We start from the raw sequence: 48,243 nt of genomic DNA on the forward strand, positions 1-48,243 counted from the left end.
TTCATCTTCTGTTAAAAAATCCATCGTTGGAAATTGTTCGGTCTCTGCTACAAGCATATCTAAAGCGTGATCTATATGGGTTTCACAGCTAAATTTTTTCATATTCAATCCTTCTTTCTTTTCTGAAATTTCTAGAAACTTATTCACAATTTTTAAATGTTATCCACAATCCATTGTAACAAACAAAAATTGGGTAGAAAAGAAAAGCCTTTTCTTCTCTACCCATTGTGTATAAAATAATTCTAATTTTTAGTTATCCACAATTTATAATTGTGCATTTTCTACCAATTCTAATTGTGCTTCAACAATTTTTCCTTCACGGTACACTTTAATCTGCAATGTATCCCCAATTGTTTTCTCGTTATATAAGTGCTTTCGCAGCTCAATTGAATTTTCAATTGTTTGTCCATCCATCTCAACTATGACATCATATTGCTGTAAGCCCGCTTTATCCGCAGCAGAACCGCGCACAACTTGTGAAATGACAACCCCATTCTTCACTTCTTCTGGCAATTGTAATGTTTGTTGCTGATAATAAGCAGGTACTTCAGTTAAATCTACCAATGAAATACCCATAGTCGGGCGTTGAACTTCCCCGTGCTTCTCTAATTGTTCGATAATAGGTAGTGCCGAATTAATCGGAATTGCGAACCCTAAACCTTCTACAGAAGATTGTGCAATTTTCATCGAATTTATTCCTATTAAATCTCCCGCGATATTAATTAGAGCACCGCCGGAGTTACCTTGGTTAATCGCTGCATCTGTTTGTAAAACTTCAGTAGACCAGTCTTCTACACCATCTTCATTTAGATCGACTGGTACAGAACGATCCTTCCCTGAAATAACACCTGTTGTTACCGAGCCATAAAATTCTAAGCCTAATGGATTTCCGATTGCAATAACTGTCTCACCTTGTTTTAATACATCGGAATCACCAAATTGCGCCACTGTTTCAATTCCTTCACTCGGAATAGAAATAATCGCCAGGTCTGTCCAAATGTCCGCCCCTACAAGCTGAGCTTCAACTTTTTCGCCATCTTCCAATGTTACTTCAATTTGCTCTGCACCATCTACAACATGGTGATTCGTAACAATAAATGCAAATTTCTCTTCTACTTTATAAACAACTCCTGAACCACTACCCACAGCTTGAGCTGTGCCGGTGCTTTGGTTCCAGAAGTTTGGTGCAACTTTTTGGATATTTGTTATCCCTACTACAGCACTCGATACTTTTTCAACTGCATTTGTAACATCGGTCGTTACTTCAGTTGCAGTTTGATTAATTGTTGAACCGGATGATTCATTTGAAATGGAGTTTATTTCATTTGAACCTGGCAACTGATTAGCAAGAGAAGGTAAGAGGAGCCATAATAATAAAGCACCGACAACAACACCGCTCAGTCCCGATATAAAGTAGCCAAATTTACTGCCACTTTTATTTCTTTTATTTTTTAGACGTTGCTGTCTTTCTTCCTCTTCTCTTTTTAAACGAGCTTCAAGCTCTGAAATATGATTATTTTGGACTTCTTTTTTTTCATCGTCAGGAAAATATCCCATCGTATTCATCCTTTCATTACTTTTCTTACTCATAGCATACACATTTAACATTAAAATTAGATGAAAATTGCATAAAACCTCCTTAAAAAATTGCAAAGTTCCATTAAAAAAAGGTGTGCTGAAAGTATTCACTTTCAACACACCTCTTTACTCATATTTATACCATCACAAGCTTGGTAGGTTCATTTGCATCAGTATCATGTAAGTGCAAATATTCTCCCGTTATAATGCCACAAGACTGTAATGTTTGTTCGACACTCATACGAGCTAAATCTTTCATATTATTGTCTTTACTTAAGTGGGCTAAATAAATCTGAGTCTGTTTTTCCGCAACAACATCTGCCATTGCTACAGCAGCATCCTCATTCGAAACGTGACCGACATCAGATAAGATACGTCGTTTAATGTTCCAAGGGTATTTACCCATTTGCAGCATACTCACGTCATGATTACTTTCAAATACATAGGCATCTGCTGCTGCAATATATCCTTTCATACGGTCACTTACATAGCCCGTATCAGTAATGACAACAAGTTTACGGCCATTATCATGGAATGTATAGAACATTGGATCCGCAGCATCATGTGACACGGCAAACGATTGAATATCAAGACTGCCAAAAGTTTTTACTGTTTCCATATCAAAATCGAAGCATAAATCTGTTGGAATTGTACCAACTAAACCATCCATTGCAGTCCATGTTTTTGCATTAGCATATACCGGTATATTGTATTTACGTGCAATGACTCCAAGACCTTTAATATGGTCACTATGCTCATGCGTTACTAAAATACCTGATAAACTTTTCATATCACGATCTATATTAGCAAACAGTTGCTCCATTTTTTTTCCGCTTAAGCCTACATCAATCAAAAATGAATGTTCATCATTTTCTACGTAGACTGCGTTCCCTGTACTGCCACTTGCTAAAACGCTAAATCGCATTGTTAAAACTCCCTACTCTTCCAAATCCTCTGTCTCTTCGACGATTTCGGATAAATCATTTTGTAATTCCACAATCTTTCCTTGTACTGCATTTACAAAATGTATTTCTTCTTGTCCATCTTTTAGCTTCACACGTACTTCCCAAGTAGGCGCAAAAACCTGAGTTTGTGTTAATTGGACAATTGTGGAATAGCCAATATTCATCTCTAAAATTTGAGAATCTGGTTTTAATAAATTTTTATTATCTAAGATCTGCAAAACTTGTATTGCCGTTAGTAAATTTTGTTGTTTATCTAACTTCTCATGTTTTTCCAGCATTGTTTGCTCATACGCATACACACGATTTTCATCATCCCAGTAAATTTTTACATAACCACGTACATTGTAATACAGTGTTAAGTTATTTACCTTCTGGAAAAATGTAGCCTCTCTTTTTTCTTCATCAACATTCCATAATACATAGGAGTCGCCTTCTTGTACATTATTGTAAAGAAATTCAAGAAATGGATTCCTGCCACCGTTTTCCTGAAGCTTAACTGGCTTTTCCATCGTCACAATTAGCTTATTTTCATTTTCAATTTGTGTAAATTGATTTGCGGAATACGGTATTTCTGCCGGTGAGAATTTTTTGATTTGCCCAGAATAGTAAGCTGCACTTTCATTGTTATTTGGAAGTGCTATATACGTAATATTATCTTCTTTCAAACGCGCTTCAATTTTTTTCGTCGTTTCTCCTAAAACCTCAATTAGTTGACCTTCGTTATAGCTTTCTAGATATTGCGTATATAAAAAGAGATTCAATATTAAAAACACCCATATAAAAATAGATTTCGTTCTACTCCAATCCATCTATAATCCCCCCTGTACGCTCGGGTGATATGTGTGTCCACTCATTGTTCGAAATGGTAAACCAACTAGGTTCTAAAATGAACGCTTCATCTTGCGCGAAATAATAGCCAACAACAACTTCATCAATATCTTTAAATGAGTCATCCGTATTTCGAATATACTCGATTACTTCCTCACCAGATACCAATTCTTTCTGTTCTCTATAGACTTCGCCTTCTGTTGCGATAGAATAATAAGGACGTCGATAGCGGAAAATGCGATTTTCACCCCATGTTGTTATAATGCGGGTTGGGGTTGTCGTCATATTACTATAAATCGGCAATCCATGTAAAAACAGTTGATATTCCGTTATATGCTTTTCTATATTCATCGAAGAGAATCGATAGTCTCCTGTAAATCCACCATGATCATTTATATAATCAAAGCTATCTTTAAGTAATTTCGATGATGGAATGGGCACAATACTTTCTGCAGGCGGGTACACATAATTAAGAATGCGATTCTTAGTATCCACCGTCATTAATGATGTATCATCTGTATACCTATCCGAATATTCACTTTCAATATTTCGCTGTACAATTTTCGGTTGTGTAAAAACAATTGATTTAAATAAATTTGGGGAAATCTCCTGTATTAAATACGTATAGCGTGTCGATTGAATCGGATTTTTTGAGACATACAATGAGCGTAATGAATCTCGTTCTATTTCTACATATGGACTATAATCTTTAGCAGGCTCAATTACTTCTGTCAAAAACTTGTCTGTATTTACTATATCTGCATATGTTCTATATAATATCCGTTTTTCTGTATTCAAAAAGAGCAGTTGTAACTGATTGTTCGTTTCTAATGTTGACCAGTCCAAAATTAGGCGAGTAAAGCTTGCTCCCGGTATAGCCTTATCATTAAACGATACAACATTTGAAAAAACCTGTAACGGTAACTCCTCATTGAAAAACATCGTGACACGATTATTTGTTCTTATAATTCCATTCATTTTTTCATCAGATAGATTGGTATTAATTAAATCAAGCTCACTCGTTTCCCAAGTTCGTAAATAGCTGTAGAGTTCATTTAAAACACTTGGAGATACCGTACCGAAAAATTCGTCATTTTGCCGGTACAGCAGTCGATAAGGCTTTAATACATCATTCAATTCCTTTTGTTGACCGACCATAACTTCCTCAATCTGTGTTTCTTCTATTAACCCATAGTCGGGCTTGTAGTTCCAAATAAGAAGCGTAAAGATAATACTGAGCAAAACGAGGAATGTTAATAAAATTGATTTTACTTGTTCAACATATTTCATTCCCAATCCCCCGCTTCATCCAATTCGTATGGCAAAGTGAAGAATATCGTAGTACCTTGTCCTTCCTCACTTTCTGCCCAAATTTTCCCGCCATGTGCTTCAATCATTTCACGCGCAATTGCAAGTCCTAAACCAGTTCCGCCCATCGATCGTGCACGTGCTCGGTCTACACGATAGAAGCGATCAAAAATCCGTGCTACATTTTCCTTTGGAATTCCCATCCCGTCATCCGAAATCATGACGCGAAGCATATTATCATGTACAGTAAACCCGAAACGGATATAACCACCGTCTGGAGAATATTTCAATGCATTTGAAATAATATTATCGATTACCTGTGTCAGCTTATCGGTATCAATATCTACAAAATAACTTTTCTCTGGAAGTAAACGGATAAACTCTACATTTTGTGACTTCGACATTTCAAAGCGATCAATAATTTGTGTGAAAAACTTATTAAACTCTACAAATCCTAAATTCAATTCATACTCTTGGCTATCCATTTTAGAAAGCTGTAATAAATCATTTACTAAACGAATCATACGCTCAGTTTCTGTTTGTGTAACATTTAAAAACGTTGGGGCAATATTTTCATCACGCCAAGCTCCTTCTGCCAATGCTTCTAAATAGCTTCGCATTGTTGTAAGTGGTGTCCGTAGCTCATGTGATACGTTCGCTACGAATTCCCGCCGTTCCAGATCAATTTTCTCCTGCTCAGTAATATCATGCAATACGGTAATTAAGCCATTCACAAAGCCCGTTTCTTTTTGAATAACAGAGAAGTTGGCTCGTAAAATATACGGTGCATCACTCATGCTAAAATCAAGATTTACAGGCTCTTTCATATGAATTAAATCTTCAAAACTATATTCCTGATCCAATCTTAAAACAGAAGCAATTGGACGGTTTAAAGTAGATTCCCGTGTATCATGAAGTAAATCCAGAGCAGGCTCATTAATTAATATAATTTTCCCTTTGCGATCTGTTGCAATAACCCCATCTGTCATATTACTAAGAACACTTGCCAATTTCCGACGTTCAGCTTCTGTCGTAGACTGTGCTTCTTGTAGGCGATTAGTCAAATGGTTAAAAGCAATCGCTAATTGACCAATCTCATCTGTTCCGTATACACGTACTTTTCGGGAATAATTTCCTTTTGACATCGCTTGCGCCTGTTTTCGCATATCGGAAATGGGTCTTGTAATCGTTCGTGCAACAAGTATTCCTAAAATGATTGTAATAGCCAGAGACATTGCAATACCAGCAGCAAAAATACGGTTTATTTCATTTAGTTGTTCATATACTTTTTCAATATTAGATTCGACATATATAGCACCTCTTACTTCCCCATTTGGTCCCACTGTATCGGTTATGGGGAATGCAAGCAGCCAGACTCGCTGCCCTGTATCACGGTCCAGCGAAATACTATCCCATAACGTTTCGGCGGACATCGCTTTACTTATATTATCTTCATTTGCCCGTTGCCCCACAAGCGCCTGATTATTAGCGTCCGAAATAGCTAGAATACGACTGCGATTATTAACAACAATAATTTTGTTAATATCCTCTGTAGAGACTTCCTGTAAAATCGTTTTTAATCTCAACTCTATTGAAGGTGCCATATCATCCACTTCTTTAATCATTTCTTCGCGGATACTGTAGTGAACAAGCTCAATTCTTTGACGGATGGAATCTTGGAAATTCGTTTTTAAATTCGTCTCAAGCTGCTTAGAAAAATAGATCCCAATAATTTGAAGAGCAATAATTATTAAAAGTACATAGATTAATACAAGCTTTACATGAATCGATTTGAAAAAGCTTACTTTTTGCATGTAGTCTACTCCTGTTCAGGATTTCGTAAGTAATAGCCGACTCCCCGTCTTGTTACAATCCATAATGGATGACTCGGATTATCTTCTATTTTTTCTCTTAGACGGCGAATTGTTACGTCTACTGTACGTACATCACCAAAGTAATCGTAACCCCATACAGTTTGTAGCAAGTGTTCACGCGTCATTACTTGACCGATATGTTTTGCTAAATAGTGCAATAATTCAAATTCACGATGCGTTAGCTCTATTGATTCATCACGCTTTAAAACTAAGTATGCATCAGGCTGAATTGTCAATGAACCTACAACAATATCATTTGATTCAGCTTGCGCTTCCTCTACTTGAGCAGGTACATTTAATCGGCGCATATTTGCCTTCACACGGGCGATTAGCTCCCGCGTACTAAATGGCTTCGTTACATAATCATCTGCTCCCATTTCAAGACCTAACACCTTATCAATCTCCGAGCCTTTTGCCGTTAGCATAATAATAGGAAAATCATATTTTTTACGGACTTCACGACATACTTCCATTCCATCACGCTTTGGAAGCATTATATCCAATAACATTAAATCTGGCTGCTCTTCTTCTACTCTTTGTAGAGCCTCGTCTCCATCGTACGCACAAATTACACGATAGCCTTCTTTAATTAAATTAAACTGCAAAATATCTGCAATTGGTTTCTCATCATCTACAACTAAAATTGTTTTATCAATCATCTATATACCTCTTTCCTAAATAAATTCTATATAAAATGAAAAGTAATGTTTATTTTTACTATCATTACTCTATCACGGTTTGCGATTTGATGCATTATACAGATGTTTTCCATAAATTATTTTCCAGGAAATATTTTTAAATTTTTTCCGTATTTTAGTTCTATTCTCTGAAAGTGCTGTAATAATTGAAAAAAGTGTGCTAAAAGTCAAAGCTTTTAACACACCTCCCTAAATTAATTTAAATATGATAATGGATTTACTTCAGAACCATTTTTATGAATTTCGAAATGCAGATGAGTTCCCGTTGAACGACCTGTGGACCCCATTTGTCCAAGAGCAGATCCTTGTTCTACTACTTGTCCAACTGATACTTCAATACTTGATAAGTGTGCGTATAGTGATTCAAAGCCATTATTATGGTCGATTACAACATAGTTCCCATATGTTGAATGACTTCCAGCTGTTTTAATAACCCCATTATCTGAAGCTTTAATCGTATAATTGGATGGTCGCGCAATATCGATTCCATAATGATAGCGTCCCCAACGATGTCCCATATTACTTGAAACATAACCTCCAACTGCTGGCCAAGCGAAGGTTCCTGTTCCAATAGAAGGAATTACCTTCGTTCCTACGATTACTATACGATTTTCAGGTTCTATTAATACATTTCCCACAGATTGACGTCGCTCTGTTCGGACGCCATTTTCTTCTGTAATTAAATAAGAAACTTCTTTCTTACCTTTTTTGCCTTCTTGCTTAACAATTTTTTCACCTTTTAACATTGTTGGATCTTCTTCAACAACTTTAGCGAAATCAATTTCCTCGATTTTTTTCTTCTCATAAACGGCCTTAACATTAACGAATGGTTTTTCTATCGTAACATTTAGCTCTTGACCAATCTGCAGTAATGTATTTTCTGTAAGAGAAGGGTTTAAAGATAATAATTGTGCTATTGTTAAATCATGTGCAGATGCTATAGAGCCCAACATATCTCCTGGTTTTACTGTATAGGTTTCTTGCTGTACTGAACCTGTTTGTAATAACTGGATCGCCTCTGATACAGAAACAATTTCATCTGGCTTTGCTAAATCTTCCTGTCCTGTAATTGGAGCTGACAGTGCAACATCAATTAGACGGGTTTCATCTTTTTTTAATTCGGGTAAAGAATCACTAGTTGAATTGTTTTTCAATTTATTCAATTGATATTGAGTAATATAGCGAAGCTTTAATCCGTCAATTACAGCTTCAAAATCCGCTTTGTCCTTCAATGAAGCAACGACTGTATCTTCTACTTGTAGGGAATAAACTTGTGCTTGAACTGTCAATGCTTCTTGAAGGTTTTTTATCGTTTCTTCTTCATTTGCATCTACTGTAAATACTTGCTCTGGAATAATCTTAAGTTCGCTACTAGCATCGACCTTTAAATTATCATACTTCTTGCTAGCTTCTAGTTCTTTATTTAGTACAACTTCTTCTACTGTTGCTTCATCTGCAACAGATCCAACATATGTATCAGCTACATAAACGTGGTAAATTTTAGCGAATTGTTCTTTATCTGTTTCATTCGCGAAACCTAGATTGAATGTCACCGTAGAAACGAGTAACGCAAAAATTGCAGTAATTTTTAATTTTCCATTATGACGATTCATTAGACTTTGTTTTAAATTGCCTAAGCCTAACTTGTTTCCTTTTGAACTCATGATAAAGCCCCTTCCAACTATGTCTAATCTATAATATTTAGTGCTTCTATTTATCTTCAAGTGTTAAAACACACTTTGCTACTGTACCATATTTCTCATTCCAAATGAACTACTTCAATATTTTTGTAATGAAATTGTATTATTATCTAAAAAATTGTTACATTCTAATTGATAGAGTGATTGCCTTTAATTGTTCTTGTTTGTATATTTTCTATTTGCCTATTAAATAGAAAAAGAGTATTAAAAGCCTTACGACTTTTAATACCCCCTTTGAAGTTCTTCTACTATTGCCAAATAGCATTTACAATATTCGTTTGTTCACGAGATGGACCAACTGAGAATGTTGTTAATGGGATACCTGTAAGTTCTACAATGCGATTAATATAGTTACGTGCATTTTCCGGCAACTCTTCCATTGTACGAACATTTGTTACATCTTCTGACCATCCAGGTAACTCTTCATACACTGGCTTACATTGTTTAATGATTTCAAGGTTGGCTGGGTACTCAGTAATTTGCTCTCCATTATACTCATACGCTGTGCAAATTTTTACTGTTTCTAATCCTGACAATACATCGATGGAGTTTAATGCCAAGTCAGTTATCCCTGAAACACGGCGCGAATGACGAACTACTACCGCGTCAAACCAGCCAACACGGCGTGGACGACCTGTCGTCGTACCATATTCACGGCCAACTTCACGAATTTGATGACCGATTTCATCGTGAAGCTCTGATGGGAATGGACCATCTCCTACTCGGGATGTATAAGCCTTACATACACCTACAACACGTTCTACTGCAGTGGGACCTACACCTGACCCAATCGCAATACCTCCCGCAACAGGATTTGATGATGTCACAAAAGGATATGTTCCCTGATCGACATCAAGCATAATTCCTTGTGCCCCTTCAAATAACACCTTTCCACCTTCATCAATTACATCATTCAGCACTTTAGAAGTATCTGTTACATATTGGGCTATTTCTTGTCCAAACGCGTAATACTCTTCAAATATATCTTCAAAATTTAAGCCTTCTACTTCATAGAATTTCGTAAATAAGCGGTTTTTTAAATTTAAGTTTTCTCGTAATTTCTTTTCAAAAGTTGGTCTATCCATTAAATCGGCAATACGTATGCCGATTCGGGCTACTTTATCCTGATAGCATGGTCCAATTCCTTTTGCCGTTGTCCCAATTTTCTCATCGCCACGGCTTGCTTCCTCTACGATATCTTGATGAATATGGTATGGCAAAATTACATGCGCACGATTTGAAATTCTCAAATTCGATGTATCAATACCTCTTGCCTGTAAACCTTTTAATTCAGTTACAATGGACTTGGGATTGATAACAACACCATTGCCGATTACCGACAATTTATCAGAATAAAATATCCCAGATGGAATTAGGTGAAGCTTATACGTTTCTTCCCCAATTTTTATTGTATGACCTGCATTATCGCCACCTGCAAAACGAGCTATTGCATCTGCCTTTTTAGAAAGGAAGTCTGTAATTTTACCTTTTCCTTCGTCTCCCCATTGTGTACCTACTACAACTACTGCTGTCATATACGAGCACCTCCGACGAATTGAATCCTTAAGAAGTATAAGTATCCTATTCATTTTAATAAAATTTACTTTTAATTCCTTAATGATGAAGCATGAACATTTTAACAATTCTGAAACACAAAAGTCAATAAAAAACACGAACATACACATGACAAGCATGTTAAACGTTCGTGTTTTAACGGTCATTCCTCACGTGGAGGAGGGGTAAACTCTAAATTTAAAAATTTATTGTATTCTTTACGGAATGCTAAACTCACTGTACCTGTTGGACCATTACGTTGCTTCGCGATAATGATTTCGATAATATCTTTACTTTCGGATTCTTTATCGTAATAATCATCACGGTATAAAAACGCAACAATATCCGCATCTTGCTCAATGGAACCTGATTCACGCAAGTCACTCATCATAGGACGCTTATCCTGACGTTGCTCTACACCACGTGATAGCTGTGATAGGGCAATAACCGGTACTTTTAATTCCCGGGCTAATCCTTTTAATGAACGAGAAATTTCCGATACTTCTTGCTGACGGTTTTCGCCCGGTTTACCGCTACCTAAAATTAGTTGTAAGTAATCAATTAAAATCATGCCTAAACCGTTTTCTTTTGCCAATCGTCGGCACTTGGCACGAATATCCGCCATACGAACACCTGGTGAATCATCAATATAAATTCCCGAATTCGATAAACTTCCCATCGCCATCGTCAGCTTGCCCCAGTCCTCATTTTGTAAATCCCCTGTACGAAGGCGTTGTGCATCGATATTGCCTTCTGCACATAACATACGCATGACAAGTTGGTCGGCACCCATCTCTAGAGAGAAAATCGCGACATTTTCACGCGCCTTTACCGCAACACTTTGTGCTACATTCAGTGCAAAGGCTGTTTTACCTACCGAAGGACGGGCAGCCACGATAATTAAATCATTGCGTTGGAAACCAGCTGTCATTTTATCTAAGTCACGGAAACCGGTTGGAATACCTGTCACGTCTCCGGCACGTGATTGGAGCTGTTCAATATTATCGAAGGTCTGAACTAATACATCTTTAACATGCTTAAAGTCGCCCGCATTTTTCCTGTTTGAAACTTCAAGCATTTTTTTCTCAGCTTCAGCTAAGAGCACTTCTACTTCATCTTCACGCGTATATCCATCATCCGCAATCTTAGAAGCGACGCGGATAAGGCGACGTAAAATCGCCTTTTCTTCTACAATCTTTGCGTAATGTGCAATATTGGCAGCAGTCGGTACTGCATTTGCCAGCTCCGTAATATAGCTTAAGCCACCGATATCCTCTAGCTCTTTTTTCGCTGATAATTCTTCTGTAACAGTTACAACATCAATCGCTTTCCCCTGATCGCTTAAATTCAGCATCGTTTGGAAAATCTTTTGGTGTGCAATATGATAGAAATCATCTGCAATAACAATTTCAGATGCTGTTATTAGAGCTTGCGGTTCAAGGAAAACTGCGCCAATAACCGATTGTTCGGCTTCATTATTATGCGGCGGAACGCGGTCCATCATGGATTCGTTCATTGTTGTCGCTCCTTATTCTTCAATTACATGTACTTTTAGCGTTGCCTTTACATCATGATGTAACTTAACAGGAACATTTGAAAAGCCTAATGAACGGATTCCATCATTGCAATCCATTTTACGCTTATCTACTTTAAATCCATGCTTTTTTTGTAATGCATCTGCTATTTGCTTTGTAGAAACTGAACCAAATAAACGTCCACCTTCACCTGATTTTGCCTTTACTTCTACTGTAATAGCCTCTAACTGTTCTTTTAAATCTTTCGCTGCTTGTAGTTCCGCAGCTGCATTTTTTTCTTCTAAACGCTTTTGACCTTGAATTTCGCTCAATGCTTGATTATTTGCTTCTTTGGCATAGCCATTTTTAATTAAAAAGTTACGTGCATAGCCTTCAGCAACTTCTTTAATTTCACCTTTTTTTCCTTTACCTTTTACATCTTTTAAAAATACTACTTTCATGATTCCTTGCTCCCTTCGACTATTTCGCTAATAGCTTTATATAAATGATTTTTTACTTCTTCAATAGATTCTGCTTTCATCTGTGTTGCAGCATTAGTTAAGTGCCCGCCACCGCCAAGCTTTTCCATGACAAGCTGTACATTGATTTCTCCTAAAGAACGTGCACTAATGCCAATTAGTCCATCATTGCGATGTGCAATAACAAAAGAGGCACCAACATCTTTCATCGTTAGTAAAATATCCGCAGTTTGTGCGATTAATACTGAATCATATACTTTAGTATCTTCACCCTGCGCAACTGCAATTCCTGTATAAGGAAATTGAACCGTCTGTATAATTTTTGATCGCTCGACGTATATTCCCACATCTTCTTTCAGCAATCGTTGAATTAAAATCGTATCTGCTCCAAATGTACGCAAATATGAAGCTGCTTCAAATGTACGTGCACCTGTTCTAAGTGTAAAGCTCTTTGTATCCACTATAATACCAGACAACAATGCTGTTGCTTCAAGCGGAAGTAATTTTTCATTTTGTGGTTGATATTCCAATAGCTCTGTAATGAGTTCTGCAGTAGAGGAAGCATATGGCTCCATATACACCAAAGTTGGATTATTAATAAATTCCTCACCACGACGATGATGGTCAATAACAACAACTTTATCCGTTCTACTTAATAATCGACTATCAATTACCATACTAGGCTTATGTGTATCTACAATGACTACAAGAGACTTTGGTGTTATTTTCGATAAAGCCTCATCTGGTGTAATAAAACTATTGTAAAAATCCGTTTTCTGCTCCAATTCGGTCATCAACCGGCCTACACTGCCACGCACTTCATCAAAGTTTACTATTACAAATCCTTCGACCCCATTCATTGCGACCATTTTACGTACACCGACACTAGCCCCTATTGAGTCCATGTCTGGATTTTTATGCCCCATTACAAATACTTGATCACTATCTTGTATTAAATCACTAAGTGCATGCGAGATTACACGGGCACGTACTCTCGTTCGCTTTTCTACAGGGTTTGTTTTTCCCCCATAAAAGCGAATTTTACCATTTGATTGTTTGATTGCAACTTGGTCACCGCCACGCCCTAGCACTAAATCAAGACCTGATTGTGCTAATTGACCAAGCTCCACTAATGATTGAGAGCCTGCTCCAATTCCGATACTTAAAGTTAATGATAGGTTTTTCTGCATCATCGTTCGCTCTCGTATTACATCTAATATTGAAAAACGCTTTTGCTCAAGCTCAGCTAATATCGATTCATTTAATACGGCCATAAAACGATCGGATGCTATTCTTTTTACAAAAATACCGTAATGCGCGGCCCATTCATTTACAATAGAAGTCATCATTGTATTCGTTACGCTTCTCGCTTGGTCATCCATACCTGATGTAAGCTCATCGTAATTATCGATAAATAGTATAGCCAACACTGTACGATCTGCCAAATACTGTTTTTCTATTTGAACTTGCTTTGTAACATCGAAGAAGTAAAATAACTTTTCCTCTTCTTTATAATAAATATGATATTTTCGGTCATGTATTGCAACAACCGTTTCATTCTTCTGTTCTTCATTTATAAGTATAGGTAACTCTTCTGAAATCGTATCCAACTCTACTCCGACTAATGTTTCCTGCTGCAATACCCGCAGCATAAATGGATTTGCCCATGCCACCTTAAAGTCATCATTCAATAATAGAATTCCGAATGGCATTTCCAGAAATGCCTCTTTTCCCACATCATCCAACCGATAGGAAAGTGCTTCTATATGTTGTTCTGTATCTTTGTACGTCAATAATTCAATCTTTAACGTATAGTAAACAACTCCTAAATATACTATTATAAATGCGACCCCAATCCATACATTCCATATCATCATAAGGATAGCTGCCACTACACCTAGTAAAAATAATACTGCTAGTGGATATCGAATTGGTCTTTTACGAAAATTGCCCATTTCAATCAGCTCCTCACTTTTGACTTTTTTCTCGAATGTAATCTCTTGCATTAAAGCCTAAATCAATAATACCAATTAATATAACAAAAGAATAAAGCGGTATAGCCACAATAGTACTTAGTACTTTTATAAACTTAGGATAACCAAATGCATCTATAGCAAAATGGATAAAAGAGATCCCTTGTAACGTAAGCAATATCCATAAAATCATTGAAACATTTAACATGATAATCGCCAATGAAGAATTTGGTTCAGGCTGAACAAATAAATTAATGGATAATGCAATCAGATAATACCATAGGACCGATCTTGGTAAGCGTAACTCACTAAACTTCGCAAACTTCGGTACATCTACTTTCAATCGCTTTAAAATCGGTAAGTTAACAGTAATGATAATGAATGATACAAACAGCATTGCCAACGTAATGGAAGCAGGTAAAGTCATTTCCAACGTATTCAGCATATTGTTCATATTATCCATTACTTCTTTTGGTGTTGCTTGTCCTGTCAGCTTTTCCGTCATTTTTATTGATTCAATATAGCTTGTCTTCATAAGTTCCATCGAATCGCGAATAAAATCCACTTCAAACAAACGCAATGATATGACATATTGAATAGCAAATGTGACGAGTAAGACAATGCTTGTAGATATAAACATAAATACTTTGCTTTTTTTATTGTAAATGGCATCCCCGATTGCCACACCTGCCGCTGCAAAAATTAGTGAAGCGGGTATTAGCAGTAAACCGCCGATAAAAAATGTGACGATTACAGCAATAATTGCAATTAAAAATGATGACCTTCGATCGTAATTCGCACTATACCAAATCATCGGTAAAGGCGCTATGATCGCTGCAATAATATTCGCCATGGGAATATAAAATACGATAGCCATCAGTACTGTAAAAATAGCTATCATCATAGCACCATGTGCTAACTTTCTTGTTTGATTATTTTGCATGGAGAACCTTCCTTATCTGTTGTTGGAAAGACACTATGGTGCATGTAGTTTACAGACCATTGCTACCATCTTTTGCCGATGTTTCGACTTGTCTACTTTCAACTTTTCTCACCTTCCCATTGTACCATTTTTGGATGACCAAACAAACTAACGGTTACGATAAGAGGTACGAATTAACCTATATATTATTGCATTTAGCTTCGCCTCCGTGTAATCGGTGGGCTGAAATACCCCACAATTCAAAGGTACTAATTGAAATTTTGCCTGATTAACCAAGTAGCGAAATGCAAATCAAAATAATAGTATGTCATTTTAATTTTTTTAGTATAACTTAATATGGAGTATTTTTCGTTTGAATAACTAGATTCTAAGTATAAAATGCTATTTTCCTGTCTTTTATGTCCTTTATTTCGTTGACAATTTTTATTGTATAGCATATATTATGTAACCGATAACATATTTCGATTTAGGAGGGCATATTGATGGTTAACATTAAAGATGTGGCAAAGAATGCGAATCTTTCTGTGGCGACAGTATCGCGCTACCTAAACAAAAATGGTTATGTAAGTAAAAAATCATCAGAACGTATTGAACAGGCAATTCGGGAACTGGATTATAAGCCAAGCAGTATTGCACGTTCATTAAGTAAGAAACAATCTAATATAATTGGTCTGATTGTCCCTGATATAAAAAATCCATATTTTCCAGAGTTGGCTCGTGCAGTTGAAGACATGGCCTGGTCTTATGGTTATACGGTTGTTCTTTGTAATTCAGACGAACAAACGGAAAAAGAATTGTTATATATAGAACGCTTATCACAAACATATGTAGCAGGTTTAATTGTGACTACAAGCTTAATGGACCCCTCTGTTTATATGTCCATCAATACTCCAATCGTTGCACTTGATCGAATAATTGATGTGGCAATACCAACTGTGGCGACTGATAACCGAAAAGGAGCCAAGCTTGGGACCAAGTATTTGCTCACAAATGGCGCGGAAAATTTATTATGTATACGTGGGCCACAAGGTTTAAAAACCGCAGATGATCGCCTTACAGGATTTCTTGAAGCCACTGATGAACAAGGGCTAGATCCAATTGTTGTAACAACATCATTTGATTTCAAAGATGCTGCTAAGGTGATTGAACAGACCTTAATGTTACACCCTCAAGTTGACGGTATTTTTGCAAGCAGCGATACATTAGCCATTGCTGCTCTTCATATTGCACACAAACTTGAAAAGCGCGTACCGGAAGAACTACAAATCGTAGGCTTTGATGGAATTGCGCTCGGTGAAATGGTATCACCGGCATTAACAACGGTCGGTCAAGACTTATATAAAATGGGTGCTGCTGCTGCAACCATGTTAATTGAGCAAATTGAAGGCAAAGAAATAAAACAAACAGTATTAAATTTAGATGCACAATTAATTGTACGTGGTACGACGAGAAAGGAAGCTGCAAAATGATTACGGTAATAGGAAGTATCAATATGGACTTAGTTGTTCAAATGGATGTATTTCCAAAACAAGGAGAGACCGTTTTAGGTAACCTATTTACAACGGTTCCAGGCGGTAAAGGAGCAAACCAGGCAGTAGCTGCTGCGCGCTTAGGCAGTCAAGTTAAAATGTTAGGTGCTGTTGGCTCAGATAGTTTCGGTACAGAACTTCGTGCGAATCTAAATGAAGAAAATATAAACACTAGCTTAGTTATGAATACGAATGGAGCAACAGGCATCGCGAATATTTTGCTTCATGAATCAGACAATCGTATTATCGTTGTACCAGGTGCCAATTCTAAAGTAACTCCAGAAGTGATTGCTTCTGCAAAAACTATTATTGAAAACAGTCAGTTAGTTGTAATGCAGCTTGAAATTCCAGTGGAAACGATTGAATACAGCTTGAAATTATGTAAAGAACTTCAAGTGCCAGTATTATTTAACCCTGCTCCAGCAGCAAACTTCAATATTAAATGGATGCCGTATATAGATTACTTAACACCGAATGAAACCGAGTGTGAACTATTATTTGGAAACGATATAGAAGCAGCACTAGAGAAATACCCGAATCAATTAATTGTGACATTAGGCGATAATGGTGCGCGCTACTTTGATGGAGAAAGACATGTACATGTAAAAGGATATAAAACGACAGCTGTTGATACAACAGGTGCTGGTGATACATTTAACGGTGCATTCGCGCATGCTGTTACAAATGGGCAATCGATTGAAGAAGCAGTATCTTTCGCAAATATTGCAGCCTCATTATCCGTTGAAAAATTTGGCGCTCAAGGTGGTATGCCAAAATTAGAGGAAGTGATTGCTCGAAAGGAAGGCAAAAAATGAAAAAACAAGGCATTTTAAATCGTGAATTAGCAGGTATATTTGCACGCTTAGGTCATACAGATAAAATTGTCATTGCAGATTGCGGCTTACCAATTCCAGAAGGTGTCACATGTATAGATTTAGCTTACAAACTAGGGGAACCCGAATTTACGGCTGTTTTAGAAGCTGTTTTAGAGGATTTAGAGGTAGAACATAGTTACTTAGCTGAAGAAATAAAAGCTGCAAACGAAACAATTCATTCATTTATTTTGAAAAATGTGGAACCGGTTACATATTTATCACATGAACAATTCAAACAGATGTCGAGCGAAGCAAAGGTCATTATTCGTACAGGTGAAATGACGCCATACGCTAACATCATGCTACAAAGTGGCGTAATTTTCTAAGGTAGGTGACGGAATATGATTGAAATGAAGGGCATAAAAAAAGCTTTCAACAGGAACGTCGTATTAAACAATGTTGAATTCACGCTTTTAGATGGTGAGATTCACGCGTTAATGGGTGAAAATGGTGCCGGTAAATCTACAATGATGAAGATTTTGGCTGGCATCTACTCACGTGATGAGGGTGATGTGTTAGTAGACGGGCAGTCCTATACCTTTACTTCTGCAAAGGATGCGGAAAGCTTAGGTATTCACGTGATTCACCAAGAATTAAATATTCTACCCCATCTATCTGTTGCGGAAAACTTATTTCTAGGAAAAGAGAAAACAATAGGTCGTACAGGATTCCTACGTACTCGTGAAATGAATAAAGAAGCACAGACACTGTTAGCAAAGCTCGGCTTACATATTGATGTGCGTCAGCCTGCTGGTTCCTTATCAGTCGGAAAACAACAATTAATTGAAATTGCCAAGGCTATTAATTCAGAAGCGAAATATATCGTAATGGATGAACCGACAGCTGCTTTAACAGACCGTGAAATTGAAACACTTTTTGATACGATTCGTGAACTAAAAGCGAAAGGGCTTTCCTTTGTTTATATTTCTCATCGTATGGAAGAAATTTTTGCAATTTGTGATCGTATTACGATTTTGCGTGACGGTGAATATGTTGGTGTCCGTGAAATTTCAAAAACATCCTTTGATGAAATTGTAAAAATGATGGTCGGTCGCGAGCTAGGTGAACGTTACCCAAGTCGTGATGCAAAAATCGGTGAGGTTGCTTTAGAAGTAAAAGGGCTAACATGTCCTGCGGTATGCAAAGATATTAATTTCCAGATTCGTAAAGGGGAAATCTTAGCATTTGCAGGTTTAATGGGAGCAGGCCGTACAGAAGTGGCACAAGCAATTTTCGGTAACCTTAAAAAGTCCAAAGGTGATATTTTCATCCACGGGGAAAAGGTGACGATCAAAAGCCCAATTCAAGCAATGAAATACGGAATCGGATTTGTAACGGAAGACCGTAAAACAGAGGGGCTCGTATTAGATTTTTCAATTAAAGAAAATATGTTTTTAACAAATTTGAAATCAATTGCAAAGGGTAGCTTTATTCAAGCACAACAAGAGCAATTACAGGCTACAAAATATATTGAACAGCTGAATATTCGCTGCAGTGACGCGACACAGTCTGTCGGCTCATTGAGTGGTGGAAATCAGCAAAAAGTTGTCATCGCGAAGTGGTTAAGTACAAAACCGGATATTTTAATCTTAGATGAACCTACTCGCGGTGTTGATATCGGCGCTAAAAAGGAAATATATTCTATTATGAATAAATTGGCTGAGGAAGGTGTAGCCATTTTAATGATTTCATCAGAGCTTCCGGAAGTTTTAGGAATGGCGGATCGTGTAATAGTCATGCATGAAGGTCGTCAAACAGCTATTTTAGATAACGTTGATTTAACACAAGAAACAATTATGAATTACGCAACAGGAGGAGAAGAAGTTGTTAAAAACTAGCTCAAAAGAAATGTTAGGAAAGCTAGGTCCTCTTTTAGGATTATTTTTAATTGTAATTGTCATTACGATTTTAAATCCAAGCTTTATGACAACAGATAATATTTTAAATATTTTACGTCAAGTATCGATTAGCGCGCTTATTGCATTTGGTATGACTTTTGTTATTTTAACTGGCGGCATCGATTTATCGGTCGGCTCGACATTAGCCCTTACAGGTGCAGTAGCTGCCACAATGCTCGCTTCAGGAATAGATCCTGTGTTAACGATTCTCGCTGCCTTATTGTTAGGGGCTATTCTTGGTGCTGTAAATGGTATCATTATTGCAAAAGGAAAAGTCGCACCATTCATCGCAACATTGGCAACAATGACGATTTATCGTGGATTAACGCTAGTGTATACGGATGGTCGTCCTGTTTCAGACTTAGGAAATGAAATTACATTCCAAATGTTAGGTAAAGGATATTTCTTCGGTATTCCGGTTCCAGTATGTACAATGATTCTAGCTTTCATTGTGTTATATGTAATTATGCATAAAACAACATTCGGTCGCCGTGTTTATGCAGTAGGCGGCAATGAAGCGGCTTCTAAATTGTCAGGAATCAATGTGGATCGTGTAAAAATTGCAGTATACTCGTTAACTGGTATGTTAGCTGCTTTATCAGCACTGATATTAACATCTCGTCTAAACTCTGCACAGCCAACAGCTGGGACATCTTATGAATTGGATGCAATCGCAGCAGTTGTTTTAGGAGGAACAAGTTTAACAGGCGGTAAAGGTTGGATTTTCGGTACATTAGTAGGTGCCTTAATTATTGGAGTGTTGAATAACGGTTTAAACTTAATCGGCGTTTCTTCATTCTTCCAGCAAGTTGTAAAAGGGATTGTTATTTTAATAGCGGTGCTAATTGACCGTAAAAAAACAGCGTAGAAGGAGGTCAATAGCGTGAAGAAACAATTAATATTATTAATGGCACTTTTGGCCACTGTAATGCTATCGGCTTGTTCAGTAAAACCTGGCTTTTCTTTGGAACCTTCTTTCGGAACATCTGCTACATCTACAGAAAGCAACAAGGATACATTGACAATCGGTTTATCTATTTCAACTTTAAATAATCCATTCTTCGTGACGTTAAGCGAACATGCAGAAGCAAAAGCAAAAGAACTTGGTGTGAAAACAACGGTTGTAGATGCGCAAGATAATGCGTCAAAGCAAGCTTCCGATATTGAAGATTTAATTCAACAAAACGTTGATTTAATTATTATTAATCCAGTAGATTCTGTTGCTGTTGCCACTGCTGTTGAATCTGCAAATGCTTTAAATATTCCTGTCATTACGGTAGACCGCTCCTCTGAAGGGGGCGAAGTCGTATCACATATCGCCTCTGATAACATAGCTGGCGGAAAGCTAGCAGGAGAATATATTATAGAGTTAGTTGGTGAAGGTGCCAAAGTCGTCGAATTGGAAGGTGTGGCAGGTTCATCTGCTGCGCGTGATCGTGGACAAGGTTTCAATGAAGCTGTCACAGGTATTTTAAATGTCGTTGCAAAGCAAACAGCAAACTTTAACCGTTCAGAAGGATTAACGGTAATGGAGAATATTCTGCAATCAAATGCAGATGTCACAGCCGTATTTGCTCACAATGACGAAATGGCATTAGGCGCACAGGAAGCAATTTCGGCTTCGGGTAAGAAGATTGTAGTAGTTGGCTTTGATGCAACTGACGATGCGGTGGCTGCTGTAAAAGCAGGGAACCTAGCTGCAACGGTTGCACAAAAACCTGATGAGATTGGTAAGATCGCGATGGAAACAGCAATTGCTTATTTAAACGGTGAAGAAGTTGAAGAAGTTATTCCGGTAAATCTTGAGTTAATTACAAAATAATAAAGCATGTAACATTCCATAATAGGTTGTTGCCCTCCTGCAGGCTGTCACAAGAAGTTTTTGTGGCAGCTTTTGTTATTGGAAAAAGCGTGTGCCTATACCGTGCAGAAGAATGCAAAGCATGCCGTTCTCTATTTAAGCGCTTGAAAACAAAAAAAGTACAACAGAGGCAAATTAAGCCTATGTTGTACCTTTAAAAAATCTTATTTTTCTTCAGCAACGAATGGTAGTAATGCCATAATACGTGAAACTTTGATTGCATTTGTAAGTTTACGTTGGTATTTAGCAGAAGTACCAGTTACGCGACGTGGTAAAATTTTACCGCGCTCAGAGATGAATTTCTTTAAAAGATCTACATCTTTGTAGTCGATGTGCGTAATGTTATTTGAAGTGAAGTAGCAAACTTTACGGCGTTTGCGGCCTCCGCGACGTGGTGCCATTATCGTGTTCCTCCTTTTAATTTTTAATAATAGATGCCAAGTTCTTAGAACGGTAAATCGTCTTCAGAAACTTCGATTGGTCCTTTGCTATTCGCAAATGGATCTTCATCTACTCGTGTATAATTTTGCTGATTTTGAGATGGCTGTTGATAAGAACCGTAAGAATCCTGTGATTGTTGCGAGCCCCCAAATTGTTGGTTTGGCTGATTATAAGATGGCTGACCACCATAATTTTGCCCACCACTATATTGTTGACCTTGTGAACCTTGAGATGCATTTGCATTTGCTCCTCCGCGCGGTTCTAAGAACTGCACTGCATCGGCAACGACATCTGTTGTGTACACACGCTTTCCATCTTGTCCTTCAAAGCTACCTGTTTGAATACGACCTTCTACACCAATCAAACTTCCTTTTCTCATGAAGTTTGCTAAGTTTTCAGCTTGTTTTCTCCAAGCAATACAGCCTATGAAATCTGCTTCGCGTTCACCTGACTGGCTCGAAAATGTACGGTTTACGGCAACCGTAAAACGTGCCATTGGAACTCCACTCGGCGTATAACGAAGCTCTGGATCCTTCGTAAGTCTTCCGACTAAAACTACACGGTTAATCATCAATGCACCCTCCTTTTTTCAGCATTTAAGTTAAAAATTATTTTTCTTCTTCGCGTACTGCGATGTGACGGATGATGTCTTCGCTGATGTTTGCTAAACGAGTATATTCGTTGATAGCCTCAGTACCAGCGTTAACTTTCACGATTTGGTAGAAACCTTCGCGGAAGTCATTGATTTCGTAAGCTAAACGACGCTTACCCCAATCTTTTGCTTCTGTGATCTCTGCACCATTTGAAGTTAAAATCTCGTTGAAACGCTCTACTAAAGCTTTCTTCGCTTCATCTTCAATGTTTGGGCGGATGATGTACATTAATTCGTACTTTCTCATTTGTGTTTGCACCTCCTTATGGACTTGGGCTCTCCTATTAAATAGGGAGCAAGGAGTAAGTAAATTCTTATTACTCACATCAATGAATTGTAACATAGTTCCCTATTAGACGCAACCTAATATAACTCTAATGTTTATTCAATTTTTGTTATACTCATTAGTAAGGGAGGGATTTTATGTGTGATAAACAGCCAGTAGTAATTGAATTGAATATGAAAAAGATAGCACGCGATAATATGATATTGACTGTCGTTTTAGTTGTTTTACTAGTGGGTTTAAATGCCATTATACATCAACGTTTTACTGGTGAATTTACCTTGCTAGATTTTTTCTATTTTTTTGCAGCATATATATTACTCATTATCCTTCATGAAGCATTTCACTTAATTGGCTTTATGCTATTTGGTGGTGTTCCTTATAAAGAACTTGATTACGGTATCAATTTACAACTTGGTGTCGCCTATGCCACTACAAAAAAACCGCTAACAAATGCTGCAATGAAAAAAGCTTTATTACTCCCATTTTGGACTACAGGTATTGTGCCCACAGTTATTGGTTTAATGCTTGATAACTTTTTGATAGTAATTATCGGAGCGTTATTAATAGCAGGGGCAATGGGTGATTTTTATATGTATAAGGAATTGCGCAAATACCCTAACGAAGCAACTGTAAGGGACGATTCGAAAGAGCCAAAATTATATGTTTATCTCTAAGTTGTATTTGTAATAAGCCGTATGTCCAGTGATGCACTCTCCAAGATTTATAATTAAAAAGAAAGCGAAGGAATTGCCTGGTAAATCAATTCCCGGTCAATCCCTTCGCTTATATTTTATACGTTAAATAAGAATTCCATTACGTCGCCATCTTGTACAACGTATTCTTTACCTTCTGCACGTACGCGTCCTGCTTCTTTAGCAGCAGGCTTCGAACCGAATTCTACTAAATCCGTATATGCTACAGTTTCAGCACGGATAAAGCCACGCTCAAAGTCAGAGTGAATAATACCCGCACATTGTGGAGCTTTCATCCCTTTACGGAATGTCCATGCACGAACTTCTTGCACACCCGCAGTGAAATAAGTTGCTAAACCTAATAAGCTATATGAAGCTTTAATTAATTGGTCTAATCCTGATTCAGCAATTCCTAATTCTGCCAAAAATTCTTTTTTCTCTTCATCTTCCAACTCAGAAATTTCTTCTTCAATTTTCGCACAGATTGTAATTACTTGAGCACCTTCAGTTGCTGCGTATTCCTGTACCATTTTCACATATTTATTTTCAGATGGATCAGCTACCTCATCCTCTGAAACATTTGCAACGTAAAGCATTGGTTTAATCGTTAAAAGGTGTAATCCTTTGATGATCTTTTTCTCATCATCCGAAAGGTCTACCGCGCGAGCTGGTTTTTCAGCTTCTAATACTTCTTTAATTTTTTGAAGAATTGGTTCTTCCACCATTGCTTCTTTATCTTTTTGTTTTGCCATTTTTGCAACTCGAGCAATACGCTTGTCCACTGATTCCATGTCCGCTAAGATTAATTCTAAGTTAATAACTTCAATATCATCAATTGGATTTACTGTACCGGAAACATGTGTAATATTTTCGTCTTCAAAGCAACGAACAACTTGGCAAATTGCGTCTACTTCACGAATATGAGCCAAAAATTTATTTCCTAGACCTTCACCAGTAGAAGCGCCCTTTACGATACCCGCGATATCGGTAAATTCAAATGTAGTTGGAACTGTTTTTTTCGGTACAACTAATTCTGTTAATTTGTCTAAACGCTCATCCGGAACAGTTACGCTACCTACGTTTGGTTCAATTGTTGCGAACGGGTAGTTAGCCGCAAGAGCACCTGCTTTTGTAATTGCATTGAATAAAGTCGATTTCCCTACGTTCGGTAAACCTACGATACCAGCTGTTAATGCCATTTTGACACAACCTTTCTATATTCACTTCATTTTTATTTGAAATCATAAATTATATGGATTTTTCTGTCCATTAAATTTCTATAACCTTGTCTATTATATTGATTACACACTTAAAAGTCTATTTTGCTTTTATACTTCTTCTGCTGAACGTAAAACTTTCTTCATTTTTTTCTGGAATTCTCGACGTGGAATCATAACACTATGTCCGCAGCCCTCACATTTTATGCGAATATCAGCACCTAAACGAATGACCTTCCATTCGTTTGTACCACAAGGATGTTGTTTCTTCATTTCTACCACGTCATTAAGACCGTATTGCTTTGCTTCCACCTTTTATTCTCCTCCTTGATTTCGCTCATAAAACATCATTTTCGGTACCGCAAGAGGGATACCGTTACGTGTTAAGATATCCATTACATCTTTTCGAATAATACGAGAAATTGAATACTGCTGTAATGGCAACGTTTCGAGTGTAATACCAATTGTGGCTTCTGTACTTGTCGTATTTGTTATACCTAAAAAGACAGGGGCTGTGACAAGCTCTTCGTGTTTTTCAGGTAACGTATCCAAATAGTTTTGAATAATCATTTGAACTTTTTCAATATTTGTCTCAAGCGGAATTTGCATACTAATCGTAGCTTTTGAGTTGTTGATGGAATAGTTAACAACGTCTACAATGCTTCCATTTGGAATAATGAATTGTTCCCCTGTTACGCCCTTTACTTTCGTTGTACGAAGACCAATTTCCATAACGGTACCTTCTGCCGTATTAATTTTCACAAAATCCCCTACACCAAATTGATCCTCTAAAATAATGAAGAACCCTGTAATAACATCCTTCACTAGGTTTTGAGCTCCAAAAGCAATTGCCACAGAAGCAATACCTGCCCCTGCCAGTAACCCGGCAATTTGTATATTCATAGCGGATAAAATCCCCATAATGGCGGAGAAGTACACTAAATAGCTCAATACGCTTTGCAGCAGCTTTACAATCGTAAGCTGTCGACGCTCATTATTTCTTACACGCAGCATAAACACTCGGTGAATGACCTTCTTGCCGATAAAAACAACAAGATACGAAATAACGATAATCGCTAGAATCTTCGCGCTGGCTACAATAATCTTTTCCAAAAATTCCGCACTTGTGAAGTATTCCCAAAGTTTTGTCGTATAGTGTGCGAGCCCTTTAATATCCGTTTCAGCAAATTCCTCTAAATCTAATTTCAAATCTTCTTCCAAATTTACCACCTCTTGTATAACAAACTTTAAAAATGAATATACTGCATAAATATATCGTATTTCACGCTATTTCTCGAGTAATCTAATCTACTTAAATTTGAAGGAGTGACTACATGTGACACAAGCCTGTCCGCAAAATTATAGCGTCCATTATGAACAGACAAGCGCTGTTTGGGAGCTAAGTGAAATCTTTTTAAAAATGGTTCCTTTTGAACATGAAAAACTTATTTTCTGCTGTATCGGTACCGACCGCTCTACTGGGGATGCGTTAGGTCCAATTATCGGTAGCCAGTTGCATCAAACCTTTTCATTCCCATTCCCGGTTGTTGGAACTTTAGAAGCGCCACTTCATGCATTAAATATCGTTGACCGTTACGAACAGCTCATAAAAGAGAATGAAAATGCATTCATCATCGCCATTGACGCTTGTTTAGGAGAGTCTAATGCAATTGGTTCAATTTTAATACAGCATGGTCCTCTTTTTCCTGGAAAAGCTGTAAAAAAGGAATTGCCTCCGATTGGGAATGTTTCTATTAAGGGAATTGTTAATGTAGGAGGTTTTATGGAAGCAAAAGTACTTCAAAATACAAGGCTTCATGTTACCTATTCTATGAGTGATAAAATTGTACGTGCACTCGTTTTAGCATGGCAGCGTCATTTACTGAAACAGAAAAATAATCGTTACGAGTATTCCGACCAGCAAAATCGCTGGCAGCAAATTGGCTATACGAATTTTCGTTAAACCAGCAATATTTAAGCCTATTGCTATAATCATAACACCACCTGTAGCTGTCATCTCTTTAATAAATAGATTAAGCGCTTCTGTTGGAATATATGTACTAATGACACCTGCAAACAATGCAATACTTCCCTGATATATTAATACAGATATTGCTGACAATATTACGCCAATGCCTAACGTAGAGGCTAAAATGATCGACATAAAACCATCAATTATTCCTTTCGTAATTAATACATTATGATCATTACGTAAACCACTATCAAGGGCACCGATAATTCCCATGGAACCTATAACAAAAATGAGCGATGCAGTAATAAACCCCTCTGCAATCGTTCCTTTTTGTGCACGTTTTCCGAAAAGGGATTCAATCCATACACCAAAGCGGTTGAACTTTCCCTCTAGGTTGAGCCATTCTCCGATAACAGCTCCCACTATTAAACTAATTACTAATAGAATGAAGTTATCACCCTCTAATCCCATTTGAATTCCTAAGAGAGCAACAACTAAACCGATAATTGACATAACAGTTTGTTGCATTGATTCCGGAATATTTCTAAATAATCGGCCCACTAATGTCCCAATTACAATAAATAGTGAGTTTAATAAAGAGCCTAATAATACCATGATCTTTCCTCTTTCTAGTTGCTATCTGTTTATTCTTTTTTAGCCTATACTAAGATAATCATCTTTACATTCACAGTAAAAAATGCGCTGAAACGTAATGCTCAGCACATTTTTTACTGTTCTTCTATATTTAATATTTCTAAAATGCGGTGTAAATCGTCCTCTGAATAAAATTCTATTTCAATTTTCCCTTTATTTTTTGCTTTTCTTATTTGCACTTGCGTTCCAAAATATTCACGTAATTGGGATTCTGTTGCTTCCGTATGAATATCCTTATTTGGAGTCTTTGTTTCACGTGAAACGGTTTCATTTATATCTTGAATATACTTTTCCAATTGACGAACATTTAAATGATCCTTAATTACTTTGTTAGCCACTTCTGGAATGCGCCGTTTGTTTTTTAAACCAAGCAATGCTCGGCCATGTCCCATCGTCAACTTTCCTTCATTGACAAGTTCACGAATTTCATCGGGTAATTGTAATAAACGAATTAAGTTCGCAATATGTGGGCGACTTTTCCCTAATCGCTTCGCTAAATCTTCCTGTGTGAAATTGAGTTTTCCAATTAAACTATTGTATGCTTCTGCTTCTTCAATTGGAGTTAAATCTTCCCGTTGCAAGTTCTCCAAAATAGCTACTTCCATCATTTGCTGCTCAGTAAAATCTTTTATAATGACTGGTACTTCTGCTAACCCAGCAAGCTTTGCAGCACGGTATCTTCGTTCCCCTGCAACAATTTCAAATTTTTTACCAGCTTTTCTAACAACAATAGGCTGAATAATACCATGTTCAGTAATGGAACTGGCCAGTTCCTCAATAGCTGTTTCATCAAAAATTTTACGTGGCTGAAATGGATTCGCCAATATTTTTGTAACGGCAATTTGCTGTACTTGGTCTTCCTTATGTACGGCTTCTTCTCTAAAAAGCGCGTCAATTCCTTTACCTAACCCTCTAACCATTTTTAATCACTTCCCTTGCCAACTCTAAATATACTTCTGCCCCGCGTGATTTAGAATCATATAAAATTACGGGCTTTCCATGACTAGGTGCTTCACTTAACCGCACGTTGCGCGGAATAACAGAACGATAAACCCTATCTTGGAAGTAGCGTTTTACTTCATCTATTACTTGAAGACCTAAATTTGTACGGGCATCCAACATCGTTAATAGCACACCGTCTATCATTAATTCCTTGTTTAAATGCTTTTGAACAAGACGAACAGTAGAAAGCAGTTGACTTAACCCTTCTAATGCATAGTATTCACATTGAACAGGAATAATCAGTGCATCAGAAGCGGTTAACGCATTAATAGTTAATAAGCCAAGAGACGGTGGACAGTCAATAATAATAAAATCAAAATTATTTTTAATTTCCTGAACCGCCTTTTTTAGTCTTACTTCACGTGAAATGGTCGAGACAAGCTCAATTTCCGCCCCTGCTAATGAAATAGTAGCGGGGACAATATATAAATTTTCTACATCTGTCTGTTGTATAACTTCTTTTATATCTTCATCATTAATTAATACATCATAAATACAGCTTTCTAAGTCTCCTTTTCGTACACCTAGTCCGCTTGAAGCGTTTCCCTGTGGGTCGATATCGATTAATAATACTTTCTTTCCTAAAAAAGCTAAACATGCACTTAAGTTTACAGAGGATGTCGTTTTTCCAACGCCACCTTTTTGATTGGCAATCGCAATTATACGTCCCAATATCCGCACCTGCTTTCATCACTTCAATTTAGGTATTTTTTCAAAGTTTAAAAAACTTAGAATATTTCTCTATTATGACACATCTACTTTTATATTAACAAAAATAGTGACAAAGCGATGCTATGAAAATAAATTTATTTTTAAAATTTGATACTTTCTATTCACTAAAAAAAACTGCCTGGAAAGGTATAATCTTTCGGGCAGCTAAATAATTTATTTTCTCTTCGGAATTTTAACAGTGATTTGATAGTAATCATCTGTATCCTCTTCCTCCGTTTTCACATCGATTCCACTTTTCGTCACCATTGTTAACGATTGCTTAATTGTATTCAGGGCAATACGCACATCTTTACTAATCGCTTTACGAGTAGGTTTGCGCTTTTTCACTTCTGGTTCTTCTGGATGAAGAAGTTTTTTAATCTGCTCTTCTAGTTGTCTTACATTCCAATCATATTCTTTAGTAGCAGCAATAAGCTGCATTTGCAACTGCTCATCTTTTATAGCAATTAAAGCACGCGCATGACGCTCTGAAATTTCACGATTTAAAATAGCATCTTGGACAAACTGAGGTAATTTTAGTAAACGTAATTTATTAGCTACCGTAGATTGGCCTTTCCCAAGACGTTGTGCGAGTGCTTCTTGTGTGAGCGAATGCAAGCCTAATAATTGTTGGTAAGCAAGCGCTTCCTCAATTGCTGATAATTCTTCACGTTGTAAGTTTTCTATAAGTGCAATGGAAGCCGTTTCACGATCATTTAATTGGCGAACAATAGCAGGAACTTCAGTCCATTGTAGTGATTTCATAGCTCGATAACGACGTTCCCCTGCAATGATTTCGTATTTATCTGAATCACCGCTCATTGGACGGATAACAATCGGTTGGATAACACCATGTGTATGAATTGTTCTTGCTAATTCTTCAATCTTCTCATCATCAAAAACTGTACGTGGCTGATAACGGTTCGGAATGATTTTGTCTATTGGAATTTTAACTACTTCTTCTGAAGCCATCGAGATATTCTCTATTACTTCTTCTGAAGCCAACGAGATATTCTCTGTGACTTCTACTTCACTTTTTACTTCTGGCTCTTTGCTCCCGCCTCCGAAAAAACGTGAAAAAGTACTTTTCATCCGTGTGGCACCACCTTTAGGAAACTATCTATCTCTTATACCATATTATTTCTGATTCATACGAAAATGTACAGTATTCAATGAACAGTAATTTTTTTAAAAACAACATAAATATAAATATGTATGCTTCAAAAGGTGAAAACATTTCATATTTTATATTTTTATTTTATTTTTATTTAAATTTTATATAATTGGTGTCTTATTTGGTACACCTGGTTTACGGGGATATTTTTTTGGTGTTGACTTTATTTTATCAAATACATAGAGCGAGCGTTCACTTTCTTCAACAGGTAGGTGGAACGCAAATTCTTCTTTTAGTTTGCCCCCTAAAGTAGAAATAGCCTTCGTCGCATCTTTTAATTCTTCTGCACCTGCAGCGGCTTTTAATGCCACAAAATATCCGCCCTCTTTTGCCATTGGCAGACATAATTCAGATAAAACAGAAAGACGTGCAACCGCGCGAGCAGTAACAACATCGAATTTTTCACGATATGCAGTATTTTGTCCAAACTCTTCTGCACGGGCATGTACAAATGTCATACCTTCCAGATTTAACTCATTTGTTAAATGATTTAAAAATGTAATTCGTTTGTTTAATGAATCCACAATCGTAATTTTTAAATGCGGGAAACAGATTTTAATTGGAATACTTGGGAATCCAGCTCCTGCCCCTACATCACATACCGATGTGACTTTCGTGAAATCAAAATAAAATGAGGCACTAATGGAATCATAAAAATGCTTTAAATATACGCCTTCTAAATCTGTAATGGCAGTTAAGTTCATTTTTTCATTCCACTCAACTAATAGCTCAAAATATTTATTAAACTGTGCAATTTGCTGCTCTGAAAGCTCAATACCCTTTTCCTTCAATGCTTCAATAAACTGCTTTTCGTTCATAAAATGCACTCCTCCATATTCAAAAGAATGAGCGCCTTTCTGAATAAAGACGCTCACATCATTCAGTTCGTACTTACTTTTGCAATTTTCCCTTGCTCAATATAAACAAGTAAAATCGATACATCTGCAGGATTTACGCCAGAAATACGTGAAGCCTGTGCAATGGAAAGTGGTCGAACACTTTTTAGCTTCATACGAGCTTCTGTCGCCAAGCTTGATATCGCATCATAATCAATATTTTCAGGGATTTTCTTATTTTCAAGCTTCTTCATTTTTTCTACTTGTTGAAGTGCTTTTTGAATATAACCCTCATATTTTAGCTGTATTTCAATTTGTTCTTTTATATCGTCTGATAGTTCAATTTCTGAAGGTGTTAACGAAGCAACTAAATCATACGTCATTTCTGTACGTTTTAAAAGATCTGCACCACGAATACCATCTTTAAGCTCGGCACCGCCAGCAGAGCGGATTACTTCTTGTGTTGTCGAATTTGGTTTAATAATAACTTCACGCAAACGAGCAACTTCCTGTTCAATTTTTGCTTTTTTCAACTGGAATTTTGCATAACGTTCTTCTGAAATCATTCCTGCTTTATAGCCCACTTCTGTCAAACGTAAATCTGCGTTGTCATGACGTAAAAGTAAACGATATTCTGCACGAGATGTTAATAAACGATAAGGCTCATTTGTACCTTTCGTCACTAAGTCATCAATTAATACACCGATATATGCATCAGAACGATCTAAGATAATTTCTTCACGCCCTAAAACTTTTGCTGCTGCATTCATACCTGCCATCAAACCTTGACCTGCTGCTTCTTCATAACCTGAAGTACCATTAATTTGACCAGCTGTATAAAGACCCTGAATTTTTTTCGTTTCTAGTGTTGGCCATAATTGTGTTGGAATTACTGAATCATACTCAATAGCATAACCCGCACGCATCATTTCCGCGTTTTCCAATCCTGGAATAGAAGAAAGTAATTTTTTTTGAACATGTTCAGGTAAGCTTGTCGATAACCCTTGGACATATACTTCACGTGTATTGCGTCCTTCAGGCTCCAAGAAAATCTGGTGACGAGGCTTATCGCTAAAACGTGTTACTTTATCTTCAATTGAAGGACAATAACGTGGGCCAGTCCCTTTAATCATCCCTGAAAACATTGGAGATAAATGTAGATTTTCCTCAATTGTACGATGTGTTTCCTCTGTTGTATAAGTTAACCAGCAAGGTAACTGATCCATAATATATTCTGTTGTTTCAAAGCTAAATGCACGTGGTACATCATCACCCGGCTGAATTTCCGTTTTTGAATAGTCAATTGTACGGTTGTTTACACGTGGTGGTGTTCCCGTTTTAAATCGGATTAAATCAAACCCTAATTCTTTTAAGTTATCCGCTAATTTAATGGATGGCTGTTGGTTGTTTGGACCTGAAGAATACTTCAGATTCCCTAAAATAATCTCTCCACGCAAAAACGTACCTGATGTAATAATGACAGCTGGTGCACGGTAAATGGCTCCAACTTGTGTAATTACACCTTTTACTTCCCCATCTTCTACAATTAGTTCATCGACCATTGCTTGATGAATTTGCAAGTTTGGCTCTTCTTCCAATACACGTTTCATCTCATGTTGATATTGGAATTTATCCGCTTGTGCACGCAATGCTCGTACTGCTGGACCTTTCCCCGTATTTAACATACGCATTTGGATATGTGTTTTATCGATGATACGTCCCATTAATCCGCCCAGTGCATCGATTTCACGAACAACGATTCCTTTTGCAGGTCCGCCGACTGAAGGGTTACATGGCATAAACGCAATCATATCTAAATTAATTGTAAGCATGAGTGTTTTAGCACCCATTTTTGCGGCAGCATATGCTGATTCCACACCAGCATGTCCTGCACCAACAACGATTACGTCAAAATTACCTGCTTCATATTGTAATGACATGTTGTTCTTCCTTTCCTTTACTTAAATTTATTTCCCTAAACAGAACTGAGAGAATAGCTGATTAATTAAGCTTTCCTGAACAGTATCTCCTATAATTTCACCAAGGATTTCCCACGTGCGCGTAACATCTATTTGAATCATATCAACCGGCACCCCAGCTTCAGCTGCAGCCAATGCATCTTCAATTACTTGTTGAGCTTGATGCAATAAGGCAATATGACGTGCATTTGAAACATATGTTAAATCGTTTGCTTCTACTTGTCCTTCAAAGAATAACGCTGCAATCGCTTCTTCAAGCTCCATTACACCTTCTTCTTTTAATAGCGAAGTCGTTACGACACGATGTTTACCTGCTAATTCATGGACACGATTTAAATCGATTTTGCGCTCGATATCTGTTTTGTTAACAACGACGATATAATCCATTGCCTGAATCGTTTCAAATAACCGCTCATCTTCAATCGTCAATGCTTCTCCATAATTTAAAACAAGTAATATTAAATCAGCGTCTTTTAACGCTTCACGAGAACGTTCAACACCAATTCGCTCTACGATATCCTCTGTTTCACGAATACCTGCAGTATCGACTAAACGTAAAGGTACGCCGCGTACATTTACGTATTCTTCAATAATATCACGAGTCGTGCCTGCAATGTCGGTTACAATCGCTTTATTTTCTTGAACTAAACTATTTAAAAGTGAAGACTTCCCTACATTTGGTCTACCTAAAATAACTGTTGATAAGCCTTCACGCAAAATTTTCCCTTGTGATGATGTTTGAAGCAATTTAATAATTTCTTCTCGTACCCAACCGCATTTTTCAAGCAGTACTGGAATTGTCATTTCTTCTACATCATCATATTCCGGATAATCTATATTGACTTCCACTTGTGCTAATGTTTCCAATAATGCTTGGCGTAAAGACATAATAAGACGTGAAAGCTTCCCGTCCATTTGACCGAGTGCAACATTCATAGCACGATCTGTTTTTGCACGAATTAAATCCATAACAGCTTCTGCCTGTGATAAGTCAATACGACCATTTAAGAAAGCTCGCTTTGTAAACTCCCCAGGTTCCGCCAGACGTGCACCATATTGCAATACAAGCTGTAAAACACGATTAACTGACACAATACCACCATGACAGTTTATTTCGACAACATCCTCACGCGTAAAAGTTTTTGGTCCGCGCATTAGTGACAACATAACTTCCTCTACGACCTCATCCGTTTTTGGATCAATTAAATGCCCGTAGTGAATCGTATGTGACGCCACTTCGTTTAGACGCTTATGATTTGGTGACTTAAATATTTTATCTGCAATCGCTACTGCCTCATCGCCGCTTAGACGAACTATGGCAATGGCTCCTTCTCCCATTGGTGTGGATATCGCAGCAATCGTATCGAATTCCATCTTATATCCTCCTAATTTTGTGTTATCCACATGTGGATAAATCACATCCGTGCTACACTTTCTAACAATTTAGATTAACATATTTTAAATAAAATCTAAAGCAATGTTGTTTTTTATAAGTATTATTTACATAAAAAAACGGCCTATCCAAAAGAATAGGCCAACACGTCTGTATGCTTTTATTTTACTGGCTCAATGACTAAATAGCGATTTGGCTCGGCACCTTCTGAATATGTTTCAATATCCAAACGGTTAGCCAATGCATTATGAATGATTTTTCTTTCATAAGAAGCCATTGGTTCCAATGAGACCGATTTTCGGGTGCGTACTACCTTGTCCGCCATTCGTAATGCTAACTGCTCAAGTGCAACTTGACGGCGTTCACGATAATCTTCTACATCCATTTGTAAAATCATAAATGATTTGGCAGTTTTATTAAGCATGAGCTGTGTTAAATGTTGAAGCGCATTTAAGGTAAGACCACGCTTCCCTATCAATAATGCTGCTTTTTCACTCGATAACTTAAAAGAAACATATTTGCCATCTGATTCATGTTCAATTATTAAATCTGTAATCCCCATTCCTAAAGCAATATTCGTTAAATACGACTTTGATTCTTCAATAGGGTCCACTTGTTGTTGTTCATGGTGAATTGATTGATCTTCATTAACTAAAACCGGCTCATTTTCAAAGGTTTCTTTGATAAATGACTGTTCTTCTACTACAGGTGTAGGTTGTGAAGTAGTTTCGTTATTCACTTGTTGCTGAACAATTTCTTTTACAGTAACACGAACTTCTGCATTTCGTGCACCAAAACCTAAAAATCCTTTTTTACCTTCTTGTAAAACTTCTACATCAACTTGTTCCCGAGTATGGCCAAGCTTTTGTAACGCTAATGAGATCGCTTCTTCTACTGTTGCGCCTATTTGCGTAGTTTGTTTCACTTATTTCGCTCCTCCTGCATCGGTAGCATCCGGTTTATTTTTATTCCAAGGTTTGTAAATAACAAGGTTTTGTAATACAGATACAAAGTTTCCGACTACCCAATATAATGATAAAGCGGCAGGTAAAATAATACCGAAACCAACAATCATTAATGGCATGATGTACATCATAATTTTCATTTGCGGGTTATCTACTGCTGGTCCAGTCATTAATACAACATACTGAATAAGACCTGCGATAACAGCAAATACAATACTTGGCTCTGCTAACGGAACCGCTAAAAATGTTCCTAATTCAAATGCGTCCGGTGTTGCATTCATACGGCTTATTGCATGATAGAAACCAATTAATATCGGCATTTGAATAAGAATCGGTAAACATCCAGCTAATGGGTTAACGCCTGAAGTTTGCATTAACTGCATCATTTCCTGCTGGTATTTTTGTTGAGTTGCTGCATCTTTAGAGCTGTATTTTGCTTGAAGCTCTTTTAACTTCGGTTGCATTTCCTGCATTTTTTTAGAGCTTTTAACTTGTTTGATTGTTAAAGGTAAAATAATTAGACGAATAATAACAGTTACGATAATAATTGCAAAAGCATAATTCGCAGCATTGCCTTCGAACATATCAGCAAAAAGCTTGATGAATGATACTAATGGCCAAACGATATATTCATTCCAAAAGCCATCACTTTCAGATGAAATCGGCTGGTCAAATTCTGTACAGCCTGAAAGTAGCAATACTACTGAGACAAGCGACAGCATTATCCAAAGATTTTTCTTCAACCTTCTTCCTCCTAAAGCAAACCTATTCAATTTTTTATGACAACAGTTTACCATGTGCATACGTTTGTACACTACTAATTGTTCCGATAATTTAAATTTTATCGTATCTTTATTTCAAACTATCGTAAAAATTTATAGTAAATTTTAAGTGTAATATCAACCTTTATAAACTCTTGCAACTTTTAATACATGCTGCAAGCTTTTTTTGGTTTCATGAAAATCTATTGTGGCCGCCTGCGTTCTGGCGATAATAACATAGTCCATATCTTGTCTTACTTCATCTTTTATTTCCAGAAAAGCCTGGCGAATATAGCGCTTCACTTGAACTCGTGTGACCGCATTCCCCACTTTTTTACTTACTGATAAGCCAATACGAAACGCCTCTTGTTCTTCCTTTTTCAAGCAATAAACAATAAATTGGCGATTCGCAAAGGACTTACCTTTTTTAAACACCTTTTGAAATTCTTCATTTTTCTTTATTCGTTGGCGTTTATTCATGATCCATTCACCTGCTCCATCTAATCATTGGTACTTTTTTTGCTTCTGTCGAAACAATCAATTACACCTAGGCGTAATTGCGTCCAGATTTTTTGGTAATAAAAAATCTGAGCATCTGCCAGAGGCTTATCTTCATTCAGCGGGTGTATAAACACCTGATGGAACTGATAAAACAAGCATGCATCCCTTACCTATACAGGTAAGTATTTTCTACTGAATGAAGATAAAAGAAAAAAAAGACCACTGATGTGGCTCAGTGGACTTATGCTGATAATACTTTTCTTCCTTTTTTACGACGGCGTGCTAATACGTTACGGCCGTTTTTTGTGCTCATACGAGCGCGGAAACCGTGAACTTTAGAGTGCTTACGTTTTTTAGGTTGGTACGTGCGTTTCATTTATATACACCTCCTGAATTCGAGTGTTACTATATCTATTTCTACATACAGACCATGATATTATATAAATAATGAAACCCATTTGTCAATCCTTCTATTTTTTTTTCTATTTTTAAATTATATTTCATAATCTATTCCCTCTCCCTTCCCAATATTCAGTTATCCACAATTCATAAATATTTTTTTACCTAAGCCTGTGAGTAGTTTTTTTTCTCAAAAAATTATCCACAACGTTTATCTACAGCTTTTTCACATATAACTTCCCTGTGGACAACCATTACTCGAATAACATATGATTATGTGGATAAGATTGATTAAGTATTGAAATAGCTCACTTTATTTGATACGATAACTGTGTTTTACTTTGTGGAATTCTTTTCTGGGAAATATTTTATCCACAATTGTTGATAATCTGTGGACAATGATTTCCCTAACTATTGTATAACATTTATCCACAGCGTGTGGTTATGTGTATGAACATGTTTTTTATTGATAAAATTCATATTTTATAGCTCTGTTTTTCTATTAAATATCTAACAGGGCGTTTCTTTTTTTTGTGAATAAGAACGAAACTGTCTCAAAAAAATCACATAAAAAAAAATCTCATTCTATGTTGAACGAAATAAATCTCTTCTAATATATGAATTAATATGTGAAATGAAATAACGAAAGGAAGAACAAGCTTGGAACATTTAGAAAATTTATGGAATGCCGTCCTTGCCCAAGCTGAACAAAAAATTTCAAAACCGAGCTTTGATACTTGGCTAAAATCGACAAAACTTTTGGCTCATAGTGGCACAAAAGTAACGATTTCAGCACCTAACTCTTTTGCCCGTGATTGGCTTGAACAATACTATATTCATATGATTACTGGAATATTAAATGAGTTAACTGGCGAAGATCTGGTCATTAAATTTGTCGTTCAGAAAGATCAAGTGGCAGACGACTTTGAACTACCACCACCTATTACCCAAGCAAAATCGAGTGATCACCATGATATTACACCTGGTATGCTCAATCCAAAATATACATTTGATACGTTCGTTATCGGCTCTGGAAACCGCTTTGCTCATGCAGCGAGTTTAGCTGTAGCAGAAGCACCAGCAAAAGCCTACAACCCCTTCTTTATATACGGGGGGGTAGGATTAGGAAAAACCCATTTAATGCATGCTATTGGTCATTATGTAAAAGAACATAACCCAACAGCAAATGTCGTCTATCTATCATCTGAAAAATTCACGAATGAATTTATCAACTCGATTCGTGATAACAAAACAATAGATTTCCGAAATAAATACCGTAATGTCGATGTACTGTTAATTGACGATATTCAGTTTTTAGCTGGGAAAGAGTCTACGCAAGAGGAATTTTTCCATACATTCAATACATTACATGAAGAATCAAAACAAATCGTCATTTCAAGTGACCGACCACCAAAGGAAATCCCTACATTGGAAGATCGTTTGCGCTCTCGATTTGAATGGGGTTTAATCACAGATATTGCACCACCTGATTTAGAAACACGTATTGCTATTTTACGAAAAAAGGCCAAAGCAGACGGATTGGATATACCAAATGAGGTTATGCTTTATATTGCCAATCAAGTTGATACAAATATTCGTGAGTTAGAAGGCGCATTAATCCGTGTAGTTGCATATTCATCTTTGGTCAATACTGATGTGTCGCCTGAACTGGCTGCAGAAGCTTTAAAAGATATTATGCCGAACTCAAAACCGCGTATGATTTCAATTTTAGATATTCAAACTGCAACCGGGGAGCACTTCAATATACGATTAGAAGATTTTACGGCAAAACGCCGAACAAAGTCGATTGCTTTTCCAAGGCAGGTCGCGATGTATTTATCGAGGGAACTAACGGATTTTTCATTACCTAAAATTGGCGAGGAATTTGGGGGACGAGACCATACGACCGTCATCCATGCACATGAAAAAATATCTTCATTAATTAAAACAGATCAACAGCTCCAACAAGATATTAAACAAATTCGAAGCATGCTAGGTAAATAAAGCTGTGTATAACTAATCCTTTTTCACACAGTGATATACACAGCTTGTGCACATGTGGATAGCTTACATGCAGTAAGAAAAAGTTAGGTTATCCACAAATCCACAGGGCCTATTACTATATCTATTAATATCTTTAAATAAATAATTAATTATATAAGAGAGGTAAACTAATGAAATTTAATATTTTACGTGATCATCTTTTAGCTGGATTAAATGATGTAATGAAAGCAGTTAGCTCCAAAACAACGATTCCTATTTTAACGGGAATTAAGATTGATGTTACAAATGAAGGCATGACTTTAACAGGTAGTGATGCAGATATTACAATTCAAACATTTATACCAGTAGAGGAAAATGGCGAACAAATTATAAACATTACACAAACAGGCTCCATCGTATTACAAGCACGTATGTTCAATGAAATCGTTCGCAAATTACCTACAAACGAAGTAGAAATTGAAGTTACAAACGGTGTTGCAACAATTATTCGTTCTGGTAAATCAGAATTCCATCTAATTGGATCTGATGCAACAGAATATCCACAACTACCTGAACTTGCAGCTGATCGTCAATTTACAATCCCTACAGATCTATTAAAGTCAATTATTCGTGAAACAGTATTTGCTGTAGCAACTTCTGAAAGCCGTCCCGTGTTGACAGGTGTAAACTGGAAAGTTGATGGCGATGAATTAATATGCGTTGCAACGGATAGTCATCGTTTGGCACGTCGTAAAGTGAATCTTGAAAATTTACCAACTGATGTTACTTCAGTTGTTATTCCAGGAAAAAGTTTAAATGAATTGAATAAAATTTTAGAAGATACGAATAATCCGGTACAAATTGTATTAACGAGTCAACATGTATTGTTTAAAACAGATGACGTTCTTTTCTTTTCACGTCTTTTGGAAGGGAATTACCCAGATACATCCCGTTTAATTCCTGAAGAATTTAAAACAATGATTACGATTAACGGAAAATCACTTCTTCAAGCAATTGATCGTGCATCGCTGCTTGCACGTGAAGACCGTAATAATGTTGTTCGATTTGAGACACTTGAAAATCAAACTGTAGAAATTTCATCAAACTCACCTGAGATTGGAAAAGTGGAAGAGCAAATTCAAGTGGAAAGCTTGGAAGGTGAAACTTTAAAAATTTCATTTAGTGCGAAATACATGATGGAAGCTCTAAAAGCTATTGATGGTCAAGATGTAGTAATTGAATTTACTGGGGCAATGCGTCCGTTCATTCTGCGATCTGTAGCAGATGATGCGATTTTACAACTAATTTTACCGGTACGTACTTACTAAAAAAATACAATTTTCAAAAGGAATGGTCTTTAAATTATTATTGAGACCATTCCTTTTTTACTTATGGGCAAATTTTAGGTATGATAGAATGATAAGACTTTATTTAAGTGGAGGATGAATTACGTTGAATGATTTAGTTATTGATACAGAATTTATTACGCTTGGTCAAGCGTTGAAAATGACAGATACAATTAGCTCTGGTGGCATGGCAAAGTGGTTTTTAAGTGAACATGAAGTGTTTGTGAATGGAGAAGCAGAAGGTCGACGTGGGAAAAAATTACGTCATGGCGATGTTATCAATATCCCAGGTGTTGGCCGATTTAAAATTGTGGATGCGTTTATTGAAAACGGAGAAAGCTGATTCATGAACATCGAGCGCTTACAGCTAACGAATTATCGTAACTATGAATCGTTAACACTAGATTTTTCAAATAAAATTAACGTTTTTATTGGGGAGAATGCTCAAGGAAAAACAAATGTTATGGAATCAATCTATGTACTAGCGATGGCCAAATCTCATCGTACTGCGAACGATAAAGAATTAATACGTTGGGATGCGGATTATGGTAAAATAGAAGGTGTGGTAAATAAGCGTTACGGTGGCATTCCTATCGAATTAACGATTTCAAAAAAAGGGAAAAAAGGCAAAATCAATCATCTTGAACAAACTAAATTAAGTAATTACATTGGACAGATGAATGTTGTCATGTTTGCTCCTGAAGATTTGAATATCGTGAAAGGTAGCCCACAAATTCGCCGAAGATTTATCGATATGGAAATCGGGCAAATATCGCCAGTCTATTTACATGATTTACTAACATTTCAAAAGATATTAAAACAACGTAATCATTTACTAAAAAAAAACCAAGGTAAACAAGCATTTGCATCCGATGTAATGTTTGATATTTATACAGAGCAATATGTGGAGGCAGCTATACAAATAATTCGTAAAAGATTTCAATTTATGGAACTTTTGCAGGAGTGGGCTGAACCAATTCATTTTGGCATTTCGCGCGGGCTTGAAAAGTTGGTAATTAAATACCGTCCTGTGTCAGGGATGGAAGCAAATTGGCCAACTGATCGCATGAGAGAACATTTAACGGAAAAATTAAATGAGGTCAAACAGCGTGAAATTGAGCGAGGAGTAACATTAATCGGTCCACATCGTGATGATTTGCAGTTTTTTGTGAATGACTATGATGTACAAGTATATGGCTCACAGGGTCAACAGCGTACAACAGCGTTATCATTAAAGCTTGCTGAAATAGAGCTCATTAAACAAGAAACAAAGGAAACACCGATTTTATTGTTAGATGATGTTTTATCTGAGTTGGATGATTATCGTCAATCACATTTATTAAATACAATTCAGGGTGAAGTTCAAACATTTGTTACAACGACAAGTGTAGAAGGTATTCACCATGAAACAATACAGCACGCAAAATTGTTCCATGTGAAAAAAGGAGCAATAGAATAATAAATGCATGAAAGTTAATATTAGAGAAGCATACTGAAAGTTATGAAAGAGTAGGTGACCAATAGTGACTTTAGAAGATAATAAAGTCCAGCAATCTTATGATGCGGATCAAATACAGGTATTAGAAGGATTAGAAGCTGTACGAAAACGTCCTGGTATGTATATTGGTTCAACAAGTTCAAAAGGATTGCACCATTTAGTGTGGGAAATTGTAGACAATAGTATTGATGAAGCTTTAGCTGGATATTGTACAGATATTTCAGTAACGATTGAAAAAGACAATTGGATTCGCGTAGAAGATAATGGTCGTGGTATTCCCGTTGATATTCAGGAAAAAATGGGTATGCCTGCTGTTGAAGTTATTATGACAGTTCTGCACGCTGGTGGTAAATTTGGCGGTGGGGGCTATAAAGTTTCCGGTGGTCTTCATGGTGTAGGTGCTTCAGTAGTAAACGCTTTATCGAGTCAAACAATTGTTCAAGTACACCGTGATGGCAAAATTCATGAAATAATTTTTGAACGAGGCCATACTGTACAAAAAATAACTGTTATTGGTGAAACTGATTATACAGGTACAACTACACGTTTCAAGGCAGATAGCGAAATTTTTAAAGAAACAACAATATATGAATACGATATTTTAGCAACTCGTATTCGTGAACTGGCTTATTTAAATCGTGGAATTAGAATCACTATTGCCGATGAACGAACTGGGCAGGAGCGTTCGGAAACATTCCACTTTGAAGGCGGTATTCGCGAATATGTTGAGCATATTAACGTAAACAAAGAACCGATCCACGTACCAATTGATGTATTTGGCGAAAAAGAGGGCATTTCAGTTGAAATTGCTATGCAATATAATGCAGGCTTTAGCTCAACAATTATGTCGTTTGCAAATAATATTAATACGTATGAAGGCGGTACACATGAATCAGGCTTTAAAACTGCTTTAACGCGTGTAATTAATGACTATGCACGAAAAGCGAATATAATTAAAGAAGCAGATGCGAACCTTACAGGGGAAGACGTTCGAGAAGGATTAACAGCTATCGTATCGATTAAACACCCGGACCCTCAATTCGAAGGTCAAACAAAAACAAAATTAGGTAACTCTGAAGTGAGTCAAATTACTAACTCATTATTCTCAGAAGGCTTTGAACGTTTCTTGTTGGAGAATCCTTCAGTAGCGCGTCAGGTTGTTGAAAAAGGAACTATGGCTGCTCGCGCACGTGTTGCAGCGAAAAAGGCACGTGAATTTACACGCCGTAAATCAGCCCTGGAAGTTTCAAGTTTACCTGGTAAGTTAGCAGATTGTTCTTCTACAAATCCTGCTGAATCGGAAATTTATATCGTAGAGGGTGACTCTGCGGGTGGTTCTGCAAAATCGGGTCGTGATCGTCACTTCCAAGCAATTTTGCCATTACGCGGTAAAATTCTAAATGTTGAAAAAGCCCGATTAGACCGTATTTTATCTAATGCTGAGATTCGTGCAATGATTACGGCATTTGGTACGGGGATTGGTGAAGAGTTCAATTTAGAAAAAGCACGATATCACAAAATCATTATTATGACGGATGCCGATGTCGATGGTGCGCATATCCGCGTACTATTGTTAACCTTCTTCTTCCGTTTCATGCGTCCATTAATCGAAGCTGGATATGTTTATGCAGCAAAACCGCCGCTTTACCAAGTGAAACAAGGTAAACATTTGGAATATTGCTATTCAGATCAAGAATTAGAAGAAATTTTACAGCGTCTACCAAAGCTACCAAAGCCAAATGTACAACGTTACAAAGGTTTAGGAGAAATGAATGCAACACAATTATGGGATACAACAATGGATCCACAGCACCGTACGTTAATTCGAGTAGAATTGGACGATGCGATTGAAGCCGATAGAATTTTCGATGCATTAATGGGTGATGAAGTTGGTCCACGTCGTGACTTTATCGAAGAAAATGCTGTCTATGTACAAGACCTGGATATTTAATTAGTTCAATTGGAAGGAGGTCCTTATTTTGTCTGACATTCAACATGGACATATAGAATCAAAAAATATTACAACAGAGATTAAATCATCTTTCTTAAGCTATGCGATGAGCGTTATCGTTTCTCGTGCATTACCGGATGTACGTGATGGGCTTAAACCCGTACACCGTCGTATTTTGTATGGCATGCAGGAGTTAGGTAATACTTCAGATAAACCATATAAGAAGAGTGCACGTATCGTTGGGGATGTAATGGGTAAGTTCCATCCACACGGTGACTCTTCCATCTATGATGCAATGGTTCGTATGGCACAGGATTTCAGCTATCGTTACATGCTAGTTGATGGTCACGGTAACTTTGGTTCGGTAGATGGTGATGGCGCTGCAGCTATGCGTTACACAGAATCTCGAATGTCAAAAATCGCAATGGAAATGCTCCGTGATATCAATAAAGATACAATTGATTATGGACCGAACTATGATGGTAGTGAAAACGAGCCGTTAGTTTTACCAGCACGTTATCCAAACCTTTTAGTAAATGGTGCTTCGGGAATCGCTGTAGGTATGGCGACAAATATCCCACCACATCAATTAGGAGAAACAATCGATGGAGTATTGGCAATAGCAGATAACCCAAGCATTACAACTGAAGAGCTGATGGAAATTATTCCAGGACCTGATTTCCCGACAGGCGGTATTCTTTTAGGCCGCTCTGGAATTCGCCGTGCTTACGAAACAGGCCGGGGTTCTTTAACAATTCGTGCAAAAGTTGAGATTGAACAAGCTACCAATGGTAAAGAGACAATTTTAGTTCATGAATTACCTTACCAAGTGAATAAAGCAAAACTAATCGAAAAGATTGCAGAGCTAGTACGTGATAAAAAAATCGATGGTATTACAAATTTACGCGATGAATCAGATCGTAATGGTATGCGTATTGTTATTGAGGTTCGTCGTGATGCCAATGCAAACGTTGTACTCAATAACTTATTTAAACAAACAGCGATGCAATCAAGCTTCGGTGTGAATATGCTTGCATTAGTGGATGGACAGCCAAAAGTATTAGGTCTAAAAGAAGTGCTATATCATTACTTAGAACATCAAAAGGTAGTTATTAAACGTCGTACTGCATTCGAACTTCGAAAAGCAGAGGAACGTGCACATATTTTAGAAGGTTTACGTATCGCGCTGGATCATATTGATGAAATTATTGCGATTATTCGTGCCTCTCGGAGTGGGGAAGAAGCAAGACCTCAATTAATGGAGCGCTTTAATTTATCTGAACGTCAGGCACAAGCAATTTTAGATATGCGACTTGTACGTTTAAGCGGATTAGAACGTGAAAAAATTGAAGCAGAATATCAGGAGCTTTTGAAATTAATCGATGAATTAAAGGCGATTTTAGCAGATGAAGCGAAGGTAATAGAAATTATCCGTACAGAAATGACGGAAATTAAAGAACGTTACAATGATACACGCCGTACAGAAATAACTGCCGGCGGTTTAGAAATGATAGAAGACGAAGATTTAATCCCAAGAGAAAACTCAGTACTGACATTGACACATAACGGTTACATTAAACGTTTAGCAGCGAATACATATCGCTCGCAAAAGCGCGGGGGACGTGGTGTACAAGGTATGGGTACGAACGAGGATGATTTCGTTGAGCATTTACTATTTACATCTACGCATGATACGATTTTATTCTTTACTTCAAAAGGTAAAGTTTTCCGTGCAAAAGGGTATGAAATCCCAGAATTCGGTCGACAAGCAAAAGGTTTACCAATTGTTAACTTACTGAATATCGATAAAGGTGAACATGTAACTGCAATGATTCGCGTTACGGAATTTAAAGAAGATGCATACTTTATCTTTACGACAAAAACGGGTGTAACGAAACGTACACCAGTTGACCAATTCGCAAATATTCGTACAAACGGTTTAATAGCTATTACATTGCGAGAAGATGATGATCTAATTTCAGTTCATTTAACGGATGGTACGAAGGAGATTATTATCGGTACTCGTGAAGGAATGCTGGTCCGCTTCAAAGAAGATGATATTCGTTCAATGGGTCGTACTGCTGCAGGGGTTAGAGGTATAAAACTCCGTGAAGGCGATTTTGTAGTCGGGATGGAAATTATTGAACCGGGTCAGGAAATATTAGTTGTTACTGAAAAAGGGTACGGTAAACGTACGCCTGAATCAGAGTACCGTTTACAAAGCCGTGGCGGTTTAGGTCTGAAGACGATGCAAATTACCGATAAGAACGGTAAGATGTGTGCCGTAAAAGCGGTTGATGGTACAGAAGACATTATGTTAATCACTATTAACGGTATGCTGATCCGAATGGATGTTAAAGATATTTCTATTATTGGACGAAGTACGCAAGGTGTTCGTTTAATTCGTCTAGCAGATGAAGAAACTGTGGCAACAGTGGCACGTGTGAAAAAAGACGATGATACAGATGAAGACGAAGCAGAACTAGAAGTGGATTTAGAGGCTGATTCAACTTCTGAAACAGAAGAATAAATTAAAAAGTAATCTAGTAGGTTTTTACTATCTAGATTACTTTTTTTATTTGTATTTTTTTCTCCATTCGTTATAATTAATTGTAAAATAGTAAAGGTTTGTAAGTAGTAAAATAATTCTGGATTAGCTAATCTAAATAATTCAATTAAACCTAAATACCTATACTAACGAAATGAAGGGGTTGTGAAGTTGGAAGCAATAGTTATGAGATCAGAAGAATTAAAATTAGATAAAGTAATTGCAGAAGATATATTTGCCAATACACAATATCCAATCATATATAAAGATACAAAAGTAAAATCAGAGCATCTACGAGTGATCGACCTTTTTAATTTAAAAACAGTATTAGTTTATAACGACTTAGAAGAAATTAAATCAAATGCAGTGAATACTGAAAAGGATTCAATAACTGTTCCGGTGCCTAAGTATATAAGTTTTCAAAAATATTATAATGATGGCATTACCGAATTGAAAAAGGAATTTTTGAATTGGTCGGCAGGTGGGAAAATTGATCTTACAAAAGTTAGAGGCATTATGATTCCGTTGATAGAAAAAGTATTAGAGGATCGTTCGTACATATTTAACTTAAATAATTACTCAAATCCAAAGGACTACTTATACCATCATTGTATTGCAACTGGGTTAATAGTAGCTGTTATTGCAAAAAAAATGGGCTTTGAACGTGGGGATATTATTCAACTAGCTATTGCTGGGGTGTTAGCAGATAGTGGGATGTCGCGTATTCCAGCTCGTATTCGTGATAAGAAAAATTCATTAACTGAAGCTGAGTTTGGAGAAGTACGAAAACATCCTTATTATAGTTTTATGTTAATAAAGAACAATCCTGCTATTAAAGAGATTATGAAAGTAGCCATTTATCAGCATCACGAACGATTAGATGGGAGCGGGTATCCGAATGGAGAGCGTATTGGTAATATATCCAGCTTTGCACAAATCATTGCAGTTGCAGATGTATTTCATGCGATGACTAGTGAGCGGTTATATCGTTCAAAACAATCGCCTTTTAAAGTAATGGAAATGATTAAAGAAGAAGAGTTCGGAAAATTTGATATTAAAGTTGTTCAAGCTTTAATTGATATAGTCGTGGATTTACCGATTGGGACAAAAATAGAACTATCGAATTTGGAGTTAGGTGAAGTAATGTTTATTAATAAGTATGCACCTACACGCCCATTAGTGAAATTAAATCGTACGGGAGAATTATTAGATCTTTCTACAAATAGAAGTTTCTATATATCACGTGTCCTTACAAATGATTATTAGATTAAAGTTGTTTATGGAAGAGAGCTGTTATTCATGGGATGGATATGGCTCTTCTTATATGAATAATAAAAAATATAACTATTTTTAAAAAACTATTGACGGTTAGATTTTGCAATGATATTATATTAAGAGTCCTTAAGAGAAACCAATTATAAATTATAAAAATTTATTAACAGTTGACTTAAGCGAGAAACTAATATAAAATTATATAAGCTGTCGAATCAGTTATTACTTTTTAAAAAAACTTTTCAAAATCAGTTGACAAACAACGATAAGAGATGTTATGATATAAAAGTTGTCACCAAAACGACACGATGAACCTTGAAAACTGAACAAGCAACGTTAATGAAACAAGCTTCTTTAATGAAGCAAACAATAGATTATAACTTTTAATTAAGTTAAATCGCTAGCAAAGCAAATGAGCTTTCAAACTACTTTT

The 48,243-nt window shown here is 36.8% G+C and carries 45 protein-coding genes (1 of these 45 running past the window's edge); 15 read left to right on the top strand and 30 right to left on the bottom strand.

What is annotated here, in order from left to right; translation table 11 throughout:
• From H9632_RS11115 to H9632_RS11175, 13 genes are all read right to left on the bottom strand, one after another.
• Positions 1–102, bottom strand: the 5' portion of a protein-coding gene (locus tag H9632_RS11115; protein ID WP_191704154.1) for a CxxH/CxxC protein. The gene continues 63 nt to the left of window position 1, outside the view; the window shows 102 of its 165 coding nt (coding positions 1–102); the start codon lies at positions 100–102; its stop codon lies off the left edge, out of view.
• A gap of 162 nt (positions 103–264) precedes the next feature.
• Positions 265–1,557: a S1C family serine protease gene (locus tag H9632_RS11120; protein WP_191704155.1), complete on the bottom strand. Its 1,293-nt coding sequence runs from the start codon at positions 1,555–1,557 to the stop codon at positions 265–267.
• 157 nt (positions 1,558–1,714) lie between these two features.
• Positions 1,715–2,503 (bottom strand): MBL fold metallo-hydrolase, encoded by a 789-nt coding sequence (locus tag H9632_RS11125; protein ID WP_191704156.1) that lies wholly within the window; start codon positions 2,501–2,503, stop codon positions 1,715–1,717.
• 12 nt (positions 2,504–2,515) lie between these two features.
• The gene (locus tag H9632_RS11130; RefSeq protein ID WP_191704157.1) at positions 2,516–3,352 is read right to left on the bottom strand and encodes a two-component system regulatory protein YycI; all 837 of its coding nucleotides are present in this window, start codon (positions 3,350–3,352) and stop codon (positions 2,516–2,518) included.
• On the bottom strand, positions 3,339–4,661 hold the full coding sequence (locus H9632_RS11135; RefSeq protein ID WP_191704158.1) for a YycH family regulatory protein: 1,323 nt from the start codon (positions 4,659–4,661) through the stop codon (positions 3,339–3,341). The genes H9632_RS11130 and H9632_RS11135 overlap by 14 nt, the downstream gene beginning before the upstream one ends.
• On the bottom strand, positions 4,658–6,493 hold the full coding sequence (gene walK / locus H9632_RS11140; RefSeq protein ID WP_191704159.1) for a cell wall metabolism sensor histidine kinase WalK: 1,836 nt from the start codon (positions 6,491–6,493) through the stop codon (positions 4,658–4,660). Before walK ends, H9632_RS11135 begins: the two co-directional genes overlap by 4 nt.
• Before the next feature lie 5 nt (positions 6,494–6,498).
• Positions 6,499–7,209 carry a response regulator YycF gene (gene yycF, locus H9632_RS11145; protein WP_191704198.1) on the bottom strand — a complete coding sequence of 237 codons (711 nt, stop codon included), beginning with the start codon at positions 7,207–7,209 and terminating at the stop codon, positions 6,499–6,501.
• A gap of 236 nt (positions 7,210–7,445) precedes the next feature.
• Complete coding sequence (locus H9632_RS11150; protein WP_191704160.1) at positions 7,446–8,915, bottom strand: peptidoglycan DD-metalloendopeptidase family protein; 1,470 nt, start codon at positions 8,913–8,915, stop codon at positions 7,446–7,448.
• Positions 8,916–9,199: 284 nt separating this feature from the next.
• Positions 9,200–10,486 carry an adenylosuccinate synthase gene (locus H9632_RS11155; RefSeq protein ID WP_191704161.1) on the bottom strand — a complete coding sequence of 429 codons (1,287 nt, stop codon included), beginning with the start codon at positions 10,484–10,486 and terminating at the stop codon, positions 9,200–9,202.
• A 182-nt stretch (positions 10,487–10,668) separates the two neighbouring features.
• A complete protein-coding gene (gene dnaB / locus H9632_RS11160; RefSeq protein WP_191704162.1) occupies positions 10,669–12,021 on the bottom strand; it encodes a replicative DNA helicase in 1,353 nt (450 codons plus the stop codon).
• A 12-nt stretch (positions 12,022–12,033) separates the two neighbouring features.
• Positions 12,034–12,480 (bottom strand): 50S ribosomal protein L9, encoded by a 447-nt coding sequence (gene rplI, locus H9632_RS11165; RefSeq protein WP_191704163.1) that lies wholly within the window; start codon positions 12,478–12,480, stop codon positions 12,034–12,036.
• Positions 12,477–14,453 carry a DHH family phosphoesterase gene (locus H9632_RS11170; RefSeq protein ID WP_191704164.1) on the bottom strand — a complete coding sequence of 659 codons (1,977 nt, stop codon included), beginning with the start codon at positions 14,451–14,453 and terminating at the stop codon, positions 12,477–12,479. The genes rplI and H9632_RS11170 overlap by 4 nt, the downstream gene beginning before the upstream one ends.
• 13 nt (positions 14,454–14,466) lie before the next feature.
• On the bottom strand, positions 14,467–15,414 hold the full coding sequence (locus H9632_RS11175) for a YybS family protein (protein WP_191704165.1): 948 nt from the start codon (positions 15,412–15,414) through the stop codon (positions 14,467–14,469).
• 482 nt (positions 15,415–15,896) lie between these two features.
• On the opposite strand from H9632_RS11175, the gene H9632_RS11180 reads away from it, so the two are divergent.
• From H9632_RS11180 to rbsB, 6 genes are read left to right on the top strand one after another with little or no spacing between them, the layout of a single operon-like run.
• A complete protein-coding gene (locus H9632_RS11180; RefSeq protein ID WP_191704166.1) occupies positions 15,897–16,883 on the top strand; it encodes a LacI family DNA-binding transcriptional regulator in 987 nt (328 codons plus the stop codon).
• A complete protein-coding gene (gene rbsK / locus H9632_RS11185) occupies positions 16,880–17,758 on the top strand; it encodes a ribokinase (RefSeq protein WP_191704167.1) in 879 nt (292 codons plus the stop codon). The genes H9632_RS11180 and rbsK overlap by 4 nt, the downstream gene beginning before the upstream one ends.
• Positions 17,755–18,144: a D-ribose pyranase gene (rbsD, locus tag H9632_RS11190; protein ID WP_191704168.1), complete on the top strand. Its 390-nt coding sequence runs from the start codon at positions 17,755–17,757 to the stop codon at positions 18,142–18,144. Before rbsK ends, rbsD begins: the two co-directional genes overlap by 4 nt.
• Positions 18,145–18,159: 15 nt before the next feature.
• A complete protein-coding gene (locus H9632_RS11195) occupies positions 18,160–19,656 on the top strand; it encodes a sugar ABC transporter ATP-binding protein (protein ID WP_191704169.1) in 1,497 nt (498 codons plus the stop codon).
• Positions 19,643–20,584, top strand: coding sequence for a ribose ABC transporter permease (gene rbsC, locus H9632_RS11200; protein WP_191704170.1), 942 nt, complete (start codon positions 19,643–19,645; stop codon positions 20,582–20,584). The genes H9632_RS11195 and rbsC overlap by 14 nt, the downstream gene beginning before the upstream one ends.
• A 15-nt stretch (positions 20,585–20,599) precedes the next feature.
• The gene (gene rbsB / locus H9632_RS11205; RefSeq protein WP_191704171.1) at positions 20,600–21,538 is read left to right on the top strand and encodes a ribose ABC transporter substrate-binding protein RbsB; all 939 of its coding nucleotides are present in this window, start codon (positions 20,600–20,602) and stop codon (positions 21,536–21,538) included.
• Between the two features lie 203 nt (positions 21,539–21,741).
• Here the strand turns inward: rbsB and rpsR are convergent, their stop codons facing one another.
• From rpsR to rpsF, 3 genes are read right to left on the bottom strand one after another with little or no spacing between them, the layout of a single operon-like run.
• Positions 21,742–21,981 carry a 30S ribosomal protein S18 gene (gene rpsR / locus H9632_RS11210; protein ID WP_191701183.1) on the bottom strand — a complete coding sequence of 80 codons (240 nt, stop codon included), beginning with the start codon at positions 21,979–21,981 and terminating at the stop codon, positions 21,742–21,744.
• A gap of 41 nt (positions 21,982–22,022) precedes the next feature.
• The gene (gene ssb / locus H9632_RS11215; RefSeq protein ID WP_191704172.1) at positions 22,023–22,589 is read right to left on the bottom strand and encodes a single-stranded DNA-binding protein; all 567 of its coding nucleotides are present in this window, start codon (positions 22,587–22,589) and stop codon (positions 22,023–22,025) included.
• A 37-nt stretch (positions 22,590–22,626) separates the two neighbouring features.
• Positions 22,627–22,917, bottom strand: a complete 291-nt coding sequence (gene rpsF, locus H9632_RS11220) for a 30S ribosomal protein S6 (protein WP_191701062.1) — start codon at positions 22,915–22,917, stop codon at positions 22,627–22,629.
• Between the two features lie 176 nt (positions 22,918–23,093).
• Here rpsF and H9632_RS11225 point away from each other — a divergent pair, with 176 nt between their 5' ends.
• On the top strand, positions 23,094–23,630 hold the full coding sequence (locus tag H9632_RS11225; RefSeq protein ID WP_191704173.1) for a DUF3267 domain-containing protein: 537 nt from the start codon (positions 23,094–23,096) through the stop codon (positions 23,628–23,630).
• 116 nt (positions 23,631–23,746) lie between these two features.
• Here H9632_RS11225 and ychF read toward each other — a convergent pair whose 3' ends face one another.
• From ychF to H9632_RS11240, 3 genes are all read right to left on the bottom strand, one after another.
• Positions 23,747–24,847 (bottom strand): redox-regulated ATPase YchF, encoded by a 1,101-nt coding sequence (gene ychF / locus H9632_RS11230; protein WP_191704174.1) that lies wholly within the window; start codon positions 24,845–24,847, stop codon positions 23,747–23,749.
• Between the two features lie 129 nt (positions 24,848–24,976).
• Positions 24,977–25,177: a DUF951 domain-containing protein gene (locus H9632_RS11235; RefSeq protein ID WP_191704175.1), complete on the bottom strand. Its 201-nt coding sequence runs from the start codon at positions 25,175–25,177 to the stop codon at positions 24,977–24,979.
• Between the two features lie 3 nt (positions 25,178–25,180).
• Positions 25,181–26,086, bottom strand: a complete 906-nt coding sequence (locus H9632_RS11240) for a mechanosensitive ion channel family protein (protein WP_191704176.1) — start codon at positions 26,084–26,086, stop codon at positions 25,181–25,183.
• A 115-nt stretch (positions 26,087–26,201) separates the two neighbouring features.
• On the opposite strand from H9632_RS11240, the gene yyaC reads away from it, so the two are divergent.
• Entirely contained in the window at positions 26,202–26,828 is a 627-nt protein-coding gene (yyaC, locus tag H9632_RS11245; protein WP_191704177.1) for a spore protease YyaC, read from the top strand.
• Here yyaC and H9632_RS11250 read toward each other — a convergent pair.
• The 11 genes from H9632_RS11250 to rpmH all read right to left on the bottom strand — a co-directional run bounded on the left by H9632_RS11250 (position 26,745) and on the right by rpmH (position 37,189).
• On the bottom strand, positions 26,745–27,452 hold the full coding sequence (locus H9632_RS11250) for a DUF554 domain-containing protein (RefSeq protein ID WP_191704178.1): 708 nt from the start codon (positions 27,450–27,452) through the stop codon (positions 26,745–26,747). The genes yyaC and H9632_RS11250 overlap by 84 nt on opposite strands.
• 113 nt (positions 27,453–27,565) lie before the next feature.
• On the bottom strand, positions 27,566–28,411 hold the full coding sequence (locus H9632_RS11255) for a ParB/RepB/Spo0J family partition protein (protein WP_191704179.1): 846 nt from the start codon (positions 28,409–28,411) through the stop codon (positions 27,566–27,568).
• Positions 28,404–29,165 (bottom strand): ParA family protein, encoded by a 762-nt coding sequence (locus tag H9632_RS11260; RefSeq protein ID WP_191704180.1) that lies wholly within the window; start codon positions 29,163–29,165, stop codon positions 28,404–28,406. The genes H9632_RS11255 and H9632_RS11260 overlap by 8 nt, the downstream gene beginning before the upstream one ends.
• Positions 29,166–29,378: 213 nt before the next feature.
• Complete coding sequence (gene noc / locus H9632_RS11265) at positions 29,379–30,296, bottom strand: nucleoid occlusion protein (RefSeq protein ID WP_191704181.1); 918 nt, start codon at positions 30,294–30,296, stop codon at positions 29,379–29,381.
• A gap of 183 nt (positions 30,297–30,479) precedes the next feature.
• Complete coding sequence (gene rsmG / locus H9632_RS11270) at positions 30,480–31,196, bottom strand: 16S rRNA (guanine(527)-N(7))-methyltransferase RsmG (RefSeq protein WP_191704182.1); 717 nt, start codon at positions 31,194–31,196, stop codon at positions 30,480–30,482.
• A gap of 62 nt (positions 31,197–31,258) precedes the next feature.
• The gene (mnmG, locus tag H9632_RS11275) at positions 31,259–33,154 is read right to left on the bottom strand and encodes a tRNA uridine-5-carboxymethylaminomethyl(34) synthesis enzyme MnmG (protein WP_191704183.1); all 1,896 of its coding nucleotides are present in this window, start codon (positions 33,152–33,154) and stop codon (positions 31,259–31,261) included.
• Positions 33,155–33,181: 27 nt separating this feature from the next.
• Positions 33,182–34,567 (bottom strand): tRNA uridine-5-carboxymethylaminomethyl(34) synthesis GTPase MnmE, encoded by a 1,386-nt coding sequence (mnmE, locus tag H9632_RS11280; RefSeq protein ID WP_191704184.1) that lies wholly within the window; start codon positions 34,565–34,567, stop codon positions 33,182–33,184.
• Between the two features lie 179 nt (positions 34,568–34,746).
• A complete protein-coding gene (gene jag / locus H9632_RS11285) occupies positions 34,747–35,511 on the bottom strand; it encodes an RNA-binding cell elongation regulator Jag/EloR (RefSeq protein WP_191704185.1) in 765 nt (254 codons plus the stop codon).
• Positions 35,512–36,294 carry a membrane protein insertase YidC gene (gene yidC, locus H9632_RS11290; RefSeq protein WP_191704186.1) on the bottom strand — a complete coding sequence of 261 codons (783 nt, stop codon included), beginning with the start codon at positions 36,292–36,294 and terminating at the stop codon, positions 35,512–35,514. It lies immediately after the preceding gene.
• Positions 36,295–36,450: 156 nt separating this feature from the next.
• Positions 36,451–36,792, bottom strand: a complete 342-nt coding sequence (rnpA, locus tag H9632_RS11295; RefSeq protein WP_191704187.1) for a ribonuclease P protein component — start codon at positions 36,790–36,792, stop codon at positions 36,451–36,453.
• A gap of 262 nt (positions 36,793–37,054) precedes the next feature.
• On the bottom strand, positions 37,055–37,189 hold the full coding sequence (rpmH, locus tag H9632_RS11300) for a 50S ribosomal protein L34 (protein ID WP_008408389.1): 135 nt from the start codon (positions 37,187–37,189) through the stop codon (positions 37,055–37,057).
• A gap of 683 nt (positions 37,190–37,872) precedes the next feature.
• Between rpmH and dnaA the strand changes: the two genes are divergently transcribed.
• From dnaA to H9632_RS11335, 7 genes are all read left to right on the top strand, one after another.
• Positions 37,873–39,216, top strand: coding sequence for a chromosomal replication initiator protein DnaA (gene dnaA / locus H9632_RS11305; RefSeq protein WP_191704188.1), 1,344 nt, complete (start codon positions 37,873–37,875; stop codon positions 39,214–39,216).
• A gap of 170 nt (positions 39,217–39,386) precedes the next feature.
• Positions 39,387–40,523, top strand: a complete 1,137-nt coding sequence (gene dnaN / locus H9632_RS11310) for a DNA polymerase III subunit beta (protein ID WP_191704189.1) — start codon at positions 39,387–39,389, stop codon at positions 40,521–40,523.
• Between the two features lie 124 nt (positions 40,524–40,647).
• On the top strand, positions 40,648–40,884 hold the full coding sequence (yaaA, locus tag H9632_RS11315; protein WP_191704190.1) for a S4 domain-containing protein YaaA: 237 nt from the start codon (positions 40,648–40,650) through the stop codon (positions 40,882–40,884).
• A gap of 3 nt (positions 40,885–40,887) precedes the next feature.
• The gene (gene recF, locus H9632_RS11320; protein WP_191704191.1) at positions 40,888–42,000 is read left to right on the top strand and encodes a DNA replication/repair protein RecF; all 1,113 of its coding nucleotides are present in this window, start codon (positions 40,888–40,890) and stop codon (positions 41,998–42,000) included.
• A gap of 64 nt (positions 42,001–42,064) precedes the next feature.
• A complete protein-coding gene (gene gyrB / locus H9632_RS11325; RefSeq protein ID WP_191704192.1) occupies positions 42,065–43,990 on the top strand; it encodes a DNA topoisomerase (ATP-hydrolyzing) subunit B in 1,926 nt (641 codons plus the stop codon).
• A gap of 28 nt (positions 43,991–44,018) precedes the next feature.
• Positions 44,019–46,520 carry a DNA gyrase subunit A gene (gyrA, locus tag H9632_RS11330; RefSeq protein WP_191704193.1) on the top strand — a complete coding sequence of 834 codons (2,502 nt, stop codon included), beginning with the start codon at positions 44,019–44,021 and terminating at the stop codon, positions 46,518–46,520.
• Positions 46,521–46,709: 189 nt separating this feature from the next.
• The gene (locus tag H9632_RS11335) at positions 46,710–47,804 is read left to right on the top strand and encodes an HD-GYP domain-containing protein (RefSeq protein WP_225223796.1); all 1,095 of its coding nucleotides are present in this window, start codon (positions 46,710–46,712) and stop codon (positions 47,802–47,804) included.
• Positions 47,805–48,243: the final 439 nt, after the last annotated feature.

Origin of the sequence: Solibacillus merdavium, from assembly GCF_014836935.1 — a bacterium.
Lineage (GTDB): Bacteria > Bacillota > Bacilli > Bacillales_A > Planococcaceae > Solibacillus > Solibacillus ferritrahens.

What these genes read in the sequence shown, in the direction of transcription:
- rbsD (WP_191704168.1), top strand. Translation starts at nt 17,755, where the DNA reads ATGAAAAAACAAGGCATTTTAAATCGTGAATTAGCAGGTATATTTGCA.
- H9632_RS11175 (WP_191704165.1), bottom strand. Translation starts at nt 15,414, where the DNA reads ATGCAAAATAATCAAACAAGAAAGTTAGCACATGGTGCTATGATGATA.
- ssb (WP_191704172.1), bottom strand. Translation starts at nt 22,589, where the DNA reads ATGATTAACCGTGTAGTTTTAGTCGGAAGACTTACGAAGGATCCAGAG.
- H9632_RS11180 (WP_191704166.1), top strand. Translation starts at nt 15,897, where the DNA reads ATGGTTAACATTAAAGATGTGGCAAAGAATGCGAATCTTTCTGTGGCG.
- H9632_RS11250 (WP_191704178.1), bottom strand. Translation starts at nt 27,452, where the DNA reads ATGGTATTATTAGGCTCTTTATTAAACTCACTATTTATTGTAATTGGG.
- rpmH (WP_008408389.1), bottom strand. Translation starts at nt 37,189, where the DNA reads ATGAAACGCACGTACCAACCTAAAAAACGTAAGCACTCTAAAGTTCAC.
- dnaB (WP_191704162.1), bottom strand. Translation starts at nt 12,021, where the DNA reads ATGAACGAATCCATGATGGACCGCGTTCCGCCGCATAATAATGAAGCC.
- dnaN (WP_191704189.1), top strand. Translation starts at nt 39,387, where the DNA reads ATGAAATTTAATATTTTACGTGATCATCTTTTAGCTGGATTAAATGAT.
- rbsK (WP_191704167.1), top strand. Translation starts at nt 16,880, where the DNA reads ATGATTACGGTAATAGGAAGTATCAATATGGACTTAGTTGTTCAAATG.
- mnmG (WP_191704183.1), bottom strand. Translation starts at nt 33,154, where the DNA reads ATGTCATTACAATATGAAGCAGGTAATTTTGACGTAATCGTTGTTGGT.
- H9632_RS11155 (WP_191704161.1), bottom strand. Translation starts at nt 10,486, where the DNA reads ATGACAGCAGTAGTTGTAGTAGGTACACAATGGGGAGACGAAGGAAAA.
- H9632_RS11135 (WP_191704158.1), bottom strand. Translation starts at nt 4,661, where the DNA reads ATGAAATATGTTGAACAAGTAAAATCAATTTTATTAACATTCCTCGTT.
- H9632_RS11150 (WP_191704160.1), bottom strand. Translation starts at nt 8,915, where the DNA reads ATGAGTTCAAAAGGAAACAAGTTAGGCTTAGGCAATTTAAAACAAAGT.
- H9632_RS11120 (WP_191704155.1), bottom strand. Translation starts at nt 1,557, where the DNA reads ATGGGATATTTTCCTGACGATGAAAAAAAAGAAGTCCAAAATAATCAT.
- H9632_RS11225 (WP_191704173.1), top strand. Translation starts at nt 23,094, where the DNA reads ATGTGTGATAAACAGCCAGTAGTAATTGAATTGAATATGAAAAAGATA.
- rnpA (WP_191704187.1), bottom strand. Translation starts at nt 36,792, where the DNA reads ATGAATAAACGCCAACGAATAAAGAAAAATGAAGAATTTCAAAAGGTG.
- mnmE (WP_191704184.1), bottom strand. Translation starts at nt 34,567, where the DNA reads ATGGAATTCGATACGATTGCTGCGATATCCACACCAATGGGAGAAGGA.
- H9632_RS11125 (WP_191704156.1), bottom strand. Translation starts at nt 2,503, where the DNA reads ATGCGATTTAGCGTTTTAGCAAGTGGCAGTACAGGGAACGCAGTCTAC.
- rpsF (WP_191701062.1), bottom strand. Translation starts at nt 22,917, where the DNA reads ATGAGAAAGTACGAATTAATGTACATCATCCGCCCAAACATTGAAGAT.
- ychF (WP_191704174.1), bottom strand. Translation starts at nt 24,847, where the DNA reads ATGGCATTAACAGCTGGTATCGTAGGTTTACCGAACGTAGGGAAATCG.
- rsmG (WP_191704182.1), bottom strand. Translation starts at nt 31,196, where the DNA reads ATGAACGAAAAGCAGTTTATTGAAGCATTGAAGGAAAAGGGTATTGAG.
- rplI (WP_191704163.1), bottom strand. Translation starts at nt 12,480, where the DNA reads ATGAAAGTAGTATTTTTAAAAGATGTAAAAGGTAAAGGAAAAAAAGGT.
- noc (WP_191704181.1), bottom strand. Translation starts at nt 30,296, where the DNA reads ATGAAAAGTACTTTTTCACGTTTTTTCGGAGGCGGGAGCAAAGAGCCA.
- H9632_RS11130 (WP_191704157.1), bottom strand. Translation starts at nt 3,352, where the DNA reads ATGGATTGGAGTAGAACGAAATCTATTTTTATATGGGTGTTTTTAATA.
- walK (WP_191704159.1), bottom strand. Translation starts at nt 6,493, where the DNA reads ATGCAAAAAGTAAGCTTTTTCAAATCGATTCATGTAAAGCTTGTATTA.
- H9632_RS11170 (WP_191704164.1), bottom strand. Translation starts at nt 14,453, where the DNA reads ATGGGCAATTTTCGTAAAAGACCAATTCGATATCCACTAGCAGTATTA.
- H9632_RS11255 (WP_191704179.1), bottom strand. Translation starts at nt 28,411, where the DNA reads ATGGTTAGAGGGTTAGGTAAAGGAATTGACGCGCTTTTTAGAGAAGAA.
- H9632_RS11195 (WP_191704169.1), top strand. Translation starts at nt 18,160, where the DNA reads ATGATTGAAATGAAGGGCATAAAAAAAGCTTTCAACAGGAACGTCGTA.
- recF (WP_191704191.1), top strand. Translation starts at nt 40,888, where the DNA reads ATGAACATCGAGCGCTTACAGCTAACGAATTATCGTAACTATGAATCG.